The organism is Mycobacterium marseillense, assembly GCF_010731675.1.
In the GTDB taxonomy this organism is placed as follows: Bacteria; Actinomycetota; Actinomycetes; order Mycobacteriales; family Mycobacteriaceae; genus Mycobacterium; species Mycobacterium marseillense.
Map to the genome: position 1 here is coordinate 401,133 of NZ_AP022584.1, position 57,007 is coordinate 458,139.

Genomic DNA, 57,007 nt, shown 5'->3' on the forward strand with positions numbered 1-57,007 from the left:
GCTGCCGTAGGCCCCGGTGCGGGCGAGCTTGCGGAAGTTGTGGGGCGCCCGCTGCAGCGCGTCGTCGAGGCGCCCCTCGCCCTGCTCGAGCAGGGGCGCCAGGCGGTTGAGCTGATCGACCGTTCCGGCCAGCGGCGGGCGCGCGGCGCTGAGCAGGTCGCTCACCGACGCGGTGCCGGTGGCCAGCGCCTGAATGGCGTCGCCGATCGGATCACGTTCTTGCGCAAGCTCACTGACGAGACGCTGCAGGCGCTCGATCGCCCCGGAGAACTGGCCGCCCTGGTCGGCGAGGGTGCGCACCACGGTGTTGAGGTTGTCGATCAGGCTCTCGATGGCTTTGTTCTTCTCGGCGACATCGCTGGAGAACGACGAGGTTTTCGCCAGCAGCGACTGCAGGGTCTGGCCCTGACCCTGGAACACCTGCAGCAACGCGCCGGCCAGCGCGTTGACGTCCTGCGGATTCAGCCCGCGGATAACGGGTTTCAGCCCGCCCAGCAGCAGGTCGAGGTCCAGCGAGGGCATGGTGTGGTCGATGGAGATCTGCGAGCCCGCCGCAAGTACCCGCATCGCGCCGGGCCCGATGATGAGTTCGAGATAGCGATCGCCCACCAGGTTGAGGTAGCGCACAGCCGCCCGGGTGCCGGTGGTGAGCGCGACGTCCTCGTCGGCGTCGAAGCCCACCAGCACCTTGTTGTCCGGCCGCAGCGCGACGGCGTTGACGGTGCCCACCCGAATTCCGGCCACCCGCACCGAATCTCCGGGTTTCAGTTGCGAGGCATCGATGAAGATCGCCGAGTACCGGTGGGTGGGCCCGTTGCGGAACTGGCCGAAGATGAAGAACAGGCAGGTCGTCAGCGCCAGCATCACCGCGGCGAAGATGCCGAACTTCACCACGATGCGGCCGGTGCCGGTCATCCCGGCTGCCCGATCTGCGCGGTGTTGCGGGGCGGGCCATCCAGGGGGCCGTAGAGGAACTGCTTGAGCCCGTCGGAGTTGAGCAGGATTCCTTGTTGCCCGTACTGCCACGGGTTGGCGCCGATGTCGGCGACGTCGAACGGCGGGAAAGTGTTGTAGGCAACCGGCAATTCGTGCTCACACTGCGGGCCACCCTTGGCCGCGACCTTGGGCAGGTTCTTGGGGTAGCGGTAGCGCTCGGCGCCCAGCGTGATGCCGCCCAGCACCTCGAGGCCCGGCACGGGCGTGGGCGGCTGCAGGGCCAGCGGGAACATTCCCTTGAGCGAACACGTCAACGCCTGGTGGTACTCGTTGGTCAGATCGGTCGTCGGCACCAGCAGATGCACTACCTCGGCCAGCTTTTCGCGGTTGGTGCCCAGGACGTCGTTGCCGAGGTCGGCCAGGCCGATCGAACTGATCAACAACGCGTCGAGGTTCTGCTGTTCGTCGACGAGGGTCTGGCTGATGCGCGTCGCGCGGTCCGCGACGGTGATCAGGTCGGGCGCGGCGTCGGCGTAGGCGTCCGACACGTCGGCCGTGGCCTCGATGTCGTGGCTCAAAGCGGGCAGACTCGGCTCGATCTTGCCGAGAAAGGCGTTCAGGTCGCTGAACAATTGGCCAAGGCGTGCCCCGCGTCCGTTGAGCGAGGTGGCCATCGCGCCGAGCGTCTCGTTGAGTTTGGCCGGATCGATCTTCGCCAGCACCGAGGTGAGTTGTTGGAATACCGAATTGATCTCGACGGTGACGCGGCCGGCGTCGAGCACCTGACCGGCGCGCAAGCGCTGCGGCGACGGGCTCTCCGGGGGAATCAGCTGAATGAATTTGGCGCCGAACGCCGTCGTCGCCACGATGTTGACGAGGACGTTGGCGGGGATGAGCTGCAGCCGCGACGGCTCGAGGGCCAGCCGAATGACCGCCTGCCCGTTGGGCGAATCCTCGATGGCGGCCACGGTGCCCACCGGCGCACCGTGCAGCTTGACCTTGGCGCCCGGGTTCATCATCAGACCGGACCGCCCGGCCATCACGGTCACCGGCACGCTCGTGGTGAAGCCGCCGCGAAACTGCGTCACCGCCAGGCCGATGATCGCGGCGCCGACGATCACGGTCATTACTCCCGCCAGCGGGCGCGCGTAGCGGAACGTGGTCCGCCGCTCGGCGGTGGCCGGCGGGTCCGCCGACGGCGGTCGGTGCCCGGCCGGGAGCGCCTGGAAACTGGTCACCTACGCCCCTTCGCCGCAGGAACGCCCCGGGCGGCCGCACGAAATAGCCGGTGCGGCAACGGAAGTCGCATGGACATGCCGGCTACAGACCCCCATAACGCTGTCCCGATCCATCGTCATTCCAAGCCAACCGGTCCGCGGTGTGATACAAATCTCACGTAGTAGCGAGCAGAACGATACATCCGCATTACTAGAACTTCAATACTGGTCAGCGCGAGAGTGTCGTTCTACGCTGGCCACGGCTGAAGCGTCACCGGAGGAGCGATGTGACCGGTATTCGTGTGGTCGCGCCCGAGTTGGCGCGACGCTACGAGGAGCAGGGCTGGTGGACCCCGGACACGCTCGGGGACCTGCTGGCCCGCGGCCTCAAAGACAACCAGGACACCACGTTTCGCGTCCACTCGTCGATGCACCCGTTCACCGGCACGTTCGGCGACGTCGAGCGGATGGCCCGCCGGCTCGCGGCCGGCCTGCGGGCGCGCGGCGTCGGCCCCGGCGACGTGGTTGCGTTCCAGCTGCCGAACTGGGTGGAGGCGGCGGTCACCTTCTGGGCGTCGGCATTCCTGTCCGCCGTCGTCGTCCCGATCGTCCACTTCTACGGGCCCAAGGAATTGCGCTACATCCTCTCGAGCGTCCGGCCGCGGGTCTTCATTACCGCGGAGGGGTTCGGGCGGATGACCTACGCGCCCGAGGTCTGCGCCGACGTGCCGACCGTCGCGCTGGTGGGTGAAAGCTTTGACGAACTGCTGGCCGACGAACCGATGGCCGGCACGCTGGGGGCCGATCCCGCCGGCCCCGCGCTGATCGCGTTCACGTCGGGCACCACCAGCAACCCCAAAGGCGTGATCCACAGCCATCAGACGCTGGGTTTCGAAACGCGCCAACTGCTGTCGAATTATCCGCCGGGCCGCAAGCGCCAACTCACCGCGCTGCCCGTCGGGCACTTCATCGGCATGCTCGGCGCGTTTCTGATCCCGGTGCTCGACGGGTCGCCGATCGACCTCTGCGACGTCTGGGACCCGGATCGCGCGATCGACCTGATGGACACCGACGGCGTCGCGCTGGGCGGGGGACCCCCCTACTTCGTCACCAGCCTCCTCGATCACCCCCGGTTCACCGCCGAGCACCTGCGCTTCATCACGCACATCGGCCTCGGCGGATCCACCGTCCCGGCCGCGGTCACCCGGCGCCTGGCCGACCTCGGGATCCTCGTCACCCGCTCCTACGGCAGCTCCGAACACCCGTCGATCACCGGTTCGCACTACACCGCGCCCGAGGATAAGCGGCTCTTCACCGACGGCAACGCGCGCACGGGCGTCGAGGTCCGCCTGGCCGACGACGGCGAAATACTGTCGCGCGGACCGGATTTGTTCATCGGATACACCGACCCCGCGCTCACCGCCCGCGCCTTCGACGAGGAGGGCTGGTACCACACCGGCGACATCGGGGTCATGGACGACGACGGCTATCTGACCATCACCGACCGCAAGTCCGACATCATCATCCGCGGCGGCGAGAACATCAGCGCCCTGGAAGTCGAGGAGGTGTTGCTCGGGATGCCCGCGGTCGCCGAGGCGGTCGTGGTCTCCGCCCCGGACGCGCGGCTCGGCGAGCACGCCGCGGCGGTGCTGCGCATCAAGGCCGGGCACGTCATGCCCACCCTGGACGACGTCCGCGCGCACTTCGAGCGCGCCGGGGTGGCCAAGCAGAAATGGCCCGAATCGCTGCACCAGGTGGACGACTATCCGCGCACCGCCAGCGGCAAGGTGCAGAAGTACGTTGTCCGCCAAAGCATTCGGGACAGGGCCGCGGAATTGGGGTAGCGGCGCCCGGACGGGCGGCCGCTCCAGCCCATTCGCACATGAGAGTTGAATATCTGGCAAAAGAAGAATATCGTTCTACCGTCACCTGATCTTTAGGAGTGGGCGTGGCGATAGTCGCGGAACGGCGGACCTATGTCGCGGGCAGTTGGGTCACCGGCGATGACGTGGTCAGCGTCGAAAACCCCGCCGATGAAAGCCACGTCGCCGACGTCACCGTGACACCGCTGCCCGAGGTGGCGCGGGCGATCGCCGAGGCGCGCCGCAGTTTCGACGGCGGCGTGTGGGCCGACTTGGCGCCCGGCGAGCGGGCGCGGGTGCTGCACGCGTTCATCGATCACGTCGAATCGGCCCGCGACACCCTGGTGCCCACCCTGGTCGCCGAGGCTGGCCAGTCGACGTTCTTCGCCGAGATGACGCAACTGCGCGCGGGTGCGGCCATCGCGCGCCAAACCATCGATCTCTACCTGTCGATGGCCCATGAGGAAGCCAGCCCGGTGCCCGTCGACGACCTGGTGCGCGGGCGGGTCGCTTTGAGCGTTCGGCGCCACGAACCCGTCGGGGTGGTGGCGGCCATCACGCCGTACAACGCGGCGCTGATCATGGGCTTTCAGAAGCTGATTCCCGCGCTGATGGCGGGCAATTCGGTGATCCTGCGCCCCAGCCCGCTCACCCCGATCTCGTCGCTGATCTTCGGCGCGGCCGCCGACGCGGCCGGCCTGCCGCCTGGCGTGCTGAGCGTCGTCGTCGAATCCGGCATCGCCGGGGCCGAACTTCTTACCAGCGACCCGGGCGTGGACATGGTGTCGTTCACCGGCTCGACGCTGGCGGGCCGCAAGATCCTCGCTCAGGCGGCGCCGACCGTCAAACGGGTGTCGCTGGAACTCGGCGGTAAGTCGGCGCAGATCTACCTGCCCGACGCCGTGCACCGCGTCGCCGGCGGCGCGATGATCGTGGTGCTGTCCACCGCCGGACAGGCGTGCGTGGCCGCCACCAGAATGCTTGTGCCGCAGGACAAAAAGGACGAGGTGCTCGACGCGGTGAGTGGGGCCTACGGGTCGATCAAGGTGGGCCCGCCCAGCGACGAGTCGGCCATGATGGGCCCGGTCATCAGCGCCGCCCAGCGCGACAAGTGCGAGCAATACGTCAAGCTGGCCGAGGAGCACGGCGGCAAGGTGTTCTGCGGCGGCGGGCGCCCGGCCGGCCTGGACCGTGGCTACTTCTTCGAACCCACCGTGCTCGACCTGCCCAGCAACGCCAATCCGGCGGCGCAGGAAGAGATCTTCGGCCCGATCATCGGCGTGCTGGGCTACCGCGACATCGACGACGCGGTGGCCATCGCCAACGACAGCATCTACGGCCTGTCCGGCCAGGTGTACGGCGCCGACGCGGCGGCCGCCGTGGCGGTGGCGCGCCGGCTGCGCACCGGCGCGGTCAACGTCAACACCAGCGTCTTCTCCGCCTACGCGCCGAGCGGGGGCTACAAGCAGAGCGGGCTGGGCCGCGAACGCGGCCCGGACGGCATCCGCGAATTCCAGGAGGTCAAGCACATGTCGATAGGGGAGCTGAAATGAGCCCAGAAACCAACGGACACAAGACCTACGACCTGAATTGGCTGATCTCGGTCGACGACCACATCCTCGAGCCGCCGAACCTGTGGGTCGACCGGGTGGCCGCCAAGGACCGCGACCGCGCGCCGCACATGGAAGTTGACGACTCCGGCATGGACGTCTGGGTCTACGACGGCAAGAGGATGCCCAGCTCCGGCCTGAGCGCCGTGGTCGGCAAGTCCAAGGAGGAGTTCAGCCCCGAGCCGCTGAATTATTCGGAGATGCGGCCGGGCTGCTACGACGCCAAGGCGCGCATCGAGGACATGGACCGCTCCGGTGTGCTTGCGTCGCTGTGCTTTCCGACCCTGCCCCGGTTCTGCGGGCAGCTGTTCATGGAGGCCAGCGACCGTGAGTTCGGTTTCCAGTGCCTGCAGATCTACAACGACTGGCTGGTGGAGGAATGGTGTGGCGTGGCGCCGGGGCGCTACATCCCGCTGATGCTGATCCCGATGTGGGACCCCAAGCTCGCCGTCACCGAGATGGAGCGGATGGCGGCCAAGGGCGTGACAGCCTTCGCCTTCTCCGAGAACCCGGAACCGTTGGGGCTGCCCACCATCCACGATGCCGACCACTACTGGGATCCGGTCATGGCGGCGGCCAACGAGCTCGAGATGGTGGCGAGCATGCACGTCGGCTCGTCGTCTCAGCTGCCCAGGATCTGCAACGACGCGCCCTTCATGGCCAACCTCACCTGGGGTGCCACGCGGACGTCGGGAACCATGCTGTCCTGGCTCTTCAGCGGGTTGTTCCAGCGTTACCCGAACCTGAAAATCGCGCTGTCCGAAGGCGAAGTCGGCTGGATGCCGTACTTCCTGGAGCGCGCCGAGCAGGTGCTCGACAAGCAGCGCTACTGGGTGAAGCGCGGGACCAAGTTCATGGGCCACGCGGGTAACGAAGCCGACCTGGACACCCTCGACATCCGGGAGACCTTCCGCAATCACATTTTTGGCTGCATCATCGAGGACCGCCACGCCATCAAGAGTCTGGACGAGATCGGTGAGGACAACGTCATGTGCGAGACGGACTATCCGCACTCGGACTCCACCTGGCCGGACTGTATCGACGTCGCCCGCGACACGATGAAGGACCTGCCGGAGAACGTGCAGTACAAGTTGTTGCGCGGCAACGCCGAACGGCTGTATCGGTTCACGCCGGCCGAGCCCCCCGTCCTGGCGAGCGCCTGATGGCCGGTGTGCTCGACGGCAAGAGCGCCATCGTCACCGGCGCCGGCTCCGGGGTGGGCCGGGTGTCGGCGTGCAGGTTCGCCGACGAGGGCGCGCGCGTGGTGGCGGCTGACATCGACGTCGACCACGCGAAAGACACGGTGCGCCAGATCGAATCGGCCGGTGGCACCGCCATCGCCGTGGGAGTCGACGTCGCCGACGAACAACAGGTCCAGGCGATGATCGCGGCCGCCGTCGATCAGTACGGCCGGCTCGACATCCTGTTCAACAACGTCGGCATCCCGACGCCGCGCCTCGGCATGATCTTCGAGGACCACACTCTTGAGGACTTCAACCGCTTGGTCGCGGTCAACCTCGGCGGGGTGTTCCTCGGAACCAAGTACGCGGTGTTGCGCTTCAAGGAGCAGGGTTCCGGTGGCGTGATTCTCAACACCGCGTCGGTGGCCGGCCTGGTCGGCTGGGGCGGCTCGGTGTACGGCGCCACCAAGGGCGGGGTCATCCAACTCACCCGGGCGGTCGCAATCGAGGCCGCTCCCTTCGGGATTCGCGTCAACGCCATCTGCCCGGCCGCCATGCCGCTGACCGGTTTCATGGCGGCGGGCGGACTGAAGGTCGACGCGGAGCAGCAGGCGGCGATCGCCGAATCGGTCGGCGGCCAGCATCCGCTCGGGCGCGCCATCACCGCCGAGGACTGCGCCGAGGCGGCGCTGTATCTGGTCAGCGACGCATCCCGCAACGTCACCGGGGTGGCGTTGCCCGTCGACGGTGGGTTCGTGGCGAAATGACTAGTCAGGTTGGGGGGCCCGCCTTAGACCGCGATCGGCTGCGGGAGCTGTTCGACCTGCGTAGCTCCTACAACGCTTGGGCCGGTGGCGCGTACGAGCAGGATCCGTATCCGGTGTGGCACCGGCTGCGCGAGGAGGGTCCGGTGCTGCCCGGCATCCTGCATGAGCTGACCGGCAGCACCGACATGATGTTCTTCCACGGGCTGCCCTATCCGGACAGCCCGCACTTCACCGTGTTCGACTACGACACCTGCATGGTCGCCTACCGCCACCCGGAGATATTCGCGTCGTCCCCGGACCCCGTCGACCTCGAGAACGGCCCGCTGGGCCTGACCAACAGCATGCTGTCGATGAACGGCGAGCAGCACCGGCGCTATCGCGCGCTGGTGCAGCCGTCGTTCCTGCCGGCGAACGGCAAGTGGTGGATTGACAATTGGATCTCCGAGACGGTGGACCTGCTGGTCGACGGACTCGTCCACGAGGGGCGCGCCGAACTCAACGTCGACTTCTGCGCGGCCATCCCGGTGCTCACCATCACCGGTAGTTTCGGCGTGCCCGTCGAGCAGGCCCTCGACATCCGCGAGGCGCTGGCGCGGGATCCGCAGAAGGTGGTCGACCTGCTCAAGCCGGTGATCGCCGCGCGCCGCGAGGAGCCCCGCGACGACCTGATCAGCGTCCTCGTCCAGGCCGAGCTCACCGACGAGAACGGCGTCACCGACCGGCTCACCGACCGCGAAATCGATTCCTTCGTGCTGCTTTTGCTCGGCGCGGGCTCGGGCACCACGTGGAAGCAGATGGGCACCACGCTCACGACGCTGTTGCAGCGCCCCGAACTCCTCGAGGCGGTGCGCGCCGACCGTTCGCTATTGCGGCCGGCCATCGAGGAGGCGATCCGGTGGCTGCCGACCGACCCGATGTTCTCCCGCTGGGTCATGGCCGACACCGAGCTGGCCGGCGTCCCGATCCCCGCCGGGTCCGTCGTGCACCTCGCATTGGGCGCCGCAAACCGGGACCCCGCGCGGTGGGAGCGCCCCGACGAGTACGACATCACCCGAAAGTTCAAGCCGTCGTTGGGTTTCGGGCAGGGCGCACACATCTGCCTCGGCATGCACGTGGCCCGCGCCGAGATGACCATCGCGATCTCGGCGCTGCTCGACCGGCTGCCCAACCTGCGCCTGGACCCCGACGCGGAGCCGCCGCGATTTGTCGGGATGTACGAGCGCGGGGCGACCGCGATCCCGGTGGTGTTCGATGTCTGACTACACGCAGCCCGACCTGACCCTGATCGGTGAGGACCACGTGCGCGCCTACCGGGAGACCGGCGGCGAGACCGGCTATCTGTGGAACGGCGTGCCCACCCTGCTGCTCACCGTGACCGGCCGTCGCACCGGGCGCCAACTGACCTCGGCGCTGATCTTCGGCCGCGACGGCGACGACTATCTGGTGGTGGCCTCGATGGGCGGCGCGCCCATGCACCCGTCGTGGTACGTGAATCTGCAGGCCAATCCCGCGGCCCGCATTCAGGTCCGGGGCGACGAACTCGCGGTCGTGGCGCGCACCGCGTCGGCCGCCGAGAAGCCGCGGCTGTGGAAGATCATGACCGATCAGTGGCCCAACTACGACGTCTACCAGTCCCGGACCGAGCGCGAGATTCCCGTCGTTATCCTCAGACCCGCATGAGCACGGCTAGCATTTCTTCGGTGTCACGTGCTGAAGAACGGGCCGCGGAGCGGTCGGCGGCGGTGCAGCGTTCGCGCGAGCGCATCGCCAACCAAGTCAGGCTGATGCTCGACGCCGCCCTGCGGCTGATTCGGGAAAAGGGCGACAGTTTCACCACCCAGGAACTGGTCAAAGAGGCCGGCGTCGCGCTGCAGACCTTCTACCGCTACTTCGCCACCAAGGACGAGCTGCTGCTCGCGGTGATCGCCGACGCGATGACCGACGCCTGCGCCCGCTGGGCGGACGCCGCCCGCGACCTGCCCGATCCGGTCGCGCGGCTGCGCTTCTACGTCACCGCGGTCATCGAGGTGCTCGACAGCGAGGGCGGCGACGGCGGCACCGCGAAGTTCGTCGTCTCGACGCACTGGCGGCTGCACCGCATCTTCCCCGACGAACTCGCCGAAGCCGAGAAGCCGTTCGTGGATCTGCTCCTCGGGGAGATCAACGCGGGAATCGAGGCCGGGTTGCTGGCGCCGGCGGACCCGGAATGGGCCGCGTGGTTCGTCGCCGAACTGGTGCGGTCGGTGTATCACTACTACGCCTACGCGCCGCGCCAGGTCGACGTGAAAGAGCAACTGTGGCAGTTCTGCCTGACCGCCTTGGGCGGGACAACACGCAAGTCGCGCGGTAGCCGATCGAAATAGAGGTACGTCATGCCCCATGCCAAACCCGACGAACTGCCCAGCGGTGGAGGGGGACGGTGGCCGTTGGCCGGCGACAACTTCCGGTCGGTGCAGTGGGGCGACATGGAGGTCGGCTACACGACGACCGGGCCGCTGGATTGCACGCAGCTCTATCAGGTCGGCGGGCTTCCCGGCGGCGTATGCCCCTGTCCGCATTACGGATTCATCTTCGAAGGGACAATCCGCGCGACCTATCCGAACACCGACTGGCCCGACGAGACGGCGACCGCCGGCGAGGTGTATTTCTTTCCGGCCGGCCACATCCTGATCTATCCGGAGCGGACGCGGGCACTCGAGTTGAACCCGGCGTTCGCGCTGCAGCAGTGCATGGACGCGATGCAACGGGCCGGGCAGTCATGACGACCTCACCGGCCGCACCGGCCACGGGGCGGAAGGCATGTGACGACATCCCCTTGTGCCTCCGGCCGGGGACGCCTGCGGATGCGACCACCGCGACGCCTGGGGCTACATGCGGGACAGCGTGAACGGATACGTCTGCGCCCCGGGGGCGCCGTCGCAGCCCGCGGCGAACGAGGACTCGAGCGAACCGGCCAGCGTGACGGCGTCCCAGGTGTAGACGTCATGGGTGGGAATCGTTGGGCCGTAATAGATGTCGCCGCACCGGAGACCGTCCGGAACGTCGACGGCCAAGGTGTACCGCCCGTCGGCCAGGTGCGCGTCGCCCGTGTAGGGGAAGGCCTTGGCCACCGGCCGGGCGATCGCGTTCACGTGCACACACCCGCCGCCGGGGCACGCGGTGATCGCCCACACCCAGGTGTGGAAGTCGTACCGGCCCTCGATCTGAAGGTCGTAGTTGCCGAACGGCATGGCGGCCCGGGCGACGGGGGCGGCGAGCACGGCCAGCATCCCGAGGAGCGCCGGAACCTTGCCTGCGAACAGTTTGAATCCCATGACGCTCCTCGTTGTCCGAGTCCCCAATTTTACTTGGACAACGGCTTTTTCGATAGATGGTTGCTGACATGACGCGACTGCTGGAGATTCCAATCGGCGCAGGGGTTCCCGAGACCAGCGCCACCCGCCCACCATCCGAATTCGACGACGACCTCCCGGAATTCTCCGAGGACTACACCGAGGCCGAGTATCTGCTCGCCGGCACGGCGAATCGCTACACCGGTCCCGCGATCGGACCGCCCGCGGTGGTCAGCGACGGTCACCGCTACGTCACCCGGGTGCTGGCGCGCTACCCGAGCGACCCGGCTCGCTTCAGCGGGCGGGTGGTGCTCGAGCCGTTCAACACCACCTACGGCGTCGACCGCGACGCGTTGTGGTCGCATGTCGCCGGCCTGCTGCAGGCGCAGGGCGATGCGTGGGTCGGGATCACCGAACGCGCCACGTCGGCAACGCCACTCAAGGGCTTCGACCCCCAGCGGTATGCCGACGTCGAGATCGGTTCCAACGACCTCGCCTGGGACCTGCTGCGGGCGATCGGCCTCACCCTCAAAGAAGGGGGTGAGCACAGCCCGTTGCGTCACCTACCGGTGCGGCACGTCTATCTCGGCGGCTACTCCCAAAGCGGCGTCGACACCGCGACTTTCGCGGCGGCATTCGGCGCGCTGACCCGCCGCGCCTACGACGGCTTCTTTCCGGCCTGCCACGCCGCGAGCCTGACACCCCTGGCCGTGGGTGATGGCCTGCCGCGCTTCGAGTACGCCCCGATCCGCGCGGCCGGGGCCCCGGTCGTCGAAACCCAACCCCAAAGCGACGTCGAGGGATTCGGTGTCGACGGGTTCGTCAACCCCGGCAGCGCCTCGGTGCGGCGCGCGGACGGCGACGAACCGGGGGACCGGTTCCGGCTGTACGAAATCGCGGGCGTGCCCCATGCCGCCAGGATCCCGGGCTGCGACGGGGACGGCTCGAGCTTTCCGATGTCGGCCTTCGTGCGCGCCGCGCTGCGCAGCCTGTTTCGGTGGGCCGAGGACGACATCGCGCCGCCCAGCGCGCCGCGCATCGCGCTCAGCGTCGACGGCCAGGTGGCCGAGGCGGCCGTCGACCGATTCGGCAACGCGATCGGCGGCGTGCCCTCACCCTTCCTTGACGCGCCGCTCGCCCGCTACGAGACGCACTCGACACCGGGGCCGCTGTGCAAGCTCGCCGGCCGCGAGGTGCCCCTGTCCCACGAGGTGCTCGCCGAGCGCTACGGCGATCTGCAGACCTACCTCGCCGAGTTCACGATCAGCCTCGATGCCACCATCGGCGCCGGCTACCTGCTCAAGGAAGAACGCGCACAACTCCTTCAAGACCAGACCGCGAAGGCGCACGCGGCCTTCGCCCGGACGGCCGCGCCGGCATGAGCGTCGCGACCGTGCCGGTGCCGGACAGCCTCGAGCAGGCGCTGTCCGTCGAATGGCTCACCGCCGCGCTGGGTATCGATATCGTTTCCGTGGTGCCCGGGCCGGTCGTCGATCGGATCTCCACCAACGCAAGGTTTTCCATTCGGGCTGCCGACGGACGCTCACGCAGACTCTGCGTCAAGGGCTACTTCAACGACATCGGCCGGGCCGCCCGCTACGTCGGGGCTCCCGAGGCCTACTTCTACCGCGAGCTGGCCGCCGCCACCGGGGTGCGCACCCTGCGCAGCGTGTACGCCGACATCGATCCGCACACCCGGCACGGCGTCATCATCACCGACGACGTTGTGGCGCAGGACGCTACGTTCCTCGACGGCAACAGCCCCTACACGCCCGACCAGACGGCGCAGACCCTCGCCGAGTTCGCCCGGCTGCACGCCGCGACCTGGGGCTCGGCCCGCTGCGCCGACGCGCCGTGGCTGGCGCCGCGGCTCGGACGCGCGCTGGAGGTGTGGGGGCTACAGACCACGCTCGACATCATCGGCCGCAACCTCGAGGGTCCCAACGGGCAGCGGATGCCCGCCTCGGTAAAAGACCCCCAACGCCTCGTCGACGCCTACCGCGCCCTGGCCGAGATGCACGCAAAGCCCTGGTGCGTGATCCACGGGGATGCCCACGTGGGCAACGTCTTTCTCGACGCCGGCGGCGTGGGATGCCTGGTCGACTGGCAACTCGTCCAGCGCGGCGGGTGGTACCTCGACGTCGGCTACCACATCGCCTCCACCCTGACCGTCGAGGAGCGGCGGCGCACCGAGCGAGACCTGTTGCGGCACTACCTCGATGCGCTCGAATCGCACGGGGTCACGCCGCCGCCCTGGGATGAGGCCTGGCGCGCCGTCGCTTTCGGCATGGTGCACGGCTTCTATCTGCGGAGCATCACCACCAAAGTGCAACCGGCGATCATCGCCACCCTGCTGGACCGGCTCGGCACCGCGGTGGCCGACCACGACGCTTTGAGGGGGAGCTGAATGGACGCCTTCGACGCCTTTCAAGGGCTGCGCGTCGTGGAGTTGGCGCAATGGGTCTTCGTCCCGGTGGCCGGCGCGCTGCTGGCCGACTGGGGCGCCGACGTCATCCGCATCGAGCGGCTCGAGGGCGACCCCTACCGGGGGCTGGCCACGCAGGGCATCGGCACCGACCGCGACGGCGTGAATCTCTCGATGGCCCTGGCCAATCGCGGCAAGCGGTCAATCGCGCTGAACCTACGCCATGAATCCGGCAGGGCCATCCTGCACGAATTGCTCGACACCGCGGACGTTTTCCTCACCAGCCTGCGCCCCGGCGCGCTGGCCCGGCTCGGGCTGGACGCCGACACACTGCGCGCCCGGTACCCCGGCCTGATCTACGCCCGCGGGCACGGTTTCGGGACGCGCGGGCCGGACGCCAACCAGCCCGGCTACGACAGCTCGGCGTTCTGGGCGCGCGGGGGAGTGGGCCACATCCTGACCCCGCCCGAGCGTGACTACCCGATCAGCCAGCGCGGCGCGATGGGCGACCGAAACGGCGCCATGGCACTGGCTTTCGGCATCGCCGCCGCCCTGCTCAAGCGGGCGAACACCGGCGCCGGATCCGTCGTCGATGTCTCGCTGTTGGCCACGGCGATGTGGATGCTGTCCTCGGACCTGCTCGCGGTGCTCAACGGCGGAGAGGCCGGACCCGTCGGCGGCCGCGGCCCCCAGATCAACCCGCTCACCGTCAACTATCGCACCAAGGACGGCCGCCACGTCCAGCTGATGTTCCTGCAGGGCGACCGCTACTGGGCCGAGTTCTGCCGCCTGGTCGGCCGCGACGACCTGATCGACGATCCGCGCTTCACAGACATGGCCGCGCGGCGCGAAAACGCCGCGGCCTGCGTGGCCGAGCTGGATGCCGTGTTCGCCCGCCACACCCTCGCCGAATGGAAGGAGCTGCTGGCCAAGCTCGACGCCCCCTGGGCCCCAGTGCAATCCGTGTCCGAGGTGATCGAGGACCCGCAGGTGCTCGCCAACGGCTACGTGGGAGAGGTGCGGCTCGAGGGCGGGCAGGCCTACCGGCTGCCCGCGGTGCCCGTCCAACTCGACGAGCAGACGCCCCCCATGCGCCGCGCGCCCGAGCACGGCGAGCACACCGAGGCGCTGCTGGCCGAGCTCGGCTACGACTGGGACCGGATCTCCGAGCTGGCCGACCAGGGCGTGATCCCGTGAGCGCGCGGCCGCTGCCGGTGCCCGACGAGGTCTCGGCGCCGTTCTGGTCGGCCGCCGCCGACCACGTCCTCACCGTGGCGCGCTGCGCGCGGTGCGGAAAGTTCAGCATGCCCCCGGGCGTGGCCTGCCCCCATTGCCACGCAACCGATCCCGACTTCGCATTCACCCCGGTCAGCGGTCGCGGCGTCGTCCGATCCTGGACGGTGGTGCGCCAGGCCTTCCTGCCGGGCTTCGACGCGGACCTGCCCTTCGTGCTCGTCGACGTCGAACTCGCCGAACAGGCCGAGCTGCGGCTCATCGGTCGCCTGCTCGACGGCGCCGACGCGGACCTGCATATCGGCGACCCCGTCACGGTCGGCTTCGAGGACCTCGCTCCCGGCGTGGCCGTCCCCGCATTCGAGCTGGCGTGAGAGCCAGATTCGCGGCGAGCAACAAGGTCGCCATCGTCGGCTACGGGCACAGCCCGGTGTGCCGCCGCGCCGAGCGGCCACTGGGGGCGCTGGCCCTCGACACCGCCCGGGCCGCCATCGCCGACGCGGGCCTGCGCCTCGACCAGATCGACGGGTTCGTCAGCTCGAGCCTGCTGCCCAGCGCGGGGGGCCAGGCCGCCGACGACGGCGTCAGCACGGTGTCGTCGGCCTGGCTCGCCCAAAACCTTGGCGCCGCACCGCGGTACGTCGCCGGGTTCGACGGCATCGGTCAGATCACCGGCTCGGTCGGCATCGCCGTCAACGCCATCGCCAGCGGCGCCGCGGATTACGTGCTGCTGCACCGCGCCCTGCACAACCCCGCCGGGCGCTACCACGCCAACCCGATGCGCGAGGCGGCCGGCCCGCAGCAATGGACCGCCCCCCAGGGCTTTTTCGGCCCGCTCGCCATGATCGCTTTGCCGCACAACGAATATCTGCAGCGCTTCGGCGCGCGACGCGAGTCGATGGCGGCCGTGGCGGTGGAGGCGCGCAAGAATGGCGCGCGCATCCCGTGGTCGTTCTGGCGCGAGCGCCCGCTGAGTGCCGACGAATACCTGTCGGCGCCAATGCTCTTCGATCCGGTCTGCCGCTATGACTGCGACATCCCGGTCGACGGGGTCGCTGCCTTCGTGCTCACGTCGGCCGATCGGGCCAAGGACCGGCCGCACCGGCCGGTGTACATCACCGGATACGCCTCCGGCATGCCCGCCCGCCGGCGCCTGCCCCTGCACTGGCCGCTGGACGACATCGTCGAGGGCGGCGCGCAGACCGCGCGGCGGCTGTGGGAACACGCCGGAATCACCGGCGCCGACATCGATTTGCCCCAGGTGTACGACGGCTTTTCGCTGTTCGTCTGGCTCTGGCTGGAGGTGTTGGGGCTGTGCCCGCCCGGCGAGGCGCACCGCTTCGTCGAGGCCGGCGGCATCGACAGCGACCGCCCGGACGGCATCCCGGCGCTGTCGGGCGGCGGCGCGCTCGGCAACGGGCGCATGCACGGCATCCCGCAGATGCTCGAGTGCTACCTGCAGCTGGCCCGGCGCGCCGGGGACCGGCAGCGCGAGCGCGCCACCACCGGCCTGGCCTGCCATTCCTCGCCGCACTTCGGTGGCGCCGTGGTCTACAGCTCCGAGCCCTTTTGAGAGTTGCGTTCTCTGAAGCATCAGAATATCGTTCTACTGTTACTGGCGTTTAGGGAGTCGTTGTGACAGTCCCGTCGGAGTCTTGGGTGGAGCGCGCTGTCGATCGGTCGGCGGCCGTGCAGCGCTCCCGCACCCGCATCGCCAACCAGGTGCGCTTGATGCTCGACGCCGCCCGGCGGCTCATCCAGGCCAAGGACGACTTCACCACCCAGGAGCTGGTGGCCGAGGCCGGTGTGGCGCTGCAGACCTTCTACCGCTACTTCGCCTCCAAAGACGAACTGCTGCTGGCGGTCATCGGCGACGCGATGACCGAAGCCTGCGACCGCTGGGCCAAGGCCGCCGCCGACATGTCAGATCCCATGGACCGCTTGCGGTCTTACATCACCGCGCCGCTGCAGCAATTCCACGGCGACAGCCAGGAGGCGGCGGGCATCCGGTTCATTGTCTCCGCGCACTGGCACCTGCACCGCATCTTCCCGACCGAACTCGCCGAGGCCGAGCAGCCGTTCGTCGACCTGTTGCGCGCCGAGGTCGCGGCCGCCGCCGAGAAGGGGTTGCTGCGTCCGCGAAATCCCGACTGGGACACCTGGTTCATCGTCGAGTTGCAGCGCGCGATCTACCACTACTACGCCTACGCGGCCAAAACCGACGAGGACCTCAAGGCCACCGAGGAAAACCTCTGGGAATTCTGCAAAGCCGCGCTCGGAGCGGCACCAGCATGACCGCCGATCGCCAAGGAGGGTGCCCGTGAACGACTTTGACGACCTCGACTTCTTCACCGACCCGACGCTCGTCCCCAACCCGCACCCCTACTTCGACTATCTGCGCGCCCAGGGCCCGGTGGTCACCGAGCCCCACCACGGGGTGGTCGCCGTCACCGGCTACGACGAGGCCATGGCGCTCTACAAAGACGTCGATTCGTTTTCCAGCTGCATCGCGGTGGGCGGCCCGTTCCCACCCCTGCCGTTCGAACCCGCCGGCGACGACATCAGCGGGCTGATCGACGAGCACCGCGCGCAGATGCCGCTGCACGAGCACATGGTGACGATGGATCCGCCGGATCACACCCGCGCCCGATCGGTGCTGAGCCGGCTGCTCACGCCGGCGCGCCTGAAGGAGAACCAGGACTTCCTGTGGAGCCTGGCCGACCAGCAGCTCGATGAATTCGTCGGGCGCGGCGAATGCGAGTTCCTCGACGCGTATTCGAAGCCCTACGCCCTGCTTGCCGTCGCCAACCTGCTCGGGGTGCCCGAAGCCGACCACAAGGAATTCCGTGCCGCACTGGCGAATTCGCACACCGCGGGCAACCTCGACCACGATCCGGCCGCGATCAACCCGCTGGAATTCCTCGACGAGAAGTTCAGCTTCTACATCGAAGACCGCCGCCGCGAGCCGCGCGGCGACGTGCTGAGCGATCTCGCCGCCGCCCGGTACCCGGACGGCTCCACGCCCGAGGTCGTCGACGTCGTGCGCGCCGCCACGTTCCTGTTCGGCGCCGGCCAGGAAACCACGGCCAAGCTGCTCGGCGCCGCGTTGCAGATCCTGTGCGACAAGCCGGAATTGCAGCGGGAGCTGCGCGACGACCGCAGCCTCATCCCCGCCTTCATCGAGGAGGCGCTGCGGATGGAAGCGCCGGTGAAGACGACGTTTCGGTTGGCGCGCAAGGCAACTCGGGTCGGCGACGTCGACATCCCCGCGGGCACCACGGTCATGCTGTGCCCCGGAGCGATCAACCGCGACCCCGACCGCTTCGAGCAGCCGCACGAATTCCGGCTCGACCGGGGCAATGTGCGCGAGCACATCGCTTTCGCGCGCGGCGTGCACAGCTGCCCGGGCGCGCCCCTGGCCCGCGTCGAGGGTCGGGTCTCGCTGGAGCGCATCTTGGACCGGATGGGCGATATCCGGATCAACGAAGCCATCCACGGCCCGGTCGGCGACCGCCGTTACAGTTACGCGCCCACCTACATCCTGCGCGGGCTCAACGAACTGCACCTCCAGTTCACGCCGATCACGTAGGCGGTGTCCCAGTGCGGCGGCTGATCTCGATGGTGGCCCTTGTGGCTCTCGCCGGCACCGCGGCGCCGACCGCGGCCGCGTCCGGTGACGAGTGGGGCCTCAACGGCACCTACCTGGCGACATCGAACGGCGATTGGGCGAAAACCAACGACATCTACCACAACGAGGCCACCGTGCGGAGCAGGTGGACGATCACCACCACGTGCAGCACACCGCTGGAATGCACCGGCCGGGTGACCAGCGACCTCGGCTGGAGCGCCGACGTCGGCCTGCACGGCAGCGAATACGTGGTCAAGCGCGACATTCCCAACTGGGAGCCGTGCCCCAACGGCGCCGCCCGAACCGGGCACCAGATCTACCGCTTCTATCCGGTCGACGAGAGGGGCTGGGTGGCAACCGATTCCACCTCGAAGACCCTGGCGGGCGTGGACCAGACGACGGGCGACAGCGGCGCGTGCGGCATCAATAAGGCGTTGGTGGTCTCGCTGCCGTTCCGCCTGGACAAAGAGGGCTGAACTAGAGTCGAGGCGTGACCCGCATGCCGCTTGCCCACGCAGACGAGCAGCCCGAACACCTCCGGGAGCTCCTCGCCCGTCCCGACACGCTCGACGTGCTGCGGCTGATCGCCAACGCCCCCAACGTCTTCGACGGGTGGTCGCTGATGGCCGGGCGGCTCTTCGACAGCCCGACCTTCAGCGCGCGGATGCGCGAGGTCATCATCCTGCGGGTGGCCCACCTGCAGGACTCGCCCTACGAACTCGCCCAGCACGTGATCTTCGCCCGCAACGCGGGGCTGACCGAGCACGAAATCGACGCGCTGCTCGGCAAGGCGGACCTGGACGCCGCCCAATTCAGCGACGGCGAACGCCTGGTCATCGACACCGTTACCGAACTGTGCACCACCCGCCGCCTGTCCGACGACTCGTTCGCCGCGGCCCACACCCTGCTCGGCGACGAGGCGCTCACCGAGATGCTGATGATCGTCAGCTGCTACTACGGCCTGGCGTTGGTGCTCAACGCCGTCGACCTCGACATCGACGCCCCCACATGACCCGCATCCCGTACCGCGACCCTGAGGACATGCCCGAACTCGCCCGCGAATTGACCGCGCGGCGCGGCAATCTCAACGTCTACCGCGCGCTGGCCAACGCCGAGAAGGTGTTTACCAGCTGGATGGTGGCCGGCGACGCCGCCCTGACCAGCCCGGTGCTGCCCAGGCGGCTGCGCGAACTCATCGTTTTGCGCACCGCGTATCTCATGGACTGCGCCTACGAGCTCGGCCAACACAGGGACGTCGCCCAAACGGTCGGGATCGACGGCGCCACCATCGCGGCGTTGACCTCCGAATCCGATTGGCAAAACGGTGATTTCGATCCCACCGAGCTGGCCGTGCTGCACCTGACCACCGAGCTGGTGACCACGCGCCGCGTTGGCGCAGCGCTTTTCGACTCGGTGCACACGGCCCTGGGTTCGGAGGCCACCATGGAGGCGTTGATGGTCATCAACCGATACGCCGGCCTGGCGCTGATGCTCAACGCGCTCGACGTGGACCTCGACGAGAACGCCCGGCTGCCGGTGCCGCCGACGAAATAAGGCGTATGCCGTATGGCGTGACGAGCGTCCCAGTAATCTTCACGATGTGGTGGTGCGAAAGCAGCCGTCGACCCGCCTGTCCGCGGAGGACTGGCTCGAGGTGGGCTACACCGTGCTCGCCGAAGAGGGGGTGCGCGCACTCAAGGTCGAACGACTCTGCCAGCAGGCCGGTGTCACGCGCGGCAGCTTCTACTGGCACTTCGAGGACATCGACCACTACCGGGCCGCCCTCGTCGAATCGTGGAACAAGTTTCTCGAACGCGACCGTCAGGCGCTGTCCAAGCTCGACGAGCTGCCGCCCCGGGAACGCCTGTTGGCCCTGACGCTCACGCTGGTCAGCCCCCAGTATTGGGTGCTCGAGCGGGCGATGCGCGAATGGGCCCGCCTGGACCCGGTCGCCGCCGAGAACATCCGCGCGGCCGACCGGCTGCTGCTGCGCACCGTGGTGAAGGCCTACCGCGACTACGGTTTCAGCCCGGAGGACGCCAAGCTGCGCGCGGAGTTGACCTTTGCCGCGGGCATCGGCCTGCTGCACCTCACCAGCTCGGCCGAGCAGGCCCAATCGCTGTCCCAGCGAGAGCGATTTTTGGCCGTCATGCTCGGCGAGACGGAGACGGCCTAGTCAGATCGTGGCGATGGGCGAGATCTTCGCGCCAATCGCCAATGCCCCGGCCAACTCTCGGCTCGTGTCGTAGTCGAAAACCACATGCCCCGCGGCGATGTCCACGTCGCGCTTGGCCCGCTGTAGCGGGCTGGACAGGAAATGCGCGCTGGCCCCGGACGCTTCCAGCAGATCGGCGATGATCGCCCGGCACTCGTGCACCGTGCGCGCGGCGGCCAGCCGGGCATCGGCGCGCACCGACCGGCTCACCCGCTCGCCGCTGACCACGATCGTCTCGATCTCGTCGGCGGTCGCCTCGATCAACGCCCGCAGCGCGCTCAGCCGCACCCGCGCCTCGCCGAGCCGGATCTGCGCGGCGGGCTGATCCTTTTGCGCCACCCCGCTGTAGGCCAGCACCCGGCCGCCCAGCCGCTCGGCGAACAGGTCGGTCACCCGTTCGGCGGTTCCGAGCACGGGCATCGACGCCGTCAGCGCCAGCGCGGGAACCATCGGCCACCGATATGTCGGGACGCCGTGCTCACGCGCGCCGGGCGCCGTGCCGCCGTAGATGTCGGCCACGGCGACCAACCGGTGCTCGGGGACGAAAACATCGTCGACGACCAGATCGTGCGAACCGGTGCCGCGCATGCCGGCCGTGTGCCAGGTGTCGACGACCTCGACCTGCTCGGCGGGCAGCACGACGAGCGCCGGATCGATCCTGTCCGCGCGCTCGATCAGCGCGCCGACGATCATCCAGTCGGCATCCATCGCGCCCGTCGCCCACGACCACCTGCCGGTCACCCGCACGCCGCCGTCGGCCGGGACGCCGCGGCCGGTGGGGGCCAGGGGAGCCGGCGCCAGCACCGGGCCCGACGCGAACACCTCCTCCTGCACCCGCGGTTCGAACAACGAGAGCATCCAGTTGTGCAGCGCGTAGAAACCCAGCGTCCAGGCGCTCGAGGCGCAGCCGTGCGCCATCCGCCGAATCGGTTGCAGCAGTTCGGGAAACGAGGCTTGCAGGCCGCCGAACCGCGCCGGGAGCAGCAACCGGAACAGATCGGTCTGCCGGAAATCGCTCACCGTCGCCGCAGGTAGCCGCCGCAACCGCTCGGCCTCCTCGGCGCGATCGACCAGCCGCGCAACGAACTCGTCGGTGATGCCGTGCAGGGGACCGCTTTCGACCACGGACATGCCGCCGACCCTAACATACTTTTTAGTATGTAATGGCGGTCGCTCGGCGGTTGTTACCATCGCGCGGTGAGTGATCGCCCGGGCGGACTGCGATCCATCGCACGCCGTGACGTCCTGAAAATCGCCGGCGTCATGCCGGTGATCCTCGGCGCCGCCGCCGTCCTGCCCGCCCCGCGCGCGGCCGCCGGTGTCGCCGGGATGTCGGTCTTCCTCGACCCCGGCCACAACGCCGTCAACGACGCCTCGATCAACCAGCAGGTCACCAACGGCCGCGGCGGCACCAAGCCGTGCCAGACCTCGGGCGCCGCGGCCGGCGACGGCTACCCCGAGCACACCTTCACCTGGACGGTGGCGGGGCTGGTCAGCGACGCGCTGAACCAGATGGGCGTTCGCACCCAGCTCTCGCGCGACAGCGACAGCGGCGTCGGCCCGTGCATCGACCAACGCGCGGCGGCGGCCAACGCCATGCGCCCGGATGCGATCGTGAGCATCCACGCCGACGGGGGACCCCCGTCGGGCAGCGGATTCCACGTCAACTACTCCAGCCCGCCGCTGGGCGACGTCCAGGCCGGGCCCGCCGTGCAGCTGGCCCACGCGATGCGGAATGCCTTGGCCCAGTCGGGTTTACCACCGGCGAACTACATCGGCTCCGACGGCCTGTACGGGCGCGACGACCTGGCCGGGCTGAACCTCGCTCAGTACCCGGCGGTCCTCGTCGAACTCGGCAACATGAACAACGCGGGCGACGCCGCGCGGATGGAAAGCGTGGACGGCCGGGCGGCCTATGCCGTCGCGGTCACCCGGGGGATCGTCGCCTTTCTGAACTCCAAGGCCGGCTGACTCAGCCGCCGAAGCCGCCGCCCGCCGGCGGCGGCGCCGGCGCGGCCCCGCCCATGCCGAGGTGGCTGGAGGCGAAGGCGACGCCTTTGTCGATGATGGAGCCGTCGTCGGCGTAGGTGTTGTGGGCGGCGAAGTTCATGCCGTCAGAGCAGACGGGGTCTTCGATGGCGCAGACTTTGAGGGTTTTGTCGGCGTAGGTGGGGCCGATGACGACGGGGGGTTCGCCGAGGAAGTTCATGGCGCGCACGTTGGGCATGCCGAAGAGCACGACCGAGGAGACGTGGTTGGCGACGTCGGGGGCCAGGGGTTTGGGGACGGTGGCGGGGTCGATGCCTTCGGGGACGGCTGCGGAGGTGACAAAGCCCATGACGGCCGCGCCTTGGGAGTAGCCGCCGAGGACCATTTTGGTGGTGGGGCAGTCGTGTGCCATGGATACGACGTGGGTGCTGGCGTCGCGGATGCCGTCGATGCCGGTGTCCCATTGGTCGGTGGCGGGGTAGTTGACGGGGTAGACGTCAAAGGAGCGGTCGCCGACGCGTTGGTGCAGGGCGTCGACGAAGGCTTGTCCGGTGGGGCCGACGCCGGGTTCTTCGCCGGTGCCGCGGGCGAAGACCACTTGCACGTCGGGACACTGGGCGGTGGCGGTGGGGATGAGGGAACCGGAGATGGCCGAGGCGGCCATGCCCGATGCGGCGATAACTACTGCTGGACCAAACGAACGAACGATGTGACGCGCAAACATGCCGTCCAATGTGCCCATGCGAGCCCCTCCCAAACTGTCAATTTGCCGATCGTTTCGTGATGTTTTCCTGTATACCGGGGCGCAGCGGCAAGCGGTGGATGGCGACCGCGCCGCCCCTACCGGGGCCGACGCACCCACCGCGCAGTCGTTGCCTACCAAAACACGTCGAGCGTCTTTTGGCGCTGTCCATCGTAGCGGGAGGCCGTAAGACGCTCGTCGCCGGAGGTCTGGCGACATGGCAACGGGCGAAACGGGTTTCGCCGGCGTAACCTCCGATCCTATTTCCGTTCAACATCACTCGGCGACCACGGGCCGCGACGGCGCCCCGTGCGCGCGCGACGCGACCGTCCAGCAGCCGGAAGGAGTTGCGTCCGCGCCGTGCGACGAGGGCTTGGGTGGCGCTGAATTCGTATCCGCCTGAGCCGAAGTTGCTGAGCGGGCGCACAGGTGTCGGCATGGTCACATACAGACATCACTCAGGTGCGCTCGGCGTGGCGCCCTATTAAAGTGACGTATCTTAGGGAAAACTTATGATTCGTTAGGTACGGAAACAGGTAGCACGGAGCAAGGCTGTGAAAACGGACCGTTTCGACGCGATCATCGTAGGCGCAGGTTTCGGCGGCATCGGCGCCGCCATTCAGCTCAAACGCCTCGGGTTTGAACACTTCGTCATCCTCGACCGCGAGGACGACCTGGGCGGCACCTGGCACGTCAACCACTACCCGGGCGTCGCCGTCGACATCCCCTCCACCACGTACTCGTACTGGTTCGAGCCCAATCCCGAGTGGTCACGGCTGTTCGCGCCGGGCGCCGAGGTCAAGGCCTATGCCGCCGACGTCGCCGACAAGTACGACGTGCGCCGCCACATGCGGTTCAACACGACCGTTGAGGGCGCGCAGTGGGATGAGGAGACCGCGGGGTGGCGCGTCGCGCTGGCCGGCGGCGAAACCCTGACCTGCCGGTTCCTGATCACCGCGACCGGCTTCCTGTCCCAGCCGCACATGCCGGACATCCCCGGCATCGGCAGCTTCAAGGGCAAGGTGGTGCACACCACCGCGTGGGACCACGGCTATGCCTACCAGGGGCGCCGCATCGCGGTCATCGGCACCGGGGCATCCGCGGTGCAGGTCATCCCCGAGCTGGCCAAAGAGGCCGCGGACCTGACCGTCTACCAGCGCACCGCGGCGCACATCCTGCCCAAGCCCGATTTCCCGTTTTCTCCGGGCGTGCAGCGCATGTTTGCCCGGCTGCCCGTGCTGCAACGTGCGCTGCGCTGGGTGACAGACATCGTCATGGAGATCATCTTGGTCGTCGGTGCGCTGAAATTTCGGCAGACCCGGGGGCGGGGGAATATCGCCTTCGCCGACCTGTCCAAGATCAATCGGTTCAGGACGCTCCGGGACAAGGACCTGCGCGCCAAGTTGACGCCGGACTACGACTGCGGCTGCAAGCGGCCCACCATGTCGAACGACTTCTACCGCGCTTTCACCATGCCGCACGTGCACTTGGAGACCAACACAATCGAGCGCATCGAGGCCGACGGCATCGTCACCGCGGACGGGCGTAAGACCGTCATCGACACCCTGGTGCTCGCGACCGGCTTTGACCTGTGGGAAGCCAACTTCCCGGCTATCGAGGTGGTCGGCCGCAAAGGCCGCAACCTCGGAAAGTGGTGGCGGGAGACCAGGTTCCAGGCCTACCAGGGCGTGTCGGTCCCCTACTTCCCCAACTACTTGGGCCTAGCCAGTCCGTTTGCCTTCTCCGGATTCTCGTTCTTCCACACCATCGAATACCAAATGCGGCACATCGATCGGCTTTTGGGTGAGGTCAAGCGCCGCGGCGCGGCAACCTTCGAGGTGACCGAGGAAGCGAATAGCCGTTTCCTCGAACGGATGCACGAACTGTTGGAAACCTCGGTGTTCACCAACGGCGACTGCGCGACGGCGCGCTCCTACTATTTCAATCCCAGCGGTGAGGCGACCTTGCTACGGGCGACCTCGACGCTGAACGCGGTGCGCGAAAACCGGACGTTCCCGCTGAGCGACTACGTCATCGCCTAGGCGCCTGGCCGGTGCGCTGATCCGGTCAGCGGTTGCCCGTTGGCGGACTGCAGCAAGCAGATGACGGTGCTCGGCGTCGGGTTGGCGCCCGTGCGGTCCTGGTTCGAGTCGATCAGATAGGTGATCGAAAACCGGCCGGCGTCAACGGATTGCCCGGTGTACGGGGCGAGCCCGGCGGCGCAATCCCGGTTGGCGACGGTGGCGATCGCGGTGTCGACGGCCATCGGGGCCCGTAGATACACCTCGGCCAAATGCGCTGTCGCGCAGTCGACGACGGTGACGTCGACGCGGCTCCCGTCGGCCGGCGGCAGGTCGGCGACGCACTGACCGGCCCGCAGGTCGATCCACTTCTCGGTGTGCGACCCGGGCGGCAAGGGTGCGGCGGTGGCGGTGGGCATCAGCAGGGCCGCGAGGGCGAGGACGCCCACCGGGTGAAGGCGTGAAACGCGCATCGCGGCCTCCCTGCTCTTAGCGGAGGAGTTTAGGAGGTGTTGGTCAGCGCCGGGTCCGGTTTTCCCGAAGACATCGACAGGAACCCGCGCACGCAGCGCGCGGCCAGCCACCAGTTCGCCGGTCTCTTCATGTCCAGCCCGCCGAGGAGCTGTTTGACCATGGTCAGGCTGTCGAAGTAGATGCGCTCGCAGACAAGGGTTTCCGTGTCGTCGAAGACGAAGTAGGCGGTCATGCGGACGCGGAACCGGCTGCCCGTCGGGGGGACCTTGCCCAGGTAGCCGAGGTGGGTGCCCATCAGCCAGAATTCGACGATCACCGCGTCGGCGCTGTGCCGCAGCGCGATGATCTCGTGATCCTGATCGGGAAACGCCGTCCGGGTCTCGGCGTAGTAGCCGCGCACCGCCGCGTCGCCGTCGTGCACGAGCATCTGGGGGATCAGCTCGTAGCGCGGGTGCGGGAAGGTCGCCAAGACGTCGTCCCAGGCCTGGCGGACCTCGTCGTGGAAATGGTCGAGCACGAGTTTCTCGCGGGCGGCCAGCACCTCAGGAGGCGGGAACGCGGGGATGCTCACGTGGTCAGCGTAAGCCCGGGCGTGGCGGTGGCGAGCGGCGGTGACCTAGCGTGGAGGAGTCCAGGCGACCGGCAGCGTCTTGATGCCGTGGATGAACTGCGACAGCAGTCGCGCGGGTTCGTCCGTCGCGACGATGTCGGGTATCTCGCGGCGCAATTCGTCGAAGACCACCCGGATTTCGCGGCGGGCCAGGTTCGCGCCCAGGCAGAAATGCGCGCCCCCGCCGCCGAAGCCGAAATGGGGATTGGGGGTGCGGGCGAGGTCGAAAAGCCACGGGTTGTCGAACGTCGACTCGTCGCGATTGGCCGAATTGTACCACAGCGTGACCTTGTCGCCGGCCTTCATCTTGGTGCCCGACAGCTTGTAGTCCCGGGTCAGCGTGCGGCGCATGTAGATCACCGGGGACGCCCACCGCACGATCTCCTCCACGGCGGTGGGTGCGAGGCGGTCGAAGTTGGACCACCACTTGTCCCGCTCGGCGGGATAGCGCGAGAGCGCCAGCACGCCATGGCTGATGGCGTTGCGCGTCGTCTCGTTGCCCGCCACCACCAACAGGATGAAGAACGACGCGATCTCGGCCGAGGTGAGCCGTTCCCCGTCGACCTCGGCCTCGACCAGGCTGCTGGTCAGGTCGTCGTGGTGGTTGGATCGCCGGTCCTCGGCCAGCGCGCTGGCGTAGGCGCCGATGTCCATCGACACCTGCAGGAACTCCCCGAAATCGGTGGCCAGGTCCGGGTCGCCGAACCCGAGAATCACGTTGGTCCAGTGGAAGATTCGCTGATGGTCCTCCTCCGGGATGCCCATCATGTCGCAGATGACCTGCAGCGGCAGCGGACCGGCGAGCTGGCCGACCAGCTCGGCCTCCCCGTCGGGATGGTCGGCGATCAGCGCGGAGACCAGCCGACGGGCCCGCTCGCGCACCGAAGCCTCGATGCGCGCCACCACTTTCGGGGTGAACGCGCGGCTGACGATCGAGCGCAGCCGCTGGTGCCGCGGATCGTCGAGCACGATCATCGAGCCGAAGTATTCGCTGATCTCCGGCGTGTTGTCGTTGATCGTGATGTTGGGGCTGGAGCTGAAGATGTCCGGATGACGGCTCGCGAAAAACACGTCGTCATGCTTGGTCAGCGCCCAATGCCCGTCGCCCGGCTCAAACCCCTCGTACTCGATCGCCGGCCAGAACGAGATCGGCGCCTCGCGGCGCAGGGTGGCGAAGGTGCCGTCGCGGACGTCGTCGTCGAGCGCCCAGAAGTCCAGCGAGTCGAGATGGATGTCGGCCAGCGGGATCTCGGGCGGCGGCGACCCGTTCGTCCGCGCCGCCAGGCCCTTCTTGGGGCCCGTCTTCAGGCTCACCTCGACCTCCTCGTGTCGTGCGGGGGCTGCTCGGTCAGTGGGTGCACACCGTTCGGGCGGGCGTGCCGACGGTGGCCGTCGCCGCGCTGACGACGTTGCCGTCGACCAGGATCTTGCAGGAAATGGGGCCCGGCCCCTGCGCGCTGATGGTGAACACTTCGCCGCCGTAGCCGGTGAACTCCGTCGACCAGGGCAGCGGCGCGTTGACCTGATGCAGCTGACCGGTGTCGGTTTGGTAGTAGATGAATTCGGCGACCGCGGGCCCGTTGACCTCGTAGCGGATCTGCGGCATCTGGGGCAGGGCGTGGGCCACGCCGCCGACGTTCGCGAACCCGAAACCGACGGCCAACACGATCGCAGGTCCGGTGAGGTGCTTCGTCATGAATTGCATCGTGTCACCACGGGCGACGGTAGGGAAGCTTAATGTGAAGTTCCAGCGGGGGCTGGTGACGTGGAAAGGTGGCGGGTAAGGCATGGCGGGACACGGCTCAAAGCGTGTGGTGGTGTTCGGGACTGGCTTCGTCGGCAAGATGGTGATCCCTGAGATCGTCAAGCATCCCTTGTTCGAGTTGGTGGGCGTCGGCGTCAGCAATCCGAACAAGGTCGGCCGCGACGTCGGCGAGATCTGCGGAATGGGCGAGAAGGTGGGCATTCTCGCGACCGACGACATCGACGCCCTGATCGCCCTGAAGCCCGACGCGCTGGTGCATTACGGCCCGACGGCCATGCACGCCAAAGAGAACATCTTGCTGATCACCCAGTTCCTGCGGGCCGGCATCGACGTGTGCTCGACGGCGATGACGCCGTGGGTGTGGCCGACGATGCACCTGAACCCGCCGAACTGGATCGAGCCCATCACCGAGGCCTGCGAACTCGGTGAGTCGTCCTGCTTCACCACCGGCATCGACCCCGGATTCGCCAACGACCTCTTCCCGATGACACTGATGGGCCTGTGCTCCGACATCCGCCGGGTGCGCGCGTCGGAACTGCTCGACTACACCAACTACGAGGGCGACTACGAATTCGAGATGGGCATCGGTCGGGAGCCCGAATTCAAACCCATGCTGCAAGACCGCGACATGCTGATCTTCGCGTGGGGCGCCACCGTCCCGATGATCGCCCACGCCGCCGGGATCATGCTCGACGAGATCACCACCACCTGGGACAAGTGGGTGACCCCGACGGAGCGCAACTCCGCCAGGGGTGTCATCAAACCCGGGCACGTGGCCGCCGTCCGGTTCACCATCAACGGCGTGTACCAGGGTGAGACCCGCATCCAGCTCGAACACGTCAACCGCATCGGGCTGGACGCCGCCCCGGACTGGCCGACCGGCCACGACAACGACGTCTACCGCGTGGATATCAAGGGGACCCCGAGCATCTTCCAGGAGACCGCGTTCCGGTTCACCGACGGCTCCGGCCGCGACGCCGCCGCGGCCGGCTGCCTGGCCACGGGGCTGCGGGCCCTCAACGCCGTGCCGGCGGTCAACGACCTGCGGCCGGGCTGGGTCACCCCGCTCGACCTGCCGCTCATCGCCGGCGCCGGCAACATCCGCTGACCCACGCACAGCGGCCACATAGCTGCCGCCGACACGCGATACAGGATTTCGCGGCACAATAGGCGTTTAGCCGGATGCGAATTGGTGCTGCGAACACGGGGATCGAACTATGGCCAATGGAGCTGGGACCGCACTGGGCCTGTCGATCGGTACCACCAATCTCGCGGCCGCGACCTCCGACAACGCCATCACCCGCAAACCCGTTCTGACCCTGTATCCCGACCGGCCCGCCGAGATCGGCATCCCCGCCGAAAACCCCGGCCTGCAAGGGCCGGGCGTGGTGCTCACCGGCTTCGTCAACCGCGTCGGCGACCCGCGCGGCATCGTGGCCCCCGACGGCTCGGTGCACCGCAACGAGGTGTTGCTCGCCGACGCGCTGCGGGCGCTGGCCTACGCCGCGACCGGCGGGCGCCCCCTGCCCGACGACGTCGCGGTCACCTATCCGGCCCACTGGGAGTCCGCGGCGGTGGAGGCCCTGGGCGCCGCCCTGAGCGAAATCCCCGAATGGTCGGGGCGCGCGCGCCCGCTCCTGTTGATTCCCGACGCCGCCGCGACGCTGCTGGCTGTGCGCGCCCACCCGGGCATACCGGCCCGCGGCACCGTGGCGGTGTGCGACTTCGGCGGCACCGGCACCAGCATCACGCTGATGGACGCCGACGGTGACTACCGGGCCCTCACGCCGACCGTGCGGCACCGCGATTTCTCCGGCGACCTCATCGACCAGGCGCTGCTGGGCGTCGTGGTGGCCAACATGCCGACCACCGGCGCGTTCCCGACGGGCACGGCGGCGATCGGTTCGCTGAGCCGGCTGCGCACCGGATGCCGGATCGCCAAGGAGCAGCTGTCGTCGAGCACCACGACCACGCTGACCAACGGGCTGACCGGGGCGCGCGGCGAGCTCCGGGTCGCCCGCCACGAACTGGACGACGCGATCCGTCCGCCGCTGACCGGGTTCATCGAGAAGCTGGATGAAACGTTGGCGCGCAACGGGATTCGCGACCTGGTTGCGGTGGTGTCGTCGGGCGGCGGGGCGAACCTCCCGGCCGTCACGACCACGCTGGCACGGCATTTTCGCGTCCCGGTCGCCACCACGCCGCGGCCCCAGCTCACCGCGGCCGTCGGCGCCGCGCTGCGGGTGGCGCACGGCCCCGGTGACGCGACGTTTGCCGCACCCGCCGCGCCGGCCACCGCGACCGCTCGTGCGGCGAGGCCGGATCGCACCGCGACCGCTCAGGTGCCGCCCGCGAATCCCGCGCCGATGCCAATCCGGGCCTGGTCGGCCACCGCGCACCAGTCGCGCGTCACGGCCGTCGGCCGCGCGCCCGACACGGACGCCGCCACCACTCGGATCGCCGCCCCGCCCGCGCGGCGCACGGGTTGGTTCGCGCGGTGGCGGCTGCTGCCGGCGGCCGCGGTCCTGCTCACCGCCGTGGCGGTGCTGCTGGTGGGGACCGCGCTGGCGCTCGGGCTGAAATCTCAGGACACATCGGCGACGACGCCCGCGCCCGCCGTGACCACGACGCCGGCCGCGCCGGCGCCCCCGAGCGCGACCGCCGAGCCCGGGCCCGTGGACGTGCCGGTGCCCTCGACCTCCGACACCAACCCGCCGGCCGAGACCGAGACGCCGATGACGACAACACCGCGGGCGACCCCGCAGGCGGCCCCGCCCGCGCGCCCGGCAGCGCCGCGGCGGGTGGCGGTCCCGCCGATACCACCGATCCCCGCGATAAACGAGCCCATCCCCGGGCTCGACCGGGTCAACCAGATCATCCAGGAAGTCCAGGGCGGCCTGGGCTTCTAGGCCCTCGCGCCACCGACTCGGTGTCGCGAATTACCGCTCGGTGGGGCCTTTTTCGCCCTTGTTCTCCGCGGTCGCGGCTTCCCGCAGCACCTCGTTGAGGGCCTTGTCCTTGTCGATCTGGTCCTTCAGATCCTCTTCGTCGCGGCCGTCGTCCTTGCCCTGGGCGTCCGTGCCCTCGGCGACTTCGTGCTTGGGATTGCCGTCCTCGTCCAGCCATTCGTTGACCGCGGTGCCCGACACGCTCCCCCCGGTTCCGGGCAACACGATCGTGGGTTTGTCCTCGTAGGCCTCCATCATCTTGGCGGCCTTCTTCTTGTCGTCCTCGTCCGGTTCGGGCTTCTCGGTTAATCGTTGCTCGTCGTCCTGGCCGGACGACTTGTCGTCCTGCACGCTCATTCAGCTACCCCCTTGCATCGCAGATTCGAGGGGATTACCCGTTGCGCGGTTGTGCCGAAACGCTCCTCAGCGCGAGCCGTCGCCCTTGACCAGCACAACCAGGGCCTGCGGGATCCGCATCGGCTCGGGTGCGCTGGACAGGCGCTCGGTGACCGCGTCCTGCAACCGCTCGACGAATTGCCCGGCGCGTGCGTCGTCGCTGCCGCCGTCGAGCGCGCCCAGCAGGGCGGGAAACAGCGCGGACCGCGCGAAAGCCGCCCACTGGGCGCCGAAGGCGTGCGCGTCGTGATCGGACTGGAAGCGGGCGAAGAACCGATCCTCGGTGTTGAAGATCTCGAGGTGCTCGATCATCAGGCCCTCGAACCGGCCCTTGGGTGCGAACGGGGCGCGAAAATCCTTCTCGGTGCGGGCGAAGGTGGGAATCGTCATGCGCCGCAGCTCATCTGGGCTCAGCAGGCCGTCGCGTGCCTGCTCGTCCAGCGCGCCGACGATCGCGTCGAGCAGTGGGCCGAAGCCCGCCGTTTCGTCTTCGTCGGCCGCCAGCGTCAACGCCACGAGCCGGCCCTCGGGCGCCAGTTCGCGACCGCGAAACGCCACGAAGTTGTGCCAGTCCAGGGCGGCCTGGTCGGAATAGGCCGAGCGCACCGCGTCGTCGGCGGTGCACGAGACGTGCACGTGATCGGGCACGTCGCAAGGCGTTCGGCTCAGCCACTGCGTCGCCCAGGACGTCCAGCCCAGGTTGACGGTCTTGGACGGCACGATCTGGCTGTAGAAGGAGCGGCCGATCGCCGAGGTGAAGGTGGCCCCGTCGAGGTGCAGGTAGCTTTCGGGGTCGTCGGCCACCGTGCCGAACAGCGCCGTGAAGTCGTTGCGCGGTACGTCGGTGTGCGCCACCAGGATTGCGTGATCGTGGCTGGTGCGCCGGCGCAGCACCGCGATGGCGGCCGACAGCGGACGCAGCGAATTGTGACCGTTGGCGGCGCCGTAGTCGGCGAGGACCATCGGCTGTGGAGATCGGGGCAGCGCCACTTGTTCCGCGGCCCGCTCGAACACCGAGATCGCCTTCGCCAAACCGGCCGCTCGCAGCCGCGACGCCTCGGTGAAGGTCGGCTCGGGACGCACCACAATGCTCGATTCGGGCATCCGCGGTTCAGGCTGCATAGGGGAAACGATAATCGCTGGGCGAGTGCGGCCTAACGGCGTCAGTGGCCGCGTGCCACCCACTCCTCGTAGTGCACGATCTCGTCGCCGATGGTGGTGCTGTCGCCGTGGCCGGTGTGCACCACCGTGTCGCCGGGCAGCGTGCCGAGCCGCCCGGAGATCGACTGCAGGATCGTCGGGAAATCCGAATAGGAGCGCCCCGTCGCGCCCGGCCCGCCGGAGAACAGGGTGTCCCCGCTGAACACCACGCCGAGCTCCGGGGCGTACCAGCACACCGAGCCGGGGGAGTGCCCCGGCGTGTGCAGCGCCAGCAGCTCGGTGCCCGCAACGTCGATCGTGTCGCCGTCGGCGATGGTGCGGAAGTCCTTGTCTGGGTGCGTCATTCGCCACAACACGTCGTCGCCGGGGTGCAGCAGCACCGGCGCGTCCAGGGCGGCGCCGAGTTCCGGCGCCACCGTGACGTGGTCGTTGTGGCCGTGGGTGCACACCACCGCGACCACGTTGCGCTTACCAACGGCGGCCAGAATCGGCTCGGCGGAGTGCGCGGCGTCGAACACCACGACGTCGGAGTCGTCGCCGACGATCCAGATGTTGTTGTCGACTTCCCAACTGCCGCCGTCGAGTTCGAAGGTTCCGTGGGTGACCAGCCGTTCGATGTCCGCCATCAGAGCACCACCACCGAGCGCAGCACCTCGCCGCCGTGCATCTTGTGGAACGCCTCCTCGATGTCGCCGAGCCCGATGCGTTCGGAGACGAACTGCTCGAGCGGGAGCCGGCCCTGCAGGTACAGGTCGATCAGGGTGGGGAAGTCGCGCTCGGGCAGGCAGTCGCCGTACCACGACGACTTCAGCGAGCCGCCGTGGCTGAAGAAGTCCACCAGCGGCATCTCCAGGGTCATGTCGGGGGTCGGAACACCCACCAGCACAACGGTTCCGGCGAGGTCGCGGGCGTAAAAGGCCTGCTTGTAGGTCTCGGGCCGACCCACCGCGTCGATCACCACGTTGGCGCCGAACCCGTCGGTGAGGTCCTGAATCGTCGTGACCACATCGAGCTCGCGGGCGTTGACCGTGTGCGTGGCGCCGAACTTGCGGGCCCAGTCCAGCTTGGTGTTGTCGGTATCGACGGCGATGATGCGCCGCGCGCCCACCAGCGCAGCACCGGCGATCGCGGCGTCGCCCACCCCGCCGCAGCCGATCACCGCGACGGTGTCGTCACGGTTGATGGCGCCGGTGTTGATCGCCGCGCCGAGTCCGGCCATCACGCCACAGCCCAGCAGCCCGGCGACCGCCGGGTCAGCCTCGGGATTGACCTTGGTGCACTGGCCCGCGGCCACCAGCGTCTTGTCGGCGAATGCCCCGATGCCCAGGGCGGGGGTGAGCTCGGTGCCGTCGGTCAGCGTCATCTTCTGGGTGGCGTTGAAGGTGTCGAAGCACAGGTGCGGGCGGCCGCGCTTGCAGGCCCGGCACTGCCCACACACCGCGCGCCAGTTCAGGATCACGAAGTCGCCCGGGGCCACGGCGGTCACATCCGGCCCGACCGCCTCGACCCGGCCCGCGGCCTCGTGCCCGAGCAGGAAGGGGTACTCGTCGTTGATGCCGCCGTCGCGGTAGGTCAGGTCGGTGTGGCACACCCCGCAGGCGATGACGTCGACCAGAGCCTCCCCGGGGCCGGGGTCCGGGACAACGATGTCCACCAATTCGACGGGCTCGCCCTTCTTGCGTGAAATCACGCCGCGCACTGTCTGACTCATGGGCTCCAACCTACTGTTCGCCGCCATACATCTCGCGACGGGCTGTCCACCCATCGAGCCGGTGTAGCGTCGCAGGACGTGACATCTTGGGAGACAACCGAAGAATTCACCGAACGCATCGCCGCGACCCTCGATGGCGCCAGCCTCACGATCCTGCTGAGCATCGGGCACCAGACCGGCTTGCTGGACACGATGGCCGGGCGCGGGCCGGCAACCAGCGCGCAGATCGCCGACGCCGCCGGGCTCAACGAGCGCTACGTCCGCGAGTGGCTGGGCGGCATGACCACCGGGCACGTCGTCGAGTACGACCCCGACACCGCCACCTACTCGCTGCCCGCCCACCGCGCCGGCGTGCTGACCCGGGCGGCCGGACCCCAGAACCTGGCCGTGGTCGCCCAATTCCTGCCGCTGCTCGGCGAGGTCGAGCAGAAGATCATCGGCTGCTTCCGGGCGGGTGGCGGCCTGCCCTACAGCGAGTTCCCGCGCTTTCACCAGCTGATGGCCGAGGAGAGCGGCGCGGTGTTCGACGCCTCGCTCGTCGACGTCGTGCTGCCGTTGGTGGACGGCCTCGTCGAGCGGCTGCGCGCCGGAGCCGACGTGGCCGACTTCGGCTGCGGCAGCGGCCACGCCATCAACGTGATGGCACAGGCGTTTCCGGCGAGCCGCTTCACCGGCATCGACTTCTCCGAGCAGGCGATCGCCACCGGAACCCGCGAGGCCGCCGACCGCGGCCTGACCAACGCCACCTTCGAAAGCCACGATCTGCCCGAGCTGGACAAGGTCGAGGCCTACGACGTCATCACGGTGTTCGACGCCATTCACGATCAGGCCCGGCCGGCGCGGGTGTTGGAGAACATCTATCGGGCGCTGCGGCCCGGCGGCGTGCTGCTGATGGCCGACATCAAGGCGTCGAGCCGGCTCGAGGAGAACGTCGGCGTGCCGATGAGCACCTACCTGTACACGACGTCGCTGATGCACTGCATGACGGTGTCGCTGGCGTTGGACGGCGCCGGGCTGGGCACCGCGTGGGGAACGCAGCTGGCGGTCGCGATGCTCGGCGACGCCGGGTTCGGCGACGTGCGGGTCGCCGAGATCGACGCCGATCCGATCAACAACTACTACATCGCCACGAAGTGATGGCGGCCCTCGACCTCCTGGCCGACTGGCCGGTCGGGGCCGCGGTTGCCGCCGTCGTGGGACCAGGCGGCGTGCTGGCCGCCCACGGCGACACCGGGCGGGTCTTCGAGCTGGCCTCGGTGACCAAGCCGCTGGCGGCCCGGGCCGTGCACGTCGCCCTCGAGGAGGGCGCCGTCGACCTGGACACCGCCGCCGGCCCGCCCGGTTCCACCGTCCGCCACCTGCTGGCGCACACCTCGGGCTTGTCGATGCACTCCGACAAGGTGCTGGCCGCTCCCGGCGCCCGCCGCATCTACTCCAACCAGGGCTTCACCGTGCTGGGCCAGACCGTGGAACGCGAGACCGGCATCGATTTCGCCCGCTATCTGGCCGAAGCGGTGTGCGAGCCCCTCGGGATGACGACGACCCGTCTCGAGGGGGGCGCGGTGGCCGCCGGGTTCGGCGCAACGTCGACCGTGACGGACCTGGCCGCGTTCGCGGGGGACCTGCTGCGCCCGGTGACGGTTTCCGAAGGCCTGCACGCCGAGGCCACGACCGTGCAGTTCCCCGGTTTGGACGGCGTTTTGCCCGGATACGGGGTGCAGCGGCCCAACGATTGGGGGCTCGGCTTCGAGCTCCGGGATGCGAAATCGCCGCACTGGACGGGCGCGCGGAACTCGGCGCAAACCTTCGGCCATTTCGGCCAGGCAGGCGGGTTTATCTGGGCAGATCCCGAAATCGAGCTCGCGCTGGTGGTGCTCACCGATCGCGAATTCGGGGATTGGGCGCTGCGGCCGTGGCCGGAGATTTCCGATGCCGTGATAGCCGAATACAGCTAATTCGGACTGCACACTAGCGCAACACGGGTATCACGAGGCACAATAGACACGCACGACACACAAAAAATCGAAGATTTCGCACAAGCTGCCCTGCTTGCCAGGTCCACAGGTCGTTGGGGAAGACGTCCCTGGTGGAACCGAAGGAGCAGGAAATGCGAGCGTCGAATCAATTCGCCGACGTGACGACTGGCGTGGTGTACGTGCACGCTTCGCCGGCGGCGGTGTGCCCGCATGTCGAGTGGGCGTTGTCGTCGACCCTGGGTGCCAAGGCGAACCTGAACTGGACGCCCCAGCCGGCGATGCCCGGTCAACTGCGCGCGGTCACCAACTGGGTCGGTCCCGTGGGCACCGGCGCCAAGTTGGCCAATGCCTTGCGCTCCTGGTCCGTGCTGCGGTTCGAGATCACCGAGGACCCCAGCCCCGGGGTCGACGGTCACCGGTTCAGCCACACCCCGCAGCTCGGCCTGTGGGGCGGGGCGATGAGCGCCAACGGCGACATCATGGTCGGGGAGATGCGGCTGCGGGCGATGATGGCCCAGGGCGCCGACACCCTGGCGGCCGAACTGGATTCCGTGCTGGGAACGGCCTGGGACGAGGCGCTCGAGGCGTATCGCGATGGCGGCGACGCCGGCGAAGTGACCTGGCTGAGCCGGGGGGTCGGGTAGCCGATCGGGCCGCCTCTCTGGAAGTAATAGGCGACGCTCAAAACAGCTAGCGCAGCTGCTGTTCGCTTTCGAACACCCGTGAATGTTCCGGGCGGCCGGGCCTACCGCGCGGCCGGGCGCAGGATCTGCAGAGCCCTTGGCACCACCGAGATCTCGGCCGGCAACGCGCAGGCGAAGTCGCCGTCGGCGTAGACGTTGATGCCGGGGCACTCGACGTGGACCGATCGGGCCCGGGTGGTGCTCACCTCGTCGAGGTCGACGTGCGTGCCTTTCATCACGGTGGGGAAGAGGCGGACCAGCCTGGTGCGCGACGCCGAGTGCACCATGGTGATGTCGAGCAGGCCGTCGGTGTAATCGGCGGCGGGACAGATCCGCATCCCGCCGCCGTAGCTGCGGGTGTTGCCGAAGGCGGCCAGCGTGATGTCGGCGTCGATCTCGGTGGTGCCGTCGAGCACCATGCGAAAGGGCAAGAGCCGCAGCTGGGACAGCTCGGCGAGCATCGCGACGTAATAGCGCAGCCGACCGTGCGGCCAGCGCATCCGGTTGGCGCGATCGGTGACCAGCGAATCGAAACCGGTGGCCGCGACGGTGCCGAACCACTTGCTCACCCCGTCGCTGTCCGTAATCCGGCCCAGGTCAATGGGTTCGGTCCAGCCGTCGACGATGATGTCCGCGGCCGCCTCGGGGTCGTGGGTCGGGATCCCGAATGCGCGGGCATGGTCGTTACCGGTCCCGGCGGGGACGATGCCGGCGGGAATGTCCGTGCCCGCCAACACTTGCAGCGCGTTGGAGAAGACGCCGTCGCCGCCGGTCACCATGACCGCGTCGGCGCCCTTGTCCAGCGCCGCGCCGACCAGGTGACGCGCGTCCTCGGCGTCGTCGCCGATGATTTCGACGACCTCCACGCCCCGCTTGTGCAACCGGGCGATCGCGAGCTGCGCGGCGCGCACGGCGGCGCCGTGCCCCGAGACCGGGTTGGTCAGCGCGATCACCTTGCCGATCTCGCGCCGGCGCAGCGGTTTCACGGAATCAGCTTGCCGGGATTGAGAATTCCGGCCGGATCCAGGGTCGCCTTGACCGCGCGTAACACCTGCACTCCCAATTCGCCGATCTCCTCGCGCATCCACGGCCGGTGGTCGGCGCCGACCGCGTGGTGGTGGGTGATGGTCCCGCCGGTGGCCATGATCGCATCCGACGCGGCCTTTTTGGCGGTCTTCCATTGTTCGATCGGGTTGCCGCGTTGCCCCGCGACGACGGTGAAATACAACGACGCGCCGGTGGGGTAGACGTGCGAAATGTGGCACATCACCAGGGCCGGGGTGCCCGTCTCGGCCAGCGACTCGGTGAGTGCTTGGGTGACAGCGGCTTTGAGCGCGGCAATGTTGGCCCAGTCGGTGGCGGTCTCGAGCGTCTCGCACAGGGCACCGGCCGTGAGCAGCGAGTCGCGCAGATACGGCGCGCCGAATCGGCCACGCTCCCACGCCCGCGCGGGCCCCTCGCCGAGCGACGTTCCGCCCCGGGCCACCAGCAGCGCGCTGGTTTCGGCGTGCCGGCTCTCGGCGTGCTCCTCGGTGCCCTCGAACATCGTGATCCCCAGGCATCCGCCGGTGATCTGGGATTCGCCGATCGCCTCGGTGGTGGCCAGGTTGACCCCCGTCTCGGCCTCGTCGGAGAGCCGAACGACGGTGGGGCCGGTGGCGGTTTGGGTGACGGCCCGCAGCGCCGCGGCGCCGGTCTCGAAGTCGGGGAACGACCAGGCCTCGTAGCGCACGGCCGCCGGGGCGGGATGGACCCGCAGCCGCACCCGGGTGATGACGCCCAAGGTTCCTTCCGAGCCGATCAGCAGCTGACGCAGGTCGGGGCCCGCGGCGGATTCCGGCGCGCGCCCCAGGTCCAGGGTGCCCACCGGAGTGATCACGCGCAGCCCGCGCACCATGTCGTTGAACCGGCCGTAGCCCGCCGAGTCCTGTCCCGAGGAGCGGGTCGCGGCGAAGCCGCCGATGGTGGCGTACTCGAAGCTCTGCGGGTAATGACCGAGCGAAAAGCCTTGCGCGCCGAGGAGTTTTTCGGCCGCGGGTCCGGTGACGCCCGCCTCGAAGACGGCCTGGCCGGAGACTTCGTCGAGCGAGATCAGCCGGTCGAGACGGCGGAGGTCGAGCGAGACGACGGCGCCGAACTCGGCGCGCTCGGGGTCGAGGCCGCCGACCACGCTGGTGCCCCCGCCGAAGGGGACGACGGCGATGCGGTGTTCGCTGCAGTGGCGCAGGACCGCGGCGACGGCGTCCTCGTCGGCGGGCAACACCACCGCGTCGGGTGCGTCCTGCGGGCCGCGTTCCTTGCGGTTGAGCAGGTCGACGGTCGACTTGCCGCCGGCGTGCAGCAACCGGTCGGAGTCCGCGGTGCGGCAGTAGTCGGCGCCGACGATGGCGGCCAGCGCCTCCCGGTCCGCCGGCGACAACCCCGACGGGCGCAGTTTCACCTGGTCGGGCTGCGGTTCGGCGGCGGGGGACCCCTCGACCCCCACAGCCTGCTGCAGCAATGACCGGATCCCTTCCGAGAGGGGCTTGGCCGCGGCGGGATCTCCCCACGCGTTCCATTTCATGGGCGGGACGAGCCCCTCGGGATGCGTCATGCGTTACAGTATTACATATGTTGTCAATCCGTAACGATCTGGATATCGGTGAGCGGATCCTCGCGGCGGCCGCCAGCTGTGTGGTCGACTTCGGCGTGGACCGGGTGACCCTCGCCGAGATCGCCCGACGCGCGGGTGTCAGCAGGCCGACGGTGTACCGGCGCTGGCCGGACACCCACTCGGTCGTCGCGGCGCTGTTGACACAGCACGTCACCGACGTGATGAGCGACGCGCCCCTGGCCGGCGAGGACAGGGAATCGCTTGTGCGACAGATCGTTACGGTGGCCGATTTGCTGCGCCGCGACCCGCTGGTGATGTCGGTCCTGCACTCCGAGCTCGCGACCACCTACATCACCGAGCGGCTCGGGACCAGCCAGCGCATGTTGATCCAGGCGCTGGCCGCCCGCCTGCACGTCGCACAACGCCACGGCAGCGTCCGATCCGGCGACCCGGTCCAGATGGCCACCATGGTGTTGCTGATCGCGCAGTCGACCATCCAGTCGGCGCGGATCGTGGCACCCATGCTCGACGCCGACGCGCTGGCCGCCGAGCTCACCCACTCGCTGAACGGCTACCTGTCGTGATCGCCGACCCGACCGCGTTGAACGCCGGACGGCGCGCCGCCGACCTGAGCGCGCTCGCCGACGGGGAGCCGCTGGACGTCGTGGTGATCGGCGGCGGCATCACCGGCGCGGGGATCGCGTTGGATGCCGCGGCGCGCGGGCTGCGGGTGGCGCTGGTGGAAAAGCACGATCTGGCGTTCGGCACCAGCCGCTGGAGTTCCAAACTCGTCCACGGCGGCCTGCGCTACCTGGCGACCGGCAACGTGGGCATCGCCCGCCGCAGCGCCATCGAGCGCGGAATCTTGATGACGCGCAACGCGCCTCACCTCGTCCGGGCGATGCCGCAGCTGGTGCCGCTGCTGGGATCGATGAGCCCGGGCAAGCGGGCGCTGGTGCGCGGGGGATTCCTGGCCGGTGACGCGTTGCGGTTCCTGGCCGGCACGCCGGCATCGACGCTGCCCCGCTCGCGCCGGATCTCGGCGCGCCGCGTCGTGGAGATGGCGCCGACCGTGCGCCGCGACGGCCTGGACGGCGGCTTTCTGGCCTACGACGGCCAATTGATCGACGACGCCCGGCTGGTCACCGCCGTCGCACGCACCGCGGCGCAGCGCGGCGCGCGGATCCTCACCCACGTGTCCGCGTCGCAGGCCACCGGCACCTCGGTGCGATTGACCGATGCGCGGACCGGGGAGTCGTTCGCCGTGTCGGCGGCCGCGGTCATCAACGCGGCCGGGGTGTGGGCGGGCGAGATCGACGGCTCGTTGCGGTTGCGGCCCAGCCGCGGCACGCACCTGGTCTTCGACGCGCAGACGTTCGGCAATCCGGTTGCAGCGCTGACGATTCCGATCCCCGGCGAGCTCAACCGCTTCGTCTTCGCGATGCCCGAACAGCTGGGCCGGGTGTACCTGGGGCTCACCGACGAGGCCGCCCCCGGCCCGATTCCGGATGTGCCCGAACCGTCGGTCGACGAGATCACGTTCCTGCTGGACACGGTGAACACCGCGTTGGGCACCGGGCTCACCGCCACCGACGTGATCGGCGCCTACGCCGGGCTGCGGCCGCTGATCGACACCGGCGCGGGCCGCACCGCCGACGTCTCGCGCGAGCACGCGGTCGTCGAATCGTCGTCTGGGGTGATCAGCGTGATCGGCGGCAAATTGACCGAATACCGTTACATGGCTGAGGATGTGCTGGATCGCGCCGTGCGGGTGCGCCGACTGCGCGCCGCGAAATGCCAGACCCGCAACCTGCCGCTGATCGGGGCGCCGGCCAACCCGGGGATCACCGCGACGCCCGAGGGGGCGCCCCTGCCGGAGTCGCTGGTGTCGCGCTACGGCGCCGAGGCGGCCAAGGTCGTCGCCACGGCCGCCTGCGAGCGGCCCCGCGAGCCGGCCGTCGAGGGAATCGACGTCACCCGAGCGGAATTCGAGTATGCGATCACCCACGAGGGCGCGCTGGACGTCTCCGACATCCTCGATCGGCGGACCCGGATCGGGCTGGTGCCGCGCGACCGGGAACGGGCCGTCGCGGTGGCCGAGGAGTTTCTGGCACGCTTCGGCTAGGGCGCCCGTCCGATGTCTTCGTGCCACACCTCGGGGTGCTCGGCGACGAAGGCGGACATCATCGCCTCGCAGCGCGGGTCATCGATCACGGTGACCGTGACGCCATGTTGCGCGAGCCATTCGTGCCCGCCGCTGAACGTGCCGGATTCGCCCACCACCAGCGCGCCGATGTTGAACTGACGCACCAGCCCGCTGCAATACCAGCACGGCGACAGCGTCGTCACCATGACGGTGGACCGGTAGTCGCGCTGTCTTCCCGCGGCGCGAAACGCGTCGACCTCGGCGTGCAACGACGGATCCCCTTGCTGCACACGGCGATTGCGGCCGCGACCGAGCAGGGTGCCGTCAGCGGTGAACAGGGCGGCGCCGATGGGAATGCCGCCCTCGGCCAGGCCGGCCTGCGCTTCCTCGAACGCGACATCCAGCATCGCGGGTACGGACAGGCTCACGCGTCGATCTTCCACTACGCGGCACCGGGGCGAGGAGGCAACCTCGATCTTTGGGCCCTGATGACAGACACTGTTGGTTCAACGTGTCGCGCGCGGGAGGGGCGGTATGACGACTCGCGTTCCTGTCCTCATTGTCGGGGCCGGCGTCGGCGGGCTCGCCACGTCGGCGCTGCTGGCCCAGCATGGCGTTCGCTCCCTACTGGTCGAGAAGCGCCGGGAGACCTTTCTGTACCCGAAGGCCCGCAACGTCAGCTTCCGCACCCTGGAAATTCTTCGCGGCCTCGGCCTCAGCGACGAGGTCCACCGCGTGGCCGAACACGTTTCGAACATGGTGGTCAAGCCCGCACTGACCAGTCCGGCGGAAGAGCCGGCGATCGACCTCGACGCGATGTTCGCCGGTCTGGAGACACTCAGCCCGGAACGGGTGGTGCAGTACTGCCCACAGAGCAGGCTCGAGCCGATCCTGCTCGCCGAAACGCGCCGACGGGGCAGCGAAGCCCGCTACGGGACCGAACTTTCCTCGCTGGACCTGGACGAAACCGGGGCCACCGCGGTGCTGCGCGACCGCGTGTCGGGTGCCTCGGAAACCGTGCTCGCCGACTATCTCGTCGGCGCCGACGGTGTGCACGGCCAGGTTCGTAAGTGGCTGGGCATCACCACATCTGGCTACGGCTCCCTGCCGATCTATGTCGTCTTCATCTACTTTCAGGCCCCGTGGCGAAAGTTCGTCGCTCACCTGGGTGACGGCGATGCCGTACAGGTCAAAAACGCTGACGTGGACGGCATATTCATCGTGGTTGAGGGCGATCTCGGCATGTTCATCACCACGTACCTCCCGGGCAACGGCGAGACGGCGGACCAGTTCACGCCCCGACATTGCCGCGAGCTGCTCACCAAGGCGATCGGCGAGCGGATCGACATCGACGTCATCGAGGTCGCGGCATGGCAACCCTACGAACAGGTTGCCGACCAATTCGATTGCGGAAGAGCTTTTCTGGTCGGCGATGCCGCACACACCATGCCGCCGTTCAAGGCCGGCGGAGCCAACACCGCCATCCAGAGCGCGCACAACCTGGCCTGGAAGCTGGCGGCCGTTTTGAACGGCACGGCCGCGCCAGCCCTACTTTCCACCTACCACCGCGAGCGTCACCCCGTGGGCCGATTCGCCGCCCGCCAGTCGCTGAGCAGCCCGATCGTCGAATTGCTGCAATTGGGCGATGACCGCCCGCGGCTGCCGGCCGACGAGGAATGCTCGATGTTCGCCCTGCTGATCGGATACCGTTACCGGTCGGCCGCCGTCGTGACGGGTGATCCAGACGATGGCGGCCTGGTGGACGCGCTGCGCGGCCAACCGGGCACTCGGGTCCCGCACGTCTGGGTGCGCGACGGCGTTTCGACGCTCGATCTGCTGGGCCCCGAATTCACCGTGCTGACGGCCGACGAGCGATGGTGTGCCGCAGCGGCTTCGTTGTCGGTGGCCGCGCATCGCATCGATAGCGACCAGTGGGCGGCGATCACCGGGCTCGCACCGGACGGCGCGCTCTTGGTCCGCCCGGACGACTTCGTCGGCTGGCGCGCCGAAAGGCTTCCCGGCGATCCCGAAGGCGAGCTGCGCCAGGCGCTCTCGACGATCCTGGGCCGCTAGCTGAGGCGGTTAAGAAGCGAGTTACAGCGGTATGTTCTTGTGGCGGCCGCGTCGCGCCGGCGCCTGCGCCAGCGCCTCGGTGAGCTTGCTGCGGGTGTGCGACGGGTCGATCTTCTCGTCGACCACGCCGATTTCGATGGCGCTGTCCACGCCGCCGGCGATCCGCTCGTGCTCGGCGGCCAGCTCGTCGTGCAGGGCCTCGCGCTCGTGGTCGGGCGCGGCGGCCAGCTTCTTCTTGTGCAGAATGCCCACGGCGGCCTTGGCGCCCATCACCGCGACCTCGGCGTCCGGCCACGCGTACACCTTGGTGGCGTTGAGCGAGCGGGAGTTCATCGCAATGTAGGCCCCGCCGTACGTCTTTCGGGTGACCAGCGTGACGCGGGGAACCGTGCACTCGCCGAAGGCGTGCAGCAGCTTGGCGCCGCGGCGCACCACGCCGCCCCACTCCTGGTCGACACCGGGCAGATAACCCGGCACGTCGACCACCACCACGAGCGGAATGCCGAACGCGTCGCACAGACGCACGAAACGCGCTGCCTTCTCGGCGCTTTCGGAGTTCAGGCAACCGCCGAGGCGCAGCGGGTTGTTGGCGAGCACACCGACCGTGCGGCCCGACAGCCGGCCCAGCCCGATCACCATCGAGGGCGCCCAGTTGGCCTGGAACTCGTCGAACGGCGTCTCGTCGTCGAGGATCGCGGTCACGATCGGGCGCACATCGTAGGCACGCCGCGCCGACTCGGGCAGCAGCGCGTGGATGTCGGTGTCACCGGCCTCGGCCTTGGTGCGGTCGAAATGCCCCTGCTGGCAGAACAAGCCGACCAGCCGGCGGCCGCGCTCGTAGGCGTCGAGTTCGTCGTCGGCGACGATGTGGCACACGCCGGACTTCTTGTGGTGGGTCTCGGGGCCACCGAGCGAGGCCATGTCGACGTCCTCGCCGGTGACGCTGCGCACCACGTCCGGGCCCGTGACGAACACCCGGCTTTCCGGTGCCATGACGACGACGTCGGTCAGTGCCGGGCCGTAGGCGGCGCCGCCGGCGGCGAAGCCGACGACCACCGAGATCTGCGGGACATAGCCCGACGCCCGGATCATCGCCTCGAACACCAGGCCCACCGCGTGGAGTGCCTTCACACCCTCGGCCAGCCGCGCGCCGCCCGAGTGCCAGATGCCCACGATCGGGCTCTGCTCCTCGATGGCGGTGTCGTAGGCGTTGACGATGTGCGTGCAACCCTCGATGCCCATGGCGCCGCCCATCACGGTGCCGTCGGTGCAGAACGCGATGGTGCGCACACCGTTCACGGTCCCGGCGGCAGCAAGCACGCCGGAGCGGTCACGCTCGTGCAGGAGTTCGACGCTGTCGTCGTCGAAGAAATTGCTCAAGCGCAACAGCGGGTCGCGTGGGTCGAGCGACTCGCCAACCGCCTCGGGGGCCGTGATAGTCATCGCAGGTCTCCTGACTTTCGGGGTATTGCTCGGTTAGTACCGCCCGAAGGCGATGGCCACGTTGTGTCCGCCGAATCCGAACGAGTTGTTGATCGCGTATTCGTAGTTGCCCGGCCGGGGCTTGCCGGCCACCACGTCCAAATCGATTTCCGGGTCGAGGTTTTCCAGGTTCAGCGTCGGGGGGACGACCTGGTCGCGCAGGGCGAGCACGGTCAGGATCGACTCGACCGCCCCGACCGCGCCGACCGAGTGGCCCAGGGCGGCCTTGGGCGCGTAGACCGCGGCGTTGCCGCCGTGGGCGCCCAGGGCGTTGTTGATGGCCTTGCCCTCGGCGAGGTCACCGACCGAGGTGCCGGTGGCGTGGGCGTTGACGTGGTGAATGTCGCTGGGGGACAGGCCGGCGAGCTGGATGGCGCGGCTCATGGCGTGCCCGGCGCGTTCGCCGTTGGGGTCCGGGGCCACCATGTGGTAGCCGTCGGAGGTGATGCTGGCGCCCATGATGCGGGCCAAGATGTTGGCGCCGCGGGCCTTGGCGTGCTCCTCGGTCTCGATGACCATGAGCGCGCCGGCCTCGCCGAAGACGAATCCGGTCCGGTCGCGGTCGAACGGGCGACAGGCACCGGCCGGGTCGTCGTTCTTGGTGGACATCACGATGCGCATCTGGGCGAACGCCGCGATCGGGACTGCCTCGATCCGGGTCTCGACGCCGCCGCAGATGGCGATGTCGGCCTCGCCGAAGGCGATGTTGCGCCACGCCTGGGCGATGCCCTCGGAACCGGACGCGCACGCCGAGATGGGCGTGATGACCCCGGCTTTGGCGTGCCGTTCCAGGCCCACCGCCGCGGCCGCGCCGTTGGGCATGTATTTCTGCACCCCGAGCGGGGAGACCGCCTTCATGCCACGCTGGCGCATGTCGTCGTAGCTGAAGACCAACTCCTCCGAGGAACCCAGCCCGGTGCCGATCGACACCAGCAACCGGTCGGGGTCGACCTCGGGTGAGCCGGCGTTTTCCCAGACCCGCCGACCCAGGATGGTGGACATCCGTTGCAGGTAACCCGTGCGGCGCAGCTCGACGCGGGTCAGCTGGCTGTCGAATTCCTCGAGCAGATGACCGCCGATGCGCACCGGCAGGTCATACTGCTCGACGAACGGATCCTCGAGTTTGCGGATACCACTTTGGCTGTCCTGCAACAGCTTCCAGGTGGTCTCGGCATCAGTCGCCAACGCGGTCGTCATGGCAACGCCAGTGACGACCACGTTCGGGAGTGTCTTCCCGGTAACCAGCTCTGTCATGGGTCTTGCGAACGTTCCTTTCCTGCCTAGTGGTGATCGCGAACCCGGCGAGGCCGGGGACGCGGGTCACCACCTTCCGTGCTGTCCGGCTTTAGTAACGCCCGAAGGCGAGTGCCACGTTGTGGCCACCGAAGCCGAACGAGTTGTTGATCGCATAACGGAAATCGCCGTAGCGAGGTTCGCCTGCAACAACATCCAGGTCGATCTCGGGGTCGGGGGTTTCGTAGTTCAAGGTGGGCGGAATGACGCCGTCGCGCAGGCTCAGCACCGTGAGCACCGACTCCAGCGCCCCGACCGCACCGATCGAGTGGCCCAGCGCCGACTTCGGCGCGTAGACCGCCGCTTGCTGGCAACCGGCGACCCGGATGGCGTTGGCCTCCGCGGTGTCACCGATGGGCGTCGCCGTCCCGTGCGCGTTGACGTGGTCAACGTCCTTGGGGGACAACCCCGCCAGCTCCAGCGATCGCGTCATCGCCCGGCCCGCACGCACGCCGTCGGCGGCTGGCGCCACCATGTGGAACGCGTCCGAGGTGATGCCGGCACCCATCAAGCGGGCCAACGGCTTGGCGCCGCGGGCCTTGGCGTGCTCCTCGGTCTCGATGATCATCAGCGCACCGGCCTCACCAAACACGAAGCCGTCACGGTCCTTGTCGAACGGCCTCGATGCGCGCTCGGGTTCATCGTTGCGAGTGGACATGGCCCGCATCATGGAGAACGCCGCGATGGGCAGCGCTTCGATGGGGCCCTCGACGCCACCGCAGACGGCGAAATCGGCGTCACCCATGACGATTTGACGCCACGCATGGGCGATCGCCTCCGAGCCCGACGAACAGGCCGACACCGGGGTGATCACCCCGGCGCGGGCGCCGAGCTGCAGACCCACCACCGCCGCGGCGCCGTTGGGCATGATCATCTGCACGGCCAGCGGCGACACCTTGCGGGGGCCGCCCTCGTTCATCAGGTCGTAGGTCTCCACGATCCGCTCGGCCCCGCCGAGGCCGGTGCCGACCACGACCGAGAATCGGTCGGGGTCGACCTCCGGGGCGCCGGCGTTCTCCCACAGCTGACCGCTGAGCACCTTGGCCAACCGTTGGACGTACGACATACGTCGCATGTCGAGCCTGCTCATCTGTTCGTCGATGGGTTCCTTGAGGTGTCCACCGATCCTGACGGGCAGGTCCCACTTGGTGATGTAGTCGTCTTCGAGAACGTGGATGCCGCTTTCGCCGGCCAACAAGCCCTTCCACGTGCTCTCGACGTCCGGCGCGATCGACGTCGTCGCCGTGACGGCGGTTACCACAACGCTGGGGTAACCGCCGTTAGCAGTGGAAGGATTACTCACTGGTCCGCTTCCAGCCTTGCCTTGACGTTGGCGACCGCGTCGGGGTTCTCGGTCTCCAGCTTGGCGCGCAGCGCCTCGGCAGCCTCGGGGTTCTCTTCCTCGAGCTTCTGGATGTAGGAGACAACGTCACCGACGGTGCGCAGACCGGCGAGGTCCTCGTCCGGGATCTTGACGCCGTACTTGTCCTCGGTCTGGACGGCGATCTCGACCATCGACAGCGAGTCGATGTCCAAGTCGTCGACGAAGGACTTCTCCGGGGTGACCTCGGAGGGCTCGATACCGGTCACCTCTTCGATGATCTCGGCGATACCGGCGATGATTTCTTCCTGGCTGACAGCCACAGCGTGCTTCCCTTCGTAATGTGTTGTGAGTTAGTCGAACTGACGTGTTATGTGGTTGTACTGGGCCTTTGGGGAGTCGAGCTGGTTTAGAGCTCGGCCAAAGCGTCCAGGTCTGCGGGCGACTTGACGGCACGGGCCGTAACTCCCCGAAGTTCTCGTTTGGCGATACCGGTGAGCGTGCCCGCAGGCGGGAACTCCACGGCCGCACCAACTTCCAGCTCGCGCAGCGTCGCGGTGCACAGGTCCCAGCGCACCGGCCGGGTCAGCTGGGCGACCAGCGCCTCCATCGCCGCGGCGGCCGAGGTGACCGGCTTGCCGTCGCGGTTGGACAGCAGCGTCGCGGTGGGCTCGGCCGTCTGGACGGCGGCCGCCGCGGCGGCGTAGCCGTCGAGCGCCGACGCCATGTACTTGGTGTGGAACGCGCCGGCCACACCCAACGCGCGCACCCGGGCCTTGGCCGGGGGATCTTCGGCGAGCTTGTCCAGCGCGGTCAGCGAGCCGGCGGCGACGATCTGCCCGGCGGCGTTGCGGTTGGCCGGGAAGAGGTCGAGCTGCTCGAGGCGGGCCAGGACCTCGGCCTCGTCACCGCCGAGCACCGCGGACATGCCGGTCGGCTCCACGGCGCACGCCTTGGCCATCTCGGCGCCCCGGGTGGCGGCCAGCGCGACGGCGTCGTCGGCGGCCATCACGCCGGCGATCGCGTAGGCGGCGATCTCACCGACGGAGTGGCCCGCTACGACCAGGTCTTGACCGGCGAGCAGGCCGCGCTTGGTCAGCTCCTGGTGTGCGAGCAGCGTGGCGGCGACGACCAGCGGCTGGGTCACCGCGGTGTCGGTGATCTCTTCGGTCGATGCGGTGGTGCCCAGGCGCACGAGGTCGAGGCCACTGGCCTTGGACCACAGCGCCAACTGGTCAGCGGCGCCGGCGAGCTCCAGCCATGGCGAGAGCATCCCCTCGGTCTGCGAACCCTGTCCGGGCGCAAGCAATGCAATCACGTGTTTAAGAGAACACTGTGGAAACGGTTTTGGCGGGTGTAACAGATTATGAACCTCGTCTTAGGTTTTTGTGTACACCCTACAAAACGGCTCCGTAAGCTACGGGTTTGATATCGTCCCGCTACCTGTTGCCTGGGTCACTCTTACCCGATTTGACCGGCGACAGCCCCTTTGACCGGCAGCGGAACGGTCGGCATGACGTTGTTCGCGGCGCCAGCTGGAGGCGTCGGATAGTTGAGCTGGCCCACCGTCGCCGCCACTCGCAGGACATATGCATCACGCGGCTGCATGGGATCACGCCCGGTGAAGTCGGTGATCCGCTTGAGTCGGTAGCGCACGGTGTTTGGATGAACGAACAACTTTCTGGCACAGGCTTCAATCGCGCCGCCACAATCTAAGTAAGCGTCAAGAGTTTCGATAAGCGTCGGGCCCGCGTCGGCCAGCGGCCCCATCACGTCGGTGTGCAGCGCCACGATCGCCGACGCATCGCCCATCAGGGCCCGTTCCGGCAGCAGCTCGCGGGCCAGGACGGGACGCGGCGCCCCGCGCCAGCCGCCGACGGCGTTCATCCCGGAGATCGCCTCGCTGGCGCTGTGATAGGCCGCGGTCAGCATGGGCGCCGTCGGCCCGACGACCACGGGGCCGTCGGCGAACGCGACCAGCAGATCCCCGAGGAACTTGTCGGTTGGCGACAACGGCCCGGACACGATGGCGACCAGCCAGGTGCCGTGCACGTCGGTCAGGGCCGCGCGGCCGTGCTGTGCGGCGATGTCGCGGACGCGCTGACTCGCGCGCTCACTGTCGCCGGGGCCGGTCGACCCGTCGCGCCCCGGCGCCGGGGTTCCGACCACCACCGTCGCCGGCTCCGTGGTGTCCCAGTTCAGCGCCGCCGCCCGGGACAGCAGTTCCGGGCCGGTGTCGCCGCGGACCACCGCGTCGACCACGCTGGCCTCCATCCGGCTGTCCCAGCTGCCGCGCGCCTCGGCCGCGTCCGCGTACGCCCCCGCCGCGGTGAACGCCAGGTCGCGGGTGTACTTCAGGATGCCCACCGTCAGCGCGGTGAGCTGCTCCTCGGAGCGCGCCAGCAGCGGGACGACCTCCTCGAAGATGTCCATGGTGACGCGCACCATGTCGACGCTGTGGCGCAACGCGATCCGGCGCTGCAGCTCCTGGGGCACCAGCTCGAAGGCCTGCGCGGTGTAGCTGACGTTGCTGTGCGGATCTTGCATCCACTCGACGAAGTTCACGACGGTCGTCTGCACCACCAGCGCCACGCTGGCCCGCTGGGACGCCTCCAGCTCGGCGAAGAACGGGAGCCGGTCCTGCATGGCGTTGACCGCCTCGGTGGCCAGCCGGCCGGAGTACTGCTTGAGCCGTCGCAGCACGGAGTCGGGGACCGAATCCAGGGTCTCCAGCGGCGACCGGGGGTGCTTGGCGAACGGACCGGCGAAGGGGTTGTCACTCACCCCTAAAACCTACGCGACTTTTCTGGAAGTTTTCGCCAAAGAAGGCGCGTGGCGGGTGGCCCGAATGCGCGGCTGGCCGCGCATTCGGGGCCCGGTGTGCGGATGGCCGCGCATTCGGCGAGCGAGGCGCGAGCGAGCGGTGAGGGGCCCGTGGGCCGCCCCGTCAGGCCACGCCGGGGTCCGACGTCTGCTCCGGCGCGGCCTGCACGTCGTCGATCCGGTACTGGCGGGCGGCGGCGACCGGCACCGACGGGTCGATCTCGCCGTCGCGCGCGAGCGCCTCGAGTACGGCCACCACCTGCGACTCGGCGTCAGTGTTGAAGTAGCGCCGCGCCGCGGGCCGAGTATCGGAGAAGCCGAACCCGTCGGTGCCCAGGGTGACGTAGGTGCCCGGCACCCAGGGGCGGATCTGCTCGGGAACCGCGCGCATCCAGTCCGAGACGGCGACCACCGGGCCGACGGCGTTGGACAGGGCCTGGGTGACGTACGGGACGCCGGCCTGGCGGTCCGGGTGGCGCAGCCGCGCCCGGTCGACCGCGACGCCGTCGCGGTTCAGTTCGCCCCAGCTGGTCACCGACCACACGTCGGCGGCGACGTCCCATTCGGCGGCCAGCATCTGCGCGGCGTCCAGGGCCGCCGGCATCGCCACCCCCGACGCCAGGATCTGTGCCTTGTTGGCGCGCTGGTCGGTGGCGACGTGGTAGCGGTAGAGGCCCCGCAGCACGCCCTCGGGATCGAAGTTGTCCGGCTCGGGCGGCTGCACGTAGGGCTCGTTGTAGACGGTGATGTAGAAGAAGACGTTCTCGGGGTCCTGGCCGAACATCCGGGCCAGGCCGCTTTCGACGATGTAGGCGATTTCGTAGGCGAACGCCGGGTCGTAGGCCACCACCGCCGGGTTGGTGCTCGCCAGTAGCATCGAGTGCCCGTCGGCGTGCTGCAGGCCCTCGCCGGTCAGCGTGGTGCGTCCCGCGGTGGCGCCCAGCAAAAAGCCGCGCGTCATTTGGTCGGCGGCCGCCCACAGGCCGTCACCGGTGCGCTGGAAGCCGAACATCGAATAGAAGATGTAGATCGGGATCATCGGCTCGTCGTGCGTGGCATACGAGGTGCCGGCCGCGATGAACGACCCCACCGACCCGGCCTCGTTGATGCCCTCGTGCAGGATGTGGCCGACTTCGCTTTCCTTGTAGGCCAGCATCAGCTCGGCGTCCACGGCGGTGTACAGCTGGCCGTTGCGGTTGTAGATCTTCAGCGACGGGAACCACGAGTCCATGCCGAACGTGCGCGCCTCGTCGGGAATGATCGGCACGATGCGCGGGCCAACTTCCTTGTCCCGCAACACTTCCTTGAAGGTGCGCACCGTCGCCATGGTGGTGGCGACCTCCTGGGTGCCCGAGCCCTTCTTCAGCGCGGCGTAGATGTCGCGGCTGGGCAGCCGCAACGCCTTGGCCTTCGTCCGGCGCTCGGGAAGGTAGCCGCCCAGGGTGCGCCGACGGTCGATCATGTAGCGGATCTCCGGGGCGTCGGAACCGGGGTGGAAGTACGGCGGCAGGTACGGGTCCTCTTCCAACTGGGCATCGTTGATCGGAATCCGCATGGCGTCGCGGAAGTCCTTGAGGTCTTGCAGCGCAAGCTTTTTCATCTGATGCGTGGCGTTGCGGCCCTGGAAGTGCGCGCCCAGCGAGTAGCCCTTGATGGTCTTGGCCAGGATCACCGTGGGCTGGCCCTTGTGGTCGACGGCGGCCCGGTAGGCGGCGTAGACCTTGCGGTAATCGTGGCCGCCGCGCTTGAGATTCCAGATCTCGGAATCGCTCATGTTCGCGACGAGGGCCTTGGTGCGCGGGTCGCGGCCGAAGAAGTGGTCGCGCACGTAGGCGCCGTCGTTGGCCTTGTAGGTCTGGTAGTCCCCGTCGGGCGTGGTGTTCATCAGGTTCACCAGCGCGCCGTCGCGGTCGGCGTGCAGCAGGGCGTCCCATTCGCGGCCCCAGACCACCTTGATGACGTTCCAGCCGGCGCCGCGGAAGAACGACTCGAGTTCCTGAATGATCTTGCCGTTGCCGCGCACCGGGCCGTCGAGGCGCTGCAGGTTGCAGTTGATCACGAACGTCAGGTTGTCCAGGCCCTCCAGCGCGCCGACGTGCAGCAGGCCGCGGCTTTCGGGCTCGTCCATCTCGCCGTCGCCCAGGAAGCACCACACGTGCTGGTCGGAGGTGTCCTTGATGCCGCGGTCGTGCAGGTAGTGGTTGAACCGGGCCTGATAGATCGCGTTCATCGGGCCCAGACCCATCGAGACCGTGGGGAATTCCCAGAAGTCGGGCATCAGCCGCGGGTGGGGGTAGGACGGCAGGCCGCCGCCGGGGTGGCTGTGCTCCTGGCGGAAGCCGTCGAGTTGGTCGGTGGTCAGCCGGCCCTCCAGGAACGCCCGCGCGTAGATGCCGGGGGAGGCGTGGCCCTGGATGAAGATCTGGTCCCCGCCGCCGGGATGCGATTTGCCGCGGAAGAAGTGGTTGAAGCCGACCTCGTAGAGCGCCGCGGACGACGCGTAGGTCGAAATGTGGCCGCCCACACCGACTCCCGGGCGCTGGGCGCGGTGCACCATGATGGCGGCGTTCCAGCGGATCCACGCCCGGTAGCGACGTTCGACGTCCTCGTCGCCGGGGAACCACGGCTCGAGTTCGGTGGGAATGGTGTTGACGTAGTCGGTGGACGTCAGCGACGGAATGGCAACGCGCTGCTCGCCCGCCCGTTCCAGCAGCCGCAACATCAAATAGCGCGCCCGCGACGGGCCGGAGCGCTCCAGCAGTTCGTCGAAGGACTCCAACCACTCCGAGGTCTCTTCGGGATCGATGTCGGGGAGGTAGGAAGCCACCCCCTCGCGGATCACCCGGACGCGGTCGGGTTCGGTGGCATTGTTGGGACTTGTGGCCAGATCGTGGCGCACGAATTCGGTTGTCAACCCACTACTCCTGTAATTGGCGGGATGTGTGACGTGAGGGCGGGTCGCACCCTCTCCACCATCGTGCCGCACCGGTGTTTCGGGCGGGCAGCCGCCATCGAATAGCCGATCAGGCACACCAACTCGGCGTGTATGGGGCGGGTGTACAAGCCACCCGGTAACGTCAGGCCTGTGCTCATCCGGTGGCGTGCCGTCCCCCCGAGGCAGGTGGGGGCCTTCTCCCGCCGTGGCGCTTTGGCCCTGGGCTGTGTCGCCGCCGCGCTGATGGGCATCGTGGGATGTACCTCGGTCACCAACGGAACGGCGACCCCTGACACCAAAGTCGCCCCCGCCTACCGCCAGTCGGTGTCGGCGTCGGTGTCGGCCTCGTCGGCGACGTCGAGCGTGCGGGAGTCCCAGCGCCAGCAGTCGTTGACCACCAAGGCGGTGCGCACCGCCTGCGCCTCGCTGGTCACCACCAGCAAGAACGCGATCGACAAGACCAACGAATTCGTCCAGGCGTTCAACGCGGGTCGCGGCACCGGCCCCACCGAGGGCCCGGCGATCGACGCCCTCAACGACAGCGCCACCACCGTGGCCAACAGCTTCAATGACGCGATGTCGCAGCAGATGAAGGACGCGTTCAACGCCTACATCGACGCCGCGCACTCGGTGGCCAACGCCATTGGCACACACGCGGGGACGTCGGAATTCAACAGACGGGTCGACCAGCTCAACGACACGAAAAAGAAGGCGATCAAACTCTGCTTGGCGACGTAACGAGGCGGAAGTGTGAACGGCGTTCGCGCTGTGCGACGATAATCCCGAATCGCACATCGCGAGGATGTTGAAGGAGGCTCCACGGTGGTCGCGGCGGATCACGCCCCGAGCTACGCTCGCAAACTGGGCATCGAACCCGACCATGTTGTGCAGGAGTGGGGCTGGGACGAAGACACCGACGATGAGATCCGCGCGGCGGTCGAGGAAGCCTGCGGCAGCGAGTTGCTCGACGAGGACACCGACGAGGTAGTCGACGTCGTGCTGCTGTGGTGGCGCGACGGCGACGGCGACCTGGTGGACACGCTGATGGACGCGATCGGCCCGCTGGCCGAGGACGGCGTGATCTGGGTGGTGACCCCCAAGACCGGGAAACCGGGCCACGTGCTGCCGGCCGAGATCGCCGAGGCCGCGCCTACCGCCGGCCTGATGCCGACCTCGTCGGTCAACCTGGGGGATTGGAGCGCCAGCCGATTGGTGCAGCCCAAGTCCCGGGCCGGGAAGCGTTGATGCTCGCGGTCGGCACCGCCGCCCCTGATTTCACTCTGCGCGACCAGAATCAACAGCGCGTTACCCTGAGCTCCTACCGCGGCGCCAAGAACGTTCTGCTGGTGTTCTTCCCGTTGGCCTTCACCGGGATCTGCCAGGGCGAGCTGGACCAGCTGCGGGATCACCTGCCCGACTTCGAGAACGACGACAGCGCGGCGCTGGCCATCTCGGTGGGCCCGCCGCCCACGCATCGGGTCTGGTCGCTGGACAGCGGCTTCACCTTCCCGGTGCTGTCGGATTTCTGGCCGCACGGCGCGGTCAGCCAGAGCTACGGGGTGTTCAACGACGACGCCGGATACTCCAACCGCGGGACGTTCGTCGTCGACCGGGCCGGGATCATCCGATTCGCCGAGATGAAACAGCCCGGGGAGTCGCGCAACCAGCGCCTGTGGACCGACGCCCTGGCGGCGTTGCGGGCCTGATTTTGGGGACTTGGCCGTCGGGCGGGTAGCCTGCCCGCAGCAACGGGCGCGTAGCTCAGTGGTAGAGCTCTGGTTTTACACACCAGCGGTCGGCGGTTCGATACCGTCCGCGCCCACCCTTTGGCCGGCCGGCCCGCGAGCGCAACCTGGCGGTGATTTTGACGCCCGATTTTCGCAGTGCCGTTACGCTCGCGGTCCCTCGAGGCTGGCCTGGACCTTTTTGACGAAGGCAGCCCCGAACGCCTTGGCGGAGTAGGGGTCTTGGCCGGTGATCAGTTCGCGATCCTCGACGACCTTGCTGCCCATCGGCAGGAACGTCTGCTCCACCTTGGCGCCGCGCGACGTCAACAGTTCGGCCGGGTCATCCTTGAGACGTCCCTTGAAGCGGCGGACCAGCGGAGCCGTCGACAACATCGTGTCCACGCCGGTCTTGAAGCAGGTCATGCGGTAGCCCGCATAGGTCCAGCGACCGTCGATGGTGGGAGCCGCCGCCAGCGCGGCCGGGGCGTGACAGATCAATCCGGTGGGTCGTCGGGCATCGTGGAAGTGACGGACGAGCGCGCCGAAGTCGTCGTTGAGAGCGTCGTCAGCAAACGCGTCGCGGTGCAACAGATCAACCAACGGCGCATGACCGCCGGGCACGAACAGGGCATCGAACTCGTCCAGGCGCTGCGCGTCAGTGCTGATCTCGTCCAGTTTGGCCGGCGTTGCCAGACCGAGTTCGAGAAGCTCCCGATAGCTGCTCAAGGCGGCGTCGCGCTTTTTCCGCGAGCCTGCGAAGTACATCAGGCTGCATGAGGCGCCATCGATGACGGGAACCCGCGCGCCCGGGGTTGCGAAAGCAAGCTCAAACCGGGCTCGACGCATGGCGTCGGTCGGTTCGATCAGTTCACCCAGATACGTTCCGGTCAGTTCGGTGCGGCCGTTTCGCAGCGGAATCTGGTCGGCGGCGGAAACCACCACCAGCACGCGTATCGCCTTTGTCGTTCCCATGGGTCAGCGATACCCCGGACCACGCAGCGACAATCGCGGGGCCTACTCGGAGGGGCGGTACTCGGGCCCCGCGATCCAGGACCGGGCGCCGGCGATTACCGCGGCGTGCACCGCCCGGGCGATCCGGGCGCCAACAGCGAGCGCGGCCCGCCGTAGGTTTCCTCGGTCCCGTCCGTCGGACAGTGCACGACGATCGCGTCCGAGGCGGTTCCGGTGGCACGCACCCCGACCTCGTGCAACGCCTGCGTCTTGGCGCCTCAACCCGCGTGGACAAAGCCGTCTACGGAAGACGTCGGGTTAGAAAATCGAGTTATGAACGCGCGCAAAGAAAATCACGGCAAGACAAGCTGAGAATCGAATCCAACACTACGCGAACAGATCTCGCGGCCTTGGCGGCAAGGCCGTTCACCCAGTATAGCTGGCAAATACCTTCGCGCTCCTGATCCTCATGGTTCGAAAACCGTTGCGATGCAGATTCTTTTGTCCATGATATCGGAGCCCTCGTCAGTGGGATAACAGCTAACCTGCAGTAAGGACTCAGGATATCCCCAAGTCCCATGCCGGAATCGCGGCGGTACGATTTTGGTATGCCGTTGGCCAGCGGCGAAACATTTGCTGGACACGCGATGCCGCGGCTGCCGAGATGTAGTGGAATGGGTACGGCCTACGCTGCTCGCCATCCCAGGCCATCCCACCGCGACGCGCGCCCGGGACTGTCGTGCTGACCAAATCCGGATGCGGCAACTACGAAATTCTTGTG

Annotated in this window: 56 protein-coding genes, 1 tRNA gene and 1 pseudogene (1 of these 58 running past the window's edge); 33 read left to right on the forward strand and 25 right to left on the reverse strand. The window is 68.4% G+C overall.

The genetic code is table 11. The features are described 5' to 3' along the window. Positions 1-915 carry the 5' portion of an MCE family protein gene (locus G6N26_RS01745; protein ID WP_083017634.1) on the reverse strand. 111 nt of this gene lie to the left of the window's left edge, so the window shows 915 of its 1,026 coding nt (coding positions 1-915); its start codon is at positions 913-915; the stop codon falls past the left edge of the window. Beyond that, positions 912-2,063, reverse strand: a complete 1,152-nt coding sequence (locus tag G6N26_RS01750; RefSeq protein WP_232067634.1) for an MCE family protein — start codon at positions 2,061-2,063, stop codon at positions 912-914. The genes G6N26_RS01745 and G6N26_RS01750 overlap by 4 nt, the downstream gene beginning before the upstream one ends. A gap of 377 nt (positions 2,064-2,440) precedes the next feature. Between G6N26_RS01750 and G6N26_RS01755 the strand changes: the two genes are divergently transcribed. The 8 genes from G6N26_RS01755 (at position 2,441) to G6N26_RS01790 (ending at position 10,335) form a co-directional block, all read left to right on the forward strand. Beyond that, the gene (locus G6N26_RS01755) at positions 2,441-3,997 is read left to right on the forward strand and encodes an AMP-binding protein (protein ID WP_083017630.1); all 1,557 of its coding nucleotides are present in this window, start codon (positions 2,441-2,443) and stop codon (positions 3,995-3,997) included. 104 nt (positions 3,998-4,101) lie between these two features. Next, the gene (locus tag G6N26_RS01760; RefSeq protein WP_083017779.1) at positions 4,102-5,568 is read left to right on the forward strand and encodes an aldehyde dehydrogenase family protein; all 1,467 of its coding nucleotides are present in this window, start codon (positions 4,102-4,104) and stop codon (positions 5,566-5,568) included. Continuing rightward, complete coding sequence (locus G6N26_RS01765; protein ID WP_067172280.1) at positions 5,565-6,788, forward strand: amidohydrolase family protein; 1,224 nt, start codon at positions 5,565-5,567, stop codon at positions 6,786-6,788. Before G6N26_RS01760 ends, G6N26_RS01765 begins: the two co-directional genes overlap by 4 nt. Continuing rightward, positions 6,788-7,573, forward strand: a complete 786-nt coding sequence (locus G6N26_RS01770) for an SDR family NAD(P)-dependent oxidoreductase (RefSeq protein WP_067172282.1) — start codon at positions 6,788-6,790, stop codon at positions 7,571-7,573. The genes G6N26_RS01765 and G6N26_RS01770 overlap by 1 nt, the downstream gene beginning before the upstream one ends. Beyond that, a complete protein-coding gene (locus tag G6N26_RS01775) occupies positions 7,570-8,832 on the forward strand; it encodes a cytochrome P450 (protein ID WP_067172284.1) in 1,263 nt (420 codons plus the stop codon). The genes G6N26_RS01770 and G6N26_RS01775 overlap by 4 nt, the downstream gene beginning before the upstream one ends. Beyond that, positions 8,825-9,253 carry a nitroreductase family deazaflavin-dependent oxidoreductase gene (locus G6N26_RS01780; RefSeq protein ID WP_083017628.1) on the forward strand — a complete coding sequence of 143 codons (429 nt, stop codon included), beginning with the start codon at positions 8,825-8,827 and terminating at the stop codon, positions 9,251-9,253. Before G6N26_RS01775 ends, G6N26_RS01780 begins: the two co-directional genes overlap by 8 nt. 62 nt (positions 9,254-9,315) lie before the next feature. Continuing rightward, positions 9,316-9,936 carry a TetR/AcrR family transcriptional regulator gene (locus G6N26_RS01785; protein WP_083017626.1) on the forward strand — a complete coding sequence of 207 codons (621 nt, stop codon included), beginning with the start codon at positions 9,316-9,318 and terminating at the stop codon, positions 9,934-9,936. Positions 9,937-10,038: 102 nt separating this feature from the next. Beyond that, entirely contained in the window at positions 10,039-10,335 is a 297-nt protein-coding gene (locus G6N26_RS01790; RefSeq protein WP_083017777.1) for a cupin domain-containing protein, read from the forward strand. Positions 10,336-10,440: 105 nt separating this feature from the next. Here the strand turns inward: G6N26_RS01790 and G6N26_RS01795 are convergent, their stop codons facing one another. Then, entirely contained in the window at positions 10,441-10,803 is a 363-nt protein-coding gene (locus tag G6N26_RS01795; RefSeq protein WP_083017775.1) for a hypothetical protein, read from the reverse strand. A 152-nt stretch (positions 10,804-10,955) separates the two neighbouring features. Here G6N26_RS01795 and G6N26_RS01800 point away from each other — a divergent pair, with 152 nt between their 5' ends. From G6N26_RS01800 to G6N26_RS01850, 11 genes are all read left to right on the forward strand, one after another. Next, on the forward strand, positions 10,956-12,287 hold the full coding sequence (locus G6N26_RS01800; protein WP_232067524.1) for an alpha/beta hydrolase domain-containing protein: 1,332 nt from the start codon (positions 10,956-10,958) through the stop codon (positions 12,285-12,287). After that, positions 12,284-13,312, forward strand: coding sequence for a phosphotransferase family protein (locus tag G6N26_RS01805; RefSeq protein WP_083017623.1), 1,029 nt, complete (start codon positions 12,284-12,286; stop codon positions 13,310-13,312). The genes G6N26_RS01800 and G6N26_RS01805 overlap by 4 nt, the downstream gene beginning before the upstream one ends. Next, positions 13,313-14,527 (forward strand): CaiB/BaiF CoA transferase family protein, encoded by a 1,215-nt coding sequence (locus G6N26_RS01810; RefSeq protein ID WP_083017622.1) that lies wholly within the window; start codon positions 13,313-13,315, stop codon positions 14,525-14,527. Then, positions 14,524-14,937: a Zn-ribbon domain-containing OB-fold protein gene (locus G6N26_RS01815; protein WP_083017620.1), complete on the forward strand. Its 414-nt coding sequence runs from the start codon at positions 14,524-14,526 to the stop codon at positions 14,935-14,937. The genes G6N26_RS01810 and G6N26_RS01815 overlap by 4 nt, the downstream gene beginning before the upstream one ends. Beyond that, the gene (locus tag G6N26_RS01820) at positions 14,934-16,136 is read left to right on the forward strand and encodes a thiolase family protein (RefSeq protein WP_083017619.1); all 1,203 of its coding nucleotides are present in this window, start codon (positions 14,934-14,936) and stop codon (positions 16,134-16,136) included. Before G6N26_RS01815 ends, G6N26_RS01820 begins: the two co-directional genes overlap by 4 nt. A 116-nt stretch (positions 16,137-16,252) precedes the next feature. Beyond that, entirely contained in the window at positions 16,253-16,858 is a 606-nt protein-coding gene (locus G6N26_RS01825; protein ID WP_067172323.1) for a TetR/AcrR family transcriptional regulator, read from the forward strand. Positions 16,859-16,883: 25 nt separating this feature from the next. Then, positions 16,884-18,152 carry a cytochrome P450 gene (locus G6N26_RS01830; RefSeq protein ID WP_083017616.1) on the forward strand — a complete coding sequence of 423 codons (1,269 nt, stop codon included), beginning with the start codon at positions 16,884-16,886 and terminating at the stop codon, positions 18,150-18,152. Positions 18,153-18,163: 11 nt separating this feature from the next. Beyond that, positions 18,164-18,667: an Rv2253/PknI dimerization domain-containing protein gene (locus tag G6N26_RS01835; RefSeq protein WP_462931604.1), complete on the forward strand. Its 504-nt coding sequence runs from the start codon at positions 18,164-18,166 to the stop codon at positions 18,665-18,667. A gap of 14 nt (positions 18,668-18,681) precedes the next feature. Further along, positions 18,682-19,203, forward strand: coding sequence for a carboxymuconolactone decarboxylase family protein (locus tag G6N26_RS01840; protein ID WP_179960272.1), 522 nt, complete (start codon positions 18,682-18,684; stop codon positions 19,201-19,203). After that, positions 19,200-19,745 (forward strand): carboxymuconolactone decarboxylase family protein, encoded by a 546-nt coding sequence (locus tag G6N26_RS01845; protein WP_083017615.1) that lies wholly within the window; start codon positions 19,200-19,202, stop codon positions 19,743-19,745. The genes G6N26_RS01840 and G6N26_RS01845 overlap by 4 nt, the downstream gene beginning before the upstream one ends. A gap of 100 nt (positions 19,746-19,845) precedes the next feature. After that, the gene (locus G6N26_RS01850; protein ID WP_179960333.1) at positions 19,846-20,367 is read left to right on the forward strand and encodes a TetR/AcrR family transcriptional regulator; all 522 of its coding nucleotides are present in this window, start codon (positions 19,846-19,848) and stop codon (positions 20,365-20,367) included. On the opposite strand, the gene G6N26_RS01855 is transcribed toward G6N26_RS01850, so the two are convergent. Continuing rightward, positions 20,368-21,537 (reverse strand): acyl-CoA dehydrogenase family protein, encoded by a 1,170-nt coding sequence (locus tag G6N26_RS01855; protein ID WP_083017613.1) that lies wholly within the window; start codon positions 21,535-21,537, stop codon positions 20,368-20,370. Between the two features lie 66 nt (positions 21,538-21,603). Here G6N26_RS01855 and G6N26_RS01860 point away from each other — a divergent pair, with 66 nt between their 5' ends. Further along, positions 21,604-22,377, forward strand: coding sequence for an Rv3717 family N-acetylmuramoyl-L-alanine amidase (locus G6N26_RS01860; protein ID WP_179960273.1), 774 nt, complete (start codon positions 21,604-21,606; stop codon positions 22,375-22,377). 1 nt (position 22,378) lies between these two features. Here the strand turns inward: G6N26_RS01860 and G6N26_RS01865 are convergent, their stop codons facing one another. Then, positions 22,379-23,137 carry a cutinase family protein gene (locus tag G6N26_RS01865; RefSeq protein WP_095577005.1) on the reverse strand — a complete coding sequence of 253 codons (759 nt, stop codon included), beginning with the start codon at positions 23,135-23,137 and terminating at the stop codon, positions 22,379-22,381. Between the two features lie 554 nt (positions 23,138-23,691). Here G6N26_RS01865 and G6N26_RS01870 point away from each other — a divergent pair. After that, a complete protein-coding gene (locus G6N26_RS01870; RefSeq protein WP_067172471.1) occupies positions 23,692-25,179 on the forward strand; it encodes a flavin-containing monooxygenase in 1,488 nt (495 codons plus the stop codon). On the opposite strand, the gene G6N26_RS01875 is transcribed toward G6N26_RS01870, so the two are convergent. The 4 genes from G6N26_RS01875 to G6N26_RS01890 all read right to left on the reverse strand — a co-directional run bounded on the left by G6N26_RS01875 (position 25,176) and on the right by G6N26_RS01890 (position 27,938). Continuing rightward, positions 25,176-25,577, reverse strand: coding sequence for a septum formation family protein (locus tag G6N26_RS01875; RefSeq protein WP_232067635.1), 402 nt, complete (start codon positions 25,575-25,577; stop codon positions 25,176-25,178). The two genes, G6N26_RS01870 and G6N26_RS01875, sit on opposite strands and share 4 nt — an antisense overlap. Before the next feature lie 83 nt (positions 25,578-25,660). Then, positions 25,661-26,203, reverse strand: coding sequence for an ester cyclase (locus tag G6N26_RS01880; RefSeq protein WP_083020448.1), 543 nt, complete (start codon positions 26,201-26,203; stop codon positions 25,661-25,663). A 45-nt stretch (positions 26,204-26,248) separates the two neighbouring features. After that, positions 26,249-27,556, reverse strand: coding sequence for a cytochrome P450 (locus tag G6N26_RS01885; RefSeq protein ID WP_083020447.1), 1,308 nt, complete (start codon positions 27,554-27,556; stop codon positions 26,249-26,251). A 34-nt stretch (positions 27,557-27,590) separates the two neighbouring features. Continuing rightward, positions 27,591-27,938 (reverse strand): MmpS family transport accessory protein, encoded by a 348-nt coding sequence (locus G6N26_RS01890; protein WP_179960274.1) that lies wholly within the window; start codon positions 27,936-27,938, stop codon positions 27,591-27,593. Positions 27,939-28,029: 91 nt separating this feature from the next. On the opposite strand from G6N26_RS01890, the gene G6N26_RS01895 reads away from it, so the two are divergent. Together G6N26_RS01895 and G6N26_RS01900 are read left to right on the forward strand one after the other, a co-directional pair. Beyond that, positions 28,030-29,115: an NAD(P)H-dependent amine dehydrogenase family protein gene (locus tag G6N26_RS01895; protein WP_083020445.1), complete on the forward strand. Its 1,086-nt coding sequence runs from the start codon at positions 28,030-28,032 to the stop codon at positions 29,113-29,115. Positions 29,116-29,224: 109 nt separating this feature from the next. Next, the gene (locus G6N26_RS01900) at positions 29,225-30,916 is read left to right on the forward strand and encodes an Hsp70 family protein (RefSeq protein ID WP_083020444.1); all 1,692 of its coding nucleotides are present in this window, start codon (positions 29,225-29,227) and stop codon (positions 30,914-30,916) included. 30 nt (positions 30,917-30,946) lie between these two features. Here G6N26_RS01900 and G6N26_RS01905 read toward each other — a convergent pair whose 3' ends face one another. The 4 genes from G6N26_RS01905 to G6N26_RS01920 all read right to left on the reverse strand — a co-directional run bounded on the left by G6N26_RS01905 (position 30,947) and on the right by G6N26_RS01920 (position 34,223). Next, positions 30,947-31,312 (reverse strand): hypothetical protein, encoded by a 366-nt coding sequence (locus G6N26_RS01905; RefSeq protein WP_067172486.1) that lies wholly within the window; start codon positions 31,310-31,312, stop codon positions 30,947-30,949. A gap of 66 nt (positions 31,313-31,378) precedes the next feature. Then, positions 31,379-32,473: a class I SAM-dependent methyltransferase gene (locus tag G6N26_RS01910; protein ID WP_083020443.1), complete on the reverse strand. Its 1,095-nt coding sequence runs from the start codon at positions 32,471-32,473 to the stop codon at positions 31,379-31,381. A 41-nt stretch (positions 32,474-32,514) separates the two neighbouring features. Then, complete coding sequence (locus G6N26_RS01915) at positions 32,515-33,138, reverse strand: MBL fold metallo-hydrolase (protein ID WP_083020442.1); 624 nt, start codon at positions 33,136-33,138, stop codon at positions 32,515-32,517. Next, complete coding sequence (locus G6N26_RS01920) at positions 33,138-34,223, reverse strand: S-(hydroxymethyl)mycothiol dehydrogenase (protein ID WP_083020441.1); 1,086 nt, start codon at positions 34,221-34,223, stop codon at positions 33,138-33,140. The genes G6N26_RS01915 and G6N26_RS01920 overlap by 1 nt, the downstream gene beginning before the upstream one ends. Before the next feature lie 78 nt (positions 34,224-34,301). Between G6N26_RS01920 and G6N26_RS01925 the strand changes: the two genes are divergently transcribed. The 3 genes from G6N26_RS01925 (at position 34,302) to G6N26_RS01935 (ending at position 36,843) form a co-directional block, all read left to right on the forward strand. Further along, positions 34,302-35,360, forward strand: coding sequence for a class I SAM-dependent methyltransferase (locus G6N26_RS01925; protein WP_083020440.1), 1,059 nt, complete (start codon positions 34,302-34,304; stop codon positions 35,358-35,360). Then, complete coding sequence (locus G6N26_RS01930) at positions 35,360-36,178, forward strand: serine hydrolase domain-containing protein (RefSeq protein WP_083020439.1); 819 nt, start codon at positions 35,360-35,362, stop codon at positions 36,176-36,178. The genes G6N26_RS01925 and G6N26_RS01930 overlap by 1 nt, the downstream gene beginning before the upstream one ends. Before the next feature lie 152 nt (positions 36,179-36,330). Further along, positions 36,331-36,843 (forward strand): DUF3145 domain-containing protein, encoded by a 513-nt coding sequence (locus G6N26_RS01935; protein ID WP_067172680.1) that lies wholly within the window; start codon positions 36,331-36,333, stop codon positions 36,841-36,843. Positions 36,844-36,944: 101 nt separating this feature from the next. Here G6N26_RS01935 and G6N26_RS01940 read toward each other — a convergent pair whose 3' ends face one another. Together G6N26_RS01940 and G6N26_RS01945 are read right to left on the reverse strand one after the other, a co-directional pair. Further along, positions 36,945-37,868 carry a diacylglycerol kinase gene (locus tag G6N26_RS01940; RefSeq protein WP_083020438.1) on the reverse strand — a complete coding sequence of 308 codons (924 nt, stop codon included), beginning with the start codon at positions 37,866-37,868 and terminating at the stop codon, positions 36,945-36,947. After that, on the reverse strand, positions 37,865-39,445 hold the full coding sequence (locus tag G6N26_RS01945) for an FAD-binding oxidoreductase (protein WP_139799237.1): 1,581 nt from the start codon (positions 39,443-39,445) through the stop codon (positions 37,865-37,867). Before G6N26_RS01945 ends, G6N26_RS01940 begins: the two co-directional genes overlap by 4 nt. 47 nt (positions 39,446-39,492) lie before the next feature. Here G6N26_RS01945 and G6N26_RS01950 point away from each other — a divergent pair, with 47 nt between their 5' ends. Together G6N26_RS01950 and G6N26_RS01955 are read left to right on the forward strand one after the other, a co-directional pair. Further along, on the forward strand, positions 39,493-40,059 hold the full coding sequence (locus tag G6N26_RS01950; protein ID WP_067172505.1) for a TetR/AcrR family transcriptional regulator: 567 nt from the start codon (positions 39,493-39,495) through the stop codon (positions 40,057-40,059). Then, on the forward strand, positions 40,056-41,600 hold the full coding sequence (locus tag G6N26_RS01955; RefSeq protein WP_083020436.1) for a glycerol-3-phosphate dehydrogenase/oxidase: 1,545 nt from the start codon (positions 40,056-40,058) through the stop codon (positions 41,598-41,600). The genes G6N26_RS01950 and G6N26_RS01955 overlap by 4 nt, the downstream gene beginning before the upstream one ends. Here the strand turns inward: G6N26_RS01955 and G6N26_RS01960 are convergent. Beyond that, the gene (locus G6N26_RS01960; RefSeq protein ID WP_083020435.1) at positions 41,597-42,028 is read right to left on the reverse strand and encodes a nucleoside deaminase; all 432 of its coding nucleotides are present in this window, start codon (positions 42,026-42,028) and stop codon (positions 41,597-41,599) included. The genes G6N26_RS01955 and G6N26_RS01960 overlap by 4 nt on opposite strands. A gap of 127 nt (positions 42,029-42,155) precedes the next feature. On the opposite strand from G6N26_RS01960, the gene G6N26_RS01965 reads away from it, so the two are divergent. Next, positions 42,156-43,694: an FAD-dependent monooxygenase gene (locus G6N26_RS01965; protein ID WP_083020434.1), complete on the forward strand. Its 1,539-nt coding sequence runs from the start codon at positions 42,156-42,158 to the stop codon at positions 43,692-43,694. A 21-nt stretch (positions 43,695-43,715) separates the two neighbouring features. Here the strand turns inward: G6N26_RS01965 and G6N26_RS01970 are convergent, their stop codons facing one another. The 7 genes from G6N26_RS01970 to aceE form a co-directional block, all read right to left on the reverse strand. Beyond that, the gene (locus tag G6N26_RS01970) at positions 43,716-45,137 is read right to left on the reverse strand and encodes an acyl-CoA carboxylase subunit beta (RefSeq protein WP_067172514.1); all 1,422 of its coding nucleotides are present in this window, start codon (positions 45,135-45,137) and stop codon (positions 43,716-43,718) included. Between the two features lie 33 nt (positions 45,138-45,170). Next, entirely contained in the window at positions 45,171-46,430 is a 1,260-nt protein-coding gene (kasB, locus tag G6N26_RS01975) for a 3-oxoacyl-ACP synthase KasB (protein ID WP_067172517.1), read from the reverse strand. Positions 46,431-46,521: 91 nt separating this feature from the next. Then, positions 46,522-47,772, reverse strand: coding sequence for a 3-oxoacyl-ACP synthase KasA (kasA, locus tag G6N26_RS01980; RefSeq protein ID WP_067172519.1), 1,251 nt, complete (start codon positions 47,770-47,772; stop codon positions 46,522-46,524). Then, positions 47,769-48,113 carry a meromycolate extension acyl carrier protein AcpM gene (gene acpM / locus G6N26_RS01985; protein WP_067172521.1) on the reverse strand — a complete coding sequence of 115 codons (345 nt, stop codon included), beginning with the start codon at positions 48,111-48,113 and terminating at the stop codon, positions 47,769-47,771. Before acpM ends, kasA begins: the two co-directional genes overlap by 4 nt. Positions 48,114-48,199: 86 nt before the next feature. Further along, positions 48,200-49,108, reverse strand: coding sequence for an ACP S-malonyltransferase (locus G6N26_RS01990; protein ID WP_067172523.1), 909 nt, complete (start codon positions 49,106-49,108; stop codon positions 48,200-48,202). Between the two features lie 143 nt (positions 49,109-49,251). Then, entirely contained in the window at positions 49,252-50,574 is a 1,323-nt protein-coding gene (locus G6N26_RS01995) for a PucR family transcriptional regulator (RefSeq protein WP_067172525.1), read from the reverse strand. A gap of 163 nt (positions 50,575-50,737) precedes the next feature. Next, the gene (gene aceE / locus G6N26_RS02000; protein ID WP_083019957.1) at positions 50,738-53,527 is read right to left on the reverse strand and encodes a pyruvate dehydrogenase (acetyl-transferring), homodimeric type; all 2,790 of its coding nucleotides are present in this window, start codon (positions 53,525-53,527) and stop codon (positions 50,738-50,740) included. 171 nt (positions 53,528-53,698) lie between these two features. Here aceE and G6N26_RS02005 point away from each other — a divergent pair, with 171 nt between their 5' ends. The 4 genes from G6N26_RS02005 (at position 53,699) to G6N26_RS02020 (ending at position 55,370) form a co-directional block, all read left to right on the forward strand. Then, positions 53,699-54,286, forward strand: a complete 588-nt coding sequence (locus G6N26_RS02005) for a hypothetical protein (protein ID WP_083019955.1) — start codon at positions 53,699-53,701, stop codon at positions 54,284-54,286. An 84-nt stretch (positions 54,287-54,370) separates the two neighbouring features. Next, positions 54,371-54,793, forward strand: a complete 423-nt coding sequence (locus tag G6N26_RS02010) for a DUF3052 domain-containing protein (protein ID WP_067172531.1) — start codon at positions 54,371-54,373, stop codon at positions 54,791-54,793. Then, positions 54,793-55,254 carry a peroxiredoxin gene (locus tag G6N26_RS02015; protein ID WP_067172533.1) on the forward strand — a complete coding sequence of 154 codons (462 nt, stop codon included), beginning with the start codon at positions 54,793-54,795 and terminating at the stop codon, positions 55,252-55,254. The genes G6N26_RS02010 and G6N26_RS02015 overlap by 1 nt, the downstream gene beginning before the upstream one ends. A 44-nt stretch (positions 55,255-55,298) precedes the next feature. Beyond that, positions 55,299-55,370, forward strand: a tRNA-Val gene (locus G6N26_RS02020). Positions 55,371-55,437: 67 nt separating this feature from the next. Here G6N26_RS02020 and G6N26_RS02025 read toward each other — a convergent pair. Continuing rightward, complete coding sequence (locus G6N26_RS02025) at positions 55,438-56,223, reverse strand: DJ-1/PfpI family protein (protein WP_163648699.1); 786 nt, start codon at positions 56,221-56,223, stop codon at positions 55,438-55,440. 66 nt (positions 56,224-56,289) lie between these two features. Further along, positions 56,290-56,501: pseudogene (locus G6N26_RS02030) on the reverse strand (adenosylcobinamide amidohydrolase); the annotation flags it as partial. Positions 56,502-57,007 lie beyond the last annotated feature (506 nt).

Bases quoted from the DNA above. Each gene is read 5' to 3' on its own strand.
- G6N26_RS01895 (WP_083020445.1), top strand. From the start codon at position 28,030: ATGGCGGGACACGGCTCAAAGCGTGTGGTGGTGTTCGGGACTGGCTTC.
- G6N26_RS01775 (WP_067172284.1), top strand. From the start codon at position 7,570: ATGACTAGTCAGGTTGGGGGGCCCGCCTTAGACCGCGATCGGCTGCGG.
- G6N26_RS01810 (WP_083017622.1), top strand. From the start codon at position 13,313: ATGGACGCCTTCGACGCCTTTCAAGGGCTGCGCGTCGTGGAGTTGGCG.
- G6N26_RS01900 (WP_083020444.1), top strand. From the start codon at position 29,225: ATGGCCAATGGAGCTGGGACCGCACTGGGCCTGTCGATCGGTACCACC.
- G6N26_RS01805 (WP_083017623.1), top strand. From the start codon at position 12,284: ATGAGCGTCGCGACCGTGCCGGTGCCGGACAGCCTCGAGCAGGCGCTG.
- G6N26_RS01960 (WP_083020435.1), bottom strand. From the start codon at position 42,028: ATGCTGGATGTCGCGTTCGAGGAAGCGCAGGCCGGCCTGGCCGAGGGC.
- G6N26_RS01875 (WP_232067635.1), bottom strand. From the start codon at position 25,577: ATGCCCACCGCCACCGCCGCACCCTTGCCGCCCGGGTCGCACACCGAG.
- G6N26_RS01950 (WP_067172505.1), top strand. From the start codon at position 39,493: ATGTTGTCAATCCGTAACGATCTGGATATCGGTGAGCGGATCCTCGCG.
- G6N26_RS01930 (WP_083020439.1), top strand. From the start codon at position 35,360: ATGGCGGCCCTCGACCTCCTGGCCGACTGGCCGGTCGGGGCCGCGGTT.
- G6N26_RS01865 (WP_095577005.1), bottom strand. From the start codon at position 23,137: ATGGGCACATTGGACGGCATGTTTGCGCGTCACATCGTTCGTTCGTTT.
- G6N26_RS01915 (WP_083020442.1), bottom strand. From the start codon at position 33,138: ATGGCGGACATCGAACGGCTGGTCACCCACGGAACCTTCGAACTCGAC.
- G6N26_RS01765 (WP_067172280.1), top strand. From the start codon at position 5,565: ATGAGCCCAGAAACCAACGGACACAAGACCTACGACCTGAATTGGCTG.
- G6N26_RS01790 (WP_083017777.1), top strand. From the start codon at position 10,039: ATGGAGGTCGGCTACACGACGACCGGGCCGCTGGATTGCACGCAGCTC.
- G6N26_RS01890 (WP_179960274.1), bottom strand. From the start codon at position 27,938: ATGACGAAGCACCTCACCGGACCTGCGATCGTGTTGGCCGTCGGTTTC.
- G6N26_RS01970 (WP_067172514.1), bottom strand. From the start codon at position 45,137: ATGACTATCACGGCCCCCGAGGCGGTTGGCGAGTCGCTCGACCCACGC.
- G6N26_RS02015 (WP_067172533.1), top strand. From the start codon at position 54,793: ATGCTCGCGGTCGGCACCGCCGCCCCTGATTTCACTCTGCGCGACCAG.
- G6N26_RS01795 (WP_083017775.1), bottom strand. From the start codon at position 10,803: ATGCCGTTCGGCAACTACGACCTTCAGATCGAGGGCCGGTACGACTTC.
- G6N26_RS01905 (WP_067172486.1), bottom strand. From the start codon at position 31,312: ATGAGCGTGCAGGACGACAAGTCGTCCGGCCAGGACGACGAGCAACGA.
- G6N26_RS01770 (WP_067172282.1), top strand. From the start codon at position 6,788: ATGGCCGGTGTGCTCGACGGCAAGAGCGCCATCGTCACCGGCGCCGGC.
- G6N26_RS01845 (WP_083017615.1), top strand. From the start codon at position 19,200: ATGACCCGCATCCCGTACCGCGACCCTGAGGACATGCCCGAACTCGCC.
- G6N26_RS01935 (WP_067172680.1), top strand. From the start codon at position 36,331: ATGCGAGCGTCGAATCAATTCGCCGACGTGACGACTGGCGTGGTGTAC.
- G6N26_RS01750 (WP_232067634.1), bottom strand. From the start codon at position 2,063: ATGACCGTGATCGTCGGCGCCGCGATCATCGGCCTGGCGGTGACGCAG.
- G6N26_RS01910 (WP_083020443.1), bottom strand. From the start codon at position 32,473: ATGCAGCCTGAACCGCGGATGCCCGAATCGAGCATTGTGGTGCGTCCC.
- G6N26_RS01800 (WP_232067524.1), top strand. From the start codon at position 10,956: ATGACGCGACTGCTGGAGATTCCAATCGGCGCAGGGGTTCCCGAGACC.
- G6N26_RS01780 (WP_083017628.1), top strand. From the start codon at position 8,825: ATGTCTGACTACACGCAGCCCGACCTGACCCTGATCGGTGAGGACCAC.
- kasB (WP_067172517.1), bottom strand. From the start codon at position 46,430: ATGACAGAGCTGGTTACCGGGAAGACACTCCCGAACGTGGTCGTCACT.
- G6N26_RS01965 (WP_083020434.1), top strand. From the start codon at position 42,156: ATGACGACTCGCGTTCCTGTCCTCATTGTCGGGGCCGGCGTCGGCGGG.
- G6N26_RS01920 (WP_083020441.1), bottom strand. From the start codon at position 34,223: ATGAGTCAGACAGTGCGCGGCGTGATTTCACGCAAGAAGGGCGAGCCC.
- G6N26_RS01945 (WP_139799237.1), bottom strand. From the start codon at position 39,445: ATGAAATGGAACGCGTGGGGAGATCCCGCCGCGGCCAAGCCCCTCTCG.
- G6N26_RS01855 (WP_083017613.1), bottom strand. From the start codon at position 21,537: ATGTCCGTGGTCGAAAGCGGTCCCCTGCACGGCATCACCGACGAGTTC.